Genomic DNA, 50,837 nt, shown 5'->3' on the forward strand with positions numbered 1-50,837 from the left:
CAGGATCAAACTCTCCATAAAGGTCAAACAACCCGGCCCGACCACCCGAAAGGGGTCTGGGCGGGTAAACCTAGAAGTAATCCTGACCGACCACTATTCGTGGTCAATCAAAGGAACCCAGCACACCGAACCACGAGGGGTTCGTGTGTGACGGGGCCAAAACAAACATGGCTTAAAGAAAATCAAACACGCGCTGTTGAGTTCTCAAGAAACAACCGCTCTTCCCGTACAAGCCCCGAACCTTTGACCCTTGCGGGGTGGTGTGTCCGGTCGCTCTTCCGTGGAAGGCGTCTGCGTTTCCGCTTTGTTGTGTCTTTACTTTATCAGGTGTTCCGTGTCCCGCCAAATCGGCGGCTTCCGGATCAACCGAACGGGGTAAAGCACCCGTTTCGCCTCATTCATCCGCACTGAACCAATAGGCCCATCCGGATTCCTGATGCGGCTCCCCGATCCTACCCGTACCGAGCACATGCTCGAACCGGTGCGAGGGGGAGGAGGTCTATGGATCGCGGCCCGGGTCCGAGTCGACTGACCGACGCTCGCCGTCCCGCGAAGACTTGCCGAGTCTAGACAATGGGCCCGGAAGCGTCAACTCCATCCGTTCGGTGAAGGGTAACCCTCATCTCTCGGACGTCCCACGTCGATCGTCATCCTGGCGATCGGGTCGTGGACTAGCGGCGCCTCCGGGCGAGTCGATCTCCTTCCGGAGACCGGCTGTCTGTGACCTGGACCATATCCAGGCAAGATCCATCCTGCCCCGCTCGCCCCCGGCTCAAACCCCCGGATCCCAGATTCCTCCGGAGAGCCTCGCATCCCCCTGACAGCGCGAACGCGGGGCGGCTCCGAGGCTCGCGCCCCGCCACCCCGCGTTCGCTCGTGCGCGGCGCTCCCGGACACACCGTCACCGGTGGCTCGCGGGAGCGGTGCGAGCTCAGATCATCTCCGCGAGCTCCCGGGCGATCCTGCGGAACGCGATGCCCCGATGGCTGATCGCGTTCTTCTCCCGCGCGGACATCTCGGCCGTGGTCCTCGTGTGCCCCTCGGGGACGAACACCGGGTCGTAGCCGAACCCGTTCTCCCCCCGGCGCTCCCGCAGCAGTCGACCGCGCAGGACCCCCTCGGCCACGATCTCCACACCGTCCGGCATGACCAACGCCGCCGCGCACACGAACTGCGCGCCCCGGCGTTCGGCCGGGGTGTCGGCGAGCTGGTCGAGCACCAGGTCGAGGTTGGCTCCGTCCCGGTCCTCGCGGCCGAACCGCCCCGACCACCGTGCCGACAGCACTCCGGGCATGCCCTTGAGTTCGTCGACGCTCAGGCCGGAGTCGTCCGCCACCGCGGGAAGCCCCGTGTGCGCGGCGATCGCCCGGGCCTTGAGCAACGCGTTGCCCATGAACGTCGGCTCGGTCTCGGGGACCTCCGGAGCGTCAGGGAAGGAGTCGAGCGCGAGGACCCGCGCCTCCACACCCGCCTCCGCCAGGATGTCCCGCATCTCCGGGACCTTCTTGGCGTTGCGGGTGGCCAGTACGAGCCGCACCTGCCCACCTCCTCCCGGGACTTCGCCGATCCGCCTGCCCACGCGCCCGCCCACCGGGCCCGTGGAGTCCGCCGTGTTCGCCGCGGTCACTCCGCCAGTGCCTTCTTCTGGATCGCGGTCAGCTCCTCGCAGCCGCTGACCGCGAGGTCGAGCAGGGAGTCGAGGAGTTCCCGGTCGAAGGGCGCGCCCTCCGCGGTGCCCTGCACCTCGATGAACTTGCCCTCGCCGGTCACCACGACGTTCATGTCGGTCTGGGCGACCGAGTCCTCCAGGTAGTTGAGGTCCAGCCGGGGCTGGCCCTGCACCACGCCGACGCTCACCGCGGCGAGCGACCCGGTGAGCGGGTTGTTCTTCAGCTTGCGACGCTTGCGCAGCCACTTCATCGCGTCGGCCAGGGCCACGTAGGCACCGGTGATCGCGGCGGTCCGGGTGCCGCCGTCGGCCTGGAGCACGTCGCAGTCCAGGGTGATGGTGTGCTCGCCCATCGCCTTGAAGTCCACGACGGCGCGCAGGGAACGGCCGATGAGGCGGGAGATCTCGTGGGTGCGGCCGCCGATCTTGCCCCGGACGGACTCGCGGGCGCCCCGGGTGTCGGTGGCGCGGGGGAGCATCGCGTACTCCGCGGTGACCCACCCCTCGCCGGTGCCCCGCCGCCACCGGGGCACACCGTCCTCGACGCTGGCCGCGCACAGGACTCTGGTGTCGCCGAACTCGATGAGTGCGGAGCCCTCCGCGTGGCGGAGCCAGTTGCGGGTGATGGTCACGGGTCGGAGTTGGGTCGGAACGCGTCCGTCAGGTCGAGCCATGGAAAGAGCGTATATCCGCGGAGTGTCCTTCGGTGCGGGAGTCGCGAAGTGTCAGGCCCCGACGATGTGGGTCTCACCGCTGCGCGCCAGCCCGATCGGTCCGTCGTAGGTGGACCGCGCCTCGGTGAGCGTCACCTCGTCGTCGTTCCACGGAACGAGGTGGGTCAGGAGCAGCTTGCGCGCACGGGCCCGGCTGGCGTGCTCGCCCGCCTCGCTCCCCGTCAGGTGCATGTCCTTGGGGTGCTCCCGGTGGTCCTGGAAGGCCGCCTCGCACAGGAAGAGGTCGGTGTCGGCGGCCAGGTCGATCAGCGAGTCGCACGCCCCGGTGTCCCCGGAGTAGGCCAGGGTCCGGCCCCCGTGCTCCAGCCGGATCCCGTAGGCCTCCACGGGGTGGTTGACCTTGTCGACCCGGGCGGCGAACGGCCCGATCCGGAAGTCGCCGACGGTGAGCTCGTGGAAGTCGAAGGCCTCGGTCATCCCGGGGTCGGGGTCCAGGCCGTACGCCTCGGCCATCCGCAGTGCCACGCCCTGGGGGCCGTAGACGGGGATGCGGGGTTTGAGGCCGCCGGGCGGGAACATGCGCGCGACCCAGTAGGAACACAGATCGAAACAGTGGTCGGCGTGCAGGTGGCTCAGGTAGACCGCGTCCACGGAGTAGATGTCGACATGCCGCTGGAGCGCGCCCAACGCCCCGTTGCCCATGTCGAGGAGCAGACGGTAGCCGTCCACCTCGACCAGATAGCAGGAGGCCGGGCTGTCCGGCCCGGGGAAGCTCCCGGAGGACCCGATAATCGTGAGTCGCACGTCGTCGTCGCCTTCTCGATGGGCCGCGCGGCGTTCCGTGGCGCCCCCGTCGTCCGTGGCGACGCTGGGCGCGGATGGCGGCTGGTTCTGCGGATGTCCCGTTGTTACGGGTGTACCCCAATGCCCGGCCAGGTGGTACAAAATGTGGCCTGCATCTCAGGCGACGTGCGTCACGTGTGAATTTTTCACACGACCTGACCACGGGTGTCCGGTTCGGTCACCGCGCGGGGGCCGTCGGCGCCCGGCGTGTCGGCCCCCGCCGGACGCGCCGAGGGCCGGCGCCCCGTGCGGGGCGCCGGCCCTCCCGGCCGGGGCGGACCGACCGCCGCCGGGGCGGTCGCGTCCCACGGGCCCTCAGGCCCAGAGCTGGCCCTCCAGCCGTTCCTCGGCCTCGTCGAGCGTCCCCTCGTAGGCCCCGGTGGACAGGTACTTCCATCCGGCGTCCGCGATGACGAACACGATGTCCGCGCGCTCCCCCGCCTGCTCGGCCTTGCGCGCCACCCCCAGGGCGGCGTGCAGGGCGCCGCCGGTGGAGATGCCCGCGAAGATGCCCTCCAGGTCGAGGAGCTCCCGGGTCCGCCTGAGCGCCGCGTCCGAGGGCACGGAGAAGCGCGTGGTCAGCACCCGCTCGTCGTACAGCTCGGGGACGAACCCCTCGTCCAGGTTGCGCAGGCCGTAGACCAGCTCGCCGTAGCGCGGTTCGGCCGCGACGATCCGCACGTCCGGCTTGTTCTCCCGCAGGTACCGGCCCACCCCCATGAGGGTGCCGGTGGTGCCCAGCCCCGCCACGAAGTGGGTGATCTCCGGCAGGTCCGCGAGGATCTCGGGCCCGGTGGTCTCGTAGTGGGCCCGGGCGTTGGCCGGGTTCCCGTACTGGTAGAGCATCACCCAGTCCGGGTGGGCCTTGGCCATCTCCTTGGCGACGCGCACGGCCTCGTTGGAGCCGCCCGCCGCCTCGGAGTAGTGGACCTCGGCGCCCCACATGCTCAGCAGCTGCTTGCGCTCCGCGGAGGTGTTCTCCGGCATCACACAGACCATGCGGTAGCCGCGCAGCTTCGCGACCATGGCCAGGGAGATGCCGGTGTTCCCCGACGTCGGCTCCAGGATGGTGCAGCCCGGCGAGAGCAGCCCGTCCTTCTCGGCCTGCTCGATCATGAAGAACGCGGCGCGGTCCTTGATCGAGCCGGTGGGGTTGCGGTCCTCCAGCTTCGCCCACAGCCGGACCTCCGGCGAGGGCGACAGGCGGGGCAGGCCGACGAGCGGCGTGCCGCCGAGGGAGTCGAGCAGGGAGTCGTAGCGCATGCCCGGCCTAGCGGCTGCCGCCGGCCACGGCCGGCAGGACGGTCACGTTGTCGCCGTCGGAGAGCTCGGCCTCCAGTCCGCCGACGAAACGGACGTCCTCGTCGTTGAGGTAGACGTTGATGAAGCGGCGCAGCTTGCCGCCGTCCACCAGGCGCTCTCCGATCCCGGGGAAACGGCTGTCCAGGTCCTCGAAGAGCGCGCCGAGGGTGTCACCGGAGCCCTCGACGACCTTGGCGTCGCCGGTCAGGTTGCGGAGGATGGTGGGGATACGGACCTCGATGGCCATGAAGGTGTCTCCGTTAGCGGTCGTTGTTGTGCGTTCATTCCCAACAGGGGCCCGGCCGCTCCCATTCCGGTCGGCGGCCCCGCTGGTACGGCCCTACTGGCCGCCCTGGTCGCCGCCGGTGATCTCCACCGGCTCCTCGGTGACCTCGCCGTCGATGATCCGGTAGGAACGGAACTCGACGGTGTCCGACTCGCGTGTGGACACGAGCACGTAGTGGGCGCCGGGCTCGGATGCGTAGGAGATGTCGGTGCGCGAGGGGTAGGCCTCGGTGGCGGTGTGGGAGTGGTAGATCACGACGGGTTCCTCGTCGTTGTCGTCCATCTCACGCCAGACCTTCAGCTGTTCGAGCGAGTCGAACCGGTAGAAGGTCGGAGACCGCTCGGCGTTGATCATCTCAATGAACCGCTCGGGGCGGTCGGAGCCCTCGGGACCGGCCACGACGCCGCACGCCTCGTCCGGGTGGTCACGGCGGGCGTGGGCGACGATCTGGTCGTAGATCGAGCGATCAATCCTCAGCATGCGATCCAGGGTACCCACAACTTGTTCCCTACCAACCAAATGGGTATTGATGAGATGGCCCACTCCGTCGGCTGACTCGCCGCTGGTGGGGCGGCCTCCTGAGCACGGCCGCGCAAGAACTAGGCTCATGCCCATGAGCGAGGACAGCAGCAGCGGACTGCTCACCGACCACTACGAACTGACCATGGTGCAGGGCGCCCTGCGCAGTGGGGCCGCCGGACGTCGGTCGGTGTTCGAGATGTTCGCACGCAGGCTCCCGGAGGGACGCCGGTACGGGGTCGTGGCCGGGACCGGGCGGTTCCTGGACCTGCTGGAGCGGTTCCGCTTCGGCACGGCCGAACTCGACTTCCTGTCCGACCGGGGCGTGGTGGACGACCGGACGCTGGAGTGGCTCGCGAACTACCGGTTCTCCGGGGACGTGTGGGGCTACGGCGAGGGTGAGGCCTACTTCCCCGGCTCCCCGATCCTGGTGGTGGAGGCGTCCTTCGCCGAGGCCGTCGTCCTGGAGACCCTGGCGCTCTCCGTGTTCAACCACGACAGCGCGATCGCCTCCGCCGCCTCGCGCATGGTGGTCGCGGCGGGCGGCCGACCGCTGATCGAGATGGGTTCGCGCCGCACGCACGAGCGGTCGGCGGTCGCGGCGGCCCGGGCGGCCTACATCGCCGGGTTCGCCACCTCGTCGAACCTGGAGGCGGGACGGACCTACGGGATCCCGACCGGCGGCACCGCGGCACACGCCTTCACCCTCCTGCACGACAGCGAGCGGCAGGCCTTCCAGACCCAGTTGGAGTCGATGGGGCCGGAGACCACGCTGCTGGTCGACACCTTCGACGTCGAACGGGCCGTGCGCACCGCCGTGGAACTGGCCGGGCCCAAGCTGGGCGCGGTGCGCATCGACTCGGGGGACCTGGCCGCGACCGCCGGGCGGGTCCGCGCGCAGCTGGACGCCCTGGGGGCCGACGAGACCCGGATCGTGGTCACCGGTGACCTGGACGAGCACTCCGTCCAGGCGCTGGCGGTGGCGCCGGTGAACGGCTACGGCGTCGGCACCGCCCTGGTGACCGGTTCGGGCGCGCCCACGGTGTCCCTCGTGTACAAGCTGGTGGCCCGGGCGCGCGACACGGCGCCGGACGCGCCCCTGGAACCGGTCGCCAAGCGTTCGGTGGGCAAGCCGAGCCGGGGCGGCCGCAAGTGGGCGGTGCGCCGGTTGGACGACCGCGGGAGCGCCGTGAGCGAGGACGTGTACACCCACGAGCCGTCGGGCGACAGGGGCACCCGCCCGCTGCTGCGCCCACTGGTGGTCGGGGGCGAGGTGGTCGGACACGAGAGCGCGCACGAGGCGCGCCAGCGGCACCGGGAGACGCTGTCCGAGCTCCCGGAGGAGGCGCTGCGGATGTCGCGCGGCGACGTGGCGCTGCCCACGGTCTTCCACCAGTGACGTCGGAACGAGGGAAAGCGAGGGAGCGGCGATGAAGGCACTCATCGTGGTGGACGTGCAGAACGACTTCTGCGAGGGCGGCAGCCTGGCCGTGGCCGGGGGCGCGGACACCGCGGCGGCCGTCACCGAGTACGTGCGTGAGCACGCCGACGACTACGACGCCGTGGTCGCCACCCGCGACTGGCACATCGATCCGGGCGCGCACTTCTCCGACGAGCCGGACTACGTGCGCACCTGGCCCAGGCACTGCGTCGCGGGGACGCCCGGGGCCGACTTCCATCCGGCGTTCGACACCGCCCGCGTGGACGCGGTCTTCAGCAAGGGGCAGTACGCGGACGGCTACAGCGGCTTCGAGGGCACGACGAGCGACGACGGCACGCCCCTGACCGACTGGCTGCGCGGGCGCGGGATCGACGAGGTCGACCTGGTGGGCATCGCCACGGACCACTGCGTCCGGGCGACCGCGTTGGACGCCGTCGCCGAGGGGTTCCGCACGCGGGTCCGGCTCGGGCTGACCGCCGGGGTGGCGCGGCCGACGGTGGACGCCGCCCTGGAGCGGCTGCGCGCGGCCGGTGTGGAGCTGGAGGGCGAGCCCGTGGTCGGGTGAGGCCCGCCCTCCGGCGGGTGTGTCCGCCTCGGCGCGCGTTCAGGCGACGCCGATGGCGGCGCGCACCTTGTCGATGGTGGCGCGGGCGCGCTTGCGGGCGCGCTCGGAGCCCTCGATCAGGACCGCGTCGATCCGCTCGGGGTCGGCCATGAGCTCCTCGTAGCGCTCCCGCTTGGGGCCGATCTCGGCGTTGACCGCCTCGAACAGCTCGTTCTTGAGCTCGCCCCAGCCCATGCCGCCCGCCTCGAGCCGCTTGCGCACGTCGTCGACGGTCTCGGCGTCGGCGAAGTGCTGGAGCAGCTGGAAGGGGACCGAGCCGTCCGGGTCCTTGGGGTCCTCGACCGGGGTGGAGTCGGTCGGGATCCGGCGGATCGTCTTCTTGAGCTTGTTCTCCGGCAGGAACAGCGGGATGTGGTTGTCGTAGGACTTGCTCATCTTGCGGCCGTCGACGCCGGGCAGGATGCTCGCCTCGCTGTCGTCGATGACGCCCTTGGGGATCGGGAAGCTGTACCCCTCGCCGAACCGGTGGTTGAAGTACCCGGCGATGTCGGCGGTGTACTCCAGGTGCTGGGTCTGGTCGCGGCCGACGGGCACGTGCGTGCTCTCCATGACGAGGATGTCGGCGGCCATGAGGATGGGGTAGTTGAACAGCCCCATGTTGATCCCGGCGTCCAGGTCGGTGACGCCCGCGGCGACGTTGCGGTCGCGGGCGGCCTTGTAGGCGTGGGCGCGGTTCATCAGGCCCTTGGGGGTGAGGGCGCTGAGGATGCTGGTGAGCTCGAACGTCTCGGGGACGCGGGACTGCTGGTAGACGATGGTGCGCTCGGGGTCGAGTCCGCACGCGAGCCAGGTGGCAGCGCCCGACCGGATGCTGTGCCGGAGTTCCTCGGCGTCCGTGACGGTGTTGAGCGCGTGGTAGTCCGCGATGAAGTAGTACGTGTCGTACTCGTGCGCCGCCGCGAGGGCGGGCTTGATCGCGCCGACGTAGTTGCCCAGGTGGAAGTCACCGGTGGGCTTGATACCGGTCAGGTAGGTGTTCGCTGCCATGCTCACAGCCTAGCGGCGCGCGTCGGCCGCCCAGGTGCACGGCCCCGCGGCCGGGGAGACGGGAACGGCCCGGTCCGGAGGGGTCTCCCCCACCGACCGGGCCGCACCGGTGCGCTAGCGCATCGAGGCGCTGACCTCGACCCGTCCGTCCGGGGCGACGGCGGCGCGGACGTCCATGGACGGTCCGCGTTCCGAGGCGGAGGACGGGGCGGCGGCCATGCGGGGGTCGGACTCGCCCCTGCCCTTCCCGGACCGGAACGCCATCCAGTGGTCGACCATGCGCTGGCCCTGGCCCCGGGTGAAGTGCGTCATGCACGCGTCCTCGGAGTAGTTCATGAAGTTCATGACCGGGTCCTCGCCCGGGCGCGTGCGGCAGGTGTCGCGGCCTCGGGGGCAGCCGGAGGCGGCCTCACGCTCGAAGGCGGTGTCGTCCACGTAGTCGCCGGGGTCGTCGCACCCGTTCTGGAAGGTGTGGAACAGGCCCAGCCAGTGGCCGATCTCGTGGGTCGCGGTGTGGCCCAGGTTGAAGCGGTTCCGGTCGCCGCCGGGCAGGGTGTCGTAGGCGACCACCACGCCGTCCTGCTTCGGCTTGTCCTTGTGGTTCTGCGGGAAGGTCGAGTACCCGAGCAGCCCGGTGTCCAGGCGGGTCGTGTAGAGGTTGAGTGTCTCGGCGCCGCCCCGGTGCAGGCTCGCGCGCGCCTCGTCGCGGTGGCGGCTGAAGTCGCGGAACCAGGTGTCGTTCACCGTGCGGGTGATGTCGCGCAGGTGGAAGCGGAAGCCCGTGTCGGCTCCCTCCCCGCCGAAGGCGTACCCGCCCCGGTAGGCCCGGTTGAGCACGTCGATCTGCCGCCGGATCTGCCCATCGCCGACGGCGCCGCGCCCGTCCGAGGCCGAGATGACGTGCACGACCACGGGAACCTCCCGCGTCGGCTCGGCCTGCTGACCGCGCAGGGGCAGCATCGCCTCGCGCAGGAGCCGCTCGTACTCGGCGGCCTGCTGTGGCGTGACGTCGCTGCTCTCGGGGAACTGGGCGGCCTGGCCCGGGTTGGCCAGCCGGGCGTCGACGGCCGACGAGACGCAGGAGTCGAGTCGACTCCCCGCCGCGACGGACGCCCCCGGGGCCTCCCCGGCGTCGGCGGGCCGGTACGCCGTACCCGCCACGATCCCCGCCAGGGCGATCCCGCACACGACCATTCCGGACCACAGTGCGGCTGCGCCACCGCTAGAGCTTCGTCGAATCACCACACGTACTGTAGCGAGACGAACACTCTCCGCCGATGAGCCGTGCGCGAACTTGCGAAGTGTTTGCCCGATCTCGGCTACTTCCGGCCGACCGCCCAGGTGCGGAGCTTGGCGATGCGCTCGCGGATCTGCGTCGGCGAGGCCTGGGCGACGGGCGGGCCGCCGCAGGCCCGGCGCAGCTCGTTGTGGATGACGCCGTGGGGCTTCCCGGTGCGGTGGTGCCACGCGCCGACCAGCCCGCTGAGCTCGCGCCGCAGCTCGGCGACGACCTCGTGCGTGGGACCCTCGTCGGGCTCCTCCTCGGTCTTGCGCCTGGCCTTGACCTCACTGGCCCTCAGGTCGGCGTTGCGCTTGCGCAGCAGCTGGGAGACCTGGTCGGGGTCCAGCAGACCCGGGAGTCCGAGGAAGTCCTCCTCCTCGGTGGACCCGGGCACGCTGCCGTACTCGTTGCCGTCGAAGAGCGCGCGGTCGAACTCGGCCGCGGACTCCATCGTCTCGAACGGCAGCTCCTCCCCCGCCTCGGGGGTGTCGCGCTTCCGGTTGGCCTCCTTCATGAGGTCCTGTTCCGGATACTCCTCGTCCGAGGGCTGCCGGTCCAGGACGTGGTCGCGTTCGCGCTCCATCTCGCCCGCGTACTCCAGCAGCGTGGGCACCGAGGGCAGGAACACGGAGGCGACCTCGCCCCGCTTGCGCACCCGCACGAAGCGGCCGATGGCCTGGGCGAAGAACAGGGCGGTGCTGGTGGAGGTGGCGTACACGCCCACCATGAGCCTGGGGACGTCCACGCCCTCCGACACCATGCGCACCGCGACCATCCAGCGGTCGTCCCCCGCGGAGAAGCGGGAGATCTTCTTCGACGCGGTGGGGTCGTCGGAGAGCACGACGGTCGCGCCCTTGCCCGTGATCTGCCGCAGGATGCGCGCGTAGGCGCGGGCGTTCTCGTGGTCGCTGGCGATGACCAGGCCGCCCGCGTCCGGGTGGGTCTTGCGGACCTCGGTCAGACGGCGGTCGGCGGCCTGCAGCACCTTCTTGATCCAGTCGCCCTTGGGGTCGAGGGCGGCGCGCCAGGCCTGGGAGAGCGCGTCCTGGGTGAGCGGCTCGCCCAGGCGCGCGGCGAGTTCGTCGCCCGCGCGGGTGCGCCAGCGCATCTCCCCGGAGTAGGCCATGAAGATGACCGGTCGCACGACCCCGTCCTCCAGGGCGGGGGCGTAGCCGTAGCTGTAGTCCCACGAGCACCGGCGCACCCCGTTCCCGTCCTGGACGTAGTCCACGAAGGGGATCGGGTTGATGTCGGAGCGAAAGGGGGTTCCGGTCAGGCTGAGCCGCCGCGCGGCGGGGTCGAAGGCCTCGCGGACCGCGTCGCCCCAGGACAGCGCGTCGCCGGCGTGGTGGACCTCGTCGAAGATGACGAGCGTCTTGCGCGCCTCGGTGCGGTTGCGGTGCAGCATCGGGTGCGCGGCGACCTGCGCGTAGGTGACCGCCGCGCCGATGTACTGGCGGCCCAGCGCGCCCTGGCCGTTGCGGAACTCGGGGTCGATGGGGATGCCGAAGCGGGCGGCCGACTCGGCCCACTGCTTCTTGAGGTGCTCGGTGGGGCACACGATCGTGATCGAGCGGACCGCGTGCCGTCTGAGGAGTTCGCTCGCCAGGGTGAGGGCGAAGGTCGTCTTTCCCGCGCCGGGCGTGGCCACGGCCAGGAAGTCGCGTGGTTCCCGGCGGAAGTACTCCTCGAACGCTTCCCGCTGCCAGGCGCGGAGCCCGCGCAGGCGGTCCTCCGTGGTGGTCTGCGTCACCGTCATGCGATTGGTCCCCCGTTGCTCACCTGGTAGAGGTTAGCGGCCCCCGGAGACCGGTCCGGGAGCCGCTCGCGTGGCGCCGCACACACCGTGCGCGGCGCCGTCACCCGGGCGAGCGAGAACTCAGGAACTCTCGGAGGCCGAGGGCTCGGGGGATTCCGACTCCGACGGGGACTCCGACGTCGAGGGGGACCCGTCGCCGGGCAGCGCGCCGGGGCCCTCCGGGACGGCGTTCGCGCCCTGGACGTCGACGGCGCCGTCGTTGAACGGCATGTGCGGGGAGATCGCCGGGAAGGCGAAGAACCACAGCAGCGCGCACGCGCCCGCCAGCAGGCCGACCGACAGGATCAGCTTGGACGGCCACGGGCCGGGGAGCACGCGCCAGATCAGTCCGTACATCCGTCTCTACTCCTCGTCCTCGTCGGCGTCCGGCGCCATGTGGGCGATCGATTCGGGCATGCCCTCGGACTTCGGGGTGGTCTCGGTGAGCTCGGCCCAGACGATCAGCCGGTGGGTGTTGTTCAGCTTGGGGGCGCACGTGGTGAGCGTGATCAGCGAACGCTCGGGGTGCTCGTCGCTGGCGTCGTCGAACGGGTCGGGTTCGATCACCCACACGTCGGAGGGGTCGACGGTCTCCTCGCGGAACACCTCGTAGGTGTAGAAGTTCTCCCCGTCCTCCAGGACCATGACGTCGCCGTCGTCCAGCTGGTCGATGTCCCAGAACAGGCCGGGGGTCCGGTGCGCGGCGACGCCGTAGTTCCCGAGCTCGCCGGGCCCGGTGTCGTACTCGGTGTAGTGGCCGGGGCTGTTGCGGATGTCCTCCTGCGTCGTCCCGTTGACCACGACCCACTGGAGGTCGAGGTCGGGCAGGTACAGGCGGCTGTCCGCGCTGCCGGGCAGCGGCTCGGACTCCGGGCCGGGTTCGGCGTCGTCCTCCTGCGCGGCCCAGGCCTCCTCCAGGCCCTGGGCCAGCTCCTGCTGTTCCCGGTCGGTCTCCCACTGACCGCCGTAGACCTCGTAGCCGGCGTAGAAGAGCATGAGCAGACCCGCGGTCAGCAGGATCTCGCCGATGGTGCGGACGACGGCGCGGACGACGTCGCCGGGGGTGTGCCGGGGCCGCCGGGCCCTGCGGCGCCGACCGCCTTCCGGGCCTCGACGGCCCCGCCCGCGGCGGGGGTGGGGGTCGTCGTACTTGTGCCGTTCAGTTGTGGAGACCAATAGGACCTACTCCTGTGGACGCTTTCGTGCGCTCCGACGCCTACCTGCGGGGAACGACGAGCGGGGCCCCGGTACGCGGATGCGGCAGGACATCGACCTGGTGCTGGTACACGTCGCTGAGGAGCGGCGCCGTGAACACGTCCGCGGGTGCGCCCCGTGCGGCGACGCGTCCCTCGGACAGCACCGCCACACGATGGGCGTAGGCGGCCGCAAGCCCCAAATCGTGCAGGACCACGATAACCGCCTGACCGGCGTCCGTGAGTGCGCGCGACACGGAAAGAACGAGTTCCCGGTGACGGATGTCGGGCGCGGCGCTCCGGTGCCGGCGGCGTGACCGCGTCCCGCGGGCGCGACGGCCCTCGTCATCGGCGTCGAGACGGGCGGGCCCCGGCACGCGCGACGTGCCGGGGCCCGCCCGTCGGAGCATGACGCGGGCGTCTGGGAGCACGCCTACTTCATGAGCTCCTCATAGGCCTTCTTGCACTCGGGGCACACGGGGAACTTCTTGGGATCCCGGTTGGGGACCCACACCTTGCCGCACAGGGCGATCACCGGATTGCCCGTGACGGCGCTCTCGGTGATCTTGTCCTTCTGCACGTAGTGCGCGAACCGCTCGCGGTCACCGTCGTCGTGCGAGGTGTCCGGCCTGGTCTCGCTCTCCGGGAGAACCTTGTTGAAGACATCCATCGACATCGTTCCTCACACCTTTCCACGTCTGCGTTCCACGGTATAGGGTGCCGCGCACCCCACGGCGGTCGCTCGACGCCGCTCAGTTCATCGTCGGGTCCTCGGGGTAGGTCGACAGCAGCGCGAGTTCGCCGCCCTGCCGTCGCAGCACGCGCGACCACAGCCGCTCGGGGGCGGTGGTGAACACGTCGTCGGCGATCGCGGGGACGACGTACCAGGCGCCCTCGTCGATCTCCCCGGCCAGCTGACCGGCGGCCCACCCGGCGTAGCCCGCGAAGACGCGGAACGCCCCCAGCGCGCCGCCCAGCACGGACGGCGGCCCGTCCAGGTCGACCACGCCCACACCGTCCAGGCCCAGGCCCGGGTCCAACCCCTCCAACGGGGACCAGCCCGGGGGCGGATCGCTCGTGCCCGGCACCCCCAGGGCGATGCCGGAGCCCGTCCCGACGGGTCCGCCGGAGAACATCACCGCGGGCTCGCTGGCGTAGGCGCCCCAGTCGGTCACGACCTGGTCGACGGTCGTGTCCAGGGGGCGGTTGAGGATCACCCCGAGGGTGCCGTCGGCGGTGTCGTCCACGACGAACACCACCGAGCGGCGGAAGGAGTCCTCCTGGAGGAGAGGGGCGGCCACCAGGAGTCGCCCGGTCAGTCTCGGCTGGTCCATGGTCCCCCCTTACCCAGGTTCGCGCCCCGGCGTCAGTTGCCGCGACCCCGCTGGGCGACCTCGCGCACGGCGGTGGCCACGTGCGTGGACAGGTCGGAGTGGAAGACGCTGGGGATGATGTAGTTCGGGCCCAGCTCGTCCTCGGTGACCACGTCGGCCAGCGCCTCGGCGGCGGCGACCATCATGTCGGAGGTGACCTCGTGGCTCTGGGCGTCGAGCAGTCCGCGGAAGAAGCCGGGGAACACCAGCACGTTGTTGATCTGGTTGGGGTGGTCGCTGCGGCCGGTGGCGACGACGTCGGCGTGCAGGTGGGCGACCTCGGGGTCGATCTCCGGGTCGGGGTTGGCCAGCGCGAAGATGATCGCGCCGTCGTTCATCTCGGCGACGTCGTCGCCGGTGAGCAGGTTGGGAGCGGAGACGCCGATGAAGACGTCGGCCCCGGCCACGGCGCCCTTGAGGTCGCCGGAGTAGCCCTCGGGGTTGGTGTGCTCGGAGATCCAGCGCAGGTTGTCGTCGAGCTCCTCGCGGTCGGCGTGCACCGCGCCGTGCACGTCGCAGACGATGATGTCCTTGGCGCCGGCGTGCATGAGCAGCTTGAGGATGGCGGTGCCGGCGGCGCCCGCGCCCGACATCGCGACGCGCACCTGGCTCAGCTCCTTGCCGACCACGCGCAGGGCGTTGCGCAGCGCGGCGAGGACGACGATCGCGGTGCCGTGCTGGTCGTCGTGGAAGACGGGGATGTCGAGCAGCTCGCGCAGACGGGCCTCGACCTCGAAACAGCGGGGGGCGGAGATGTCCTCCAGGTTGATGCCGCCGAACCCGGGGGCCAGGACCTGGACGGTGCGCACGATCTCGTCGACGTCCTGGGTGTCGAGGGCGATCGGCCAGGCGTCGATGTCGGCGAAGCGTTTGAACAGGGCGGCCTTGCCCTCCATGACGGGCATGGCGGCCTCGGGGCCGATGTTGCCCAGGCCGAGGACGGCCGAGCCGTCGGTGACCACGGCGACGCTGTTGCGCTTGATGGTCAGGCGGCGGGCGTCGTCCTTGTTGGCGGCGATCGCCTGGGAGACGCGGGCGACGCCGGGGGTGTAGGCCATGGACAGCTCGTCGCGGTTGCGCAGCGGCACCTTGGACGACATCTCGATCTTGCCGCCGAGGTGCATGAGGAAGGTGCGGTCACTGACCTTGTGGACGGTGACGCCCTCGACCGACCCCAGGGCGTCGACGATCGCCTGGGCGTGGTCGGTGTCGCGCGCGGCGCAGGTGACGTCGATCCGGATGCGCTCGTGACCGGCGGCCGCCACGTCCAGCGCGGTGATCATGCCGCCCACGTGCTCGACGGCGTTGGTGAGGCTGCCGACGGCACTGCCCCCCGCGTCCAGTTCGAGGCGGACGGTGAGGGAGTAGGAAACGCTGGGAAGGCTGGCCACGTGTTGCTCCTTGGCTCTTGCTTGGTGTCGTGCGTCGGTGGGGCGCGCGGGCGGCCCCGTTCCCGGGGACGTCGACGCTGGCGCCCGGCACCCCCTCCCGTCGCCCACCACGCCCAGCGGCCGCTTCGGGGCGGGGTGGGACGCCCGCCCGTCGCCCTCCGCCGACCCCGCGCCCGGTCCGGCCGACGCCGCGCGCCGACCCCGCGCCGAGCGCGGTCTCGACACGCGTGCCCGCTCGGGCGGAGCGTTGGGGTTGTCTGCGTGTCCGCTGCGCGCGGTATCTCTCCATGGTGCACCGCGCCGGGGACCGCGGTCACGGGAGGGGGCTGGTTCGGACTCGCGACCGGGTCGCCTCACCCTACCGGAGTCAAGGCCAGATCGTCAGCAGGAGGGGACATTTCGACCCTTGGTAAAAAACTCCATAACTTTCCATGACGGTCGCTGGGCGGCGAGGCGACGTCACAGAACCCGACCGGGTCAGCCGTCCCCGCCGTTCGTCGCGTTCCCGGCGTCACCGCCCGTGCCGTCCTCGTCCGCTCTTCGGCCCCGGGCGGCCTGGACCACGATGTCCACGCACGCCTCGATGGTGAACGCGGTGCCGTCCAGGAGGAGGTGGTACAGATCCGGGGACGCGGGGTCGACACGGTAGAAGCGGCGGACGTAGGCGGTGCGGGCGCGGTCGTTGTCGTCGAGCAGCCGGAGGGTGGGCGCGGTGTCGCACCAGTCGTAGCCGCCGACCTCGTCGCGGTTCCCGGACTCGAACAGCTCGCGGGCGCGGCGCAGCCGGGCGTGCCGGTCTCCGTCGACGCGTACGTGCAGGGCGGTGGGGTGGTCGGCCAGGACCACGGCGGCCCCACGGCCGAGCACCACTCCCCCGGAGTGGCCGACCTCACCGATGACGCGTTCGGTCTCCTCGACGAACTCGTGGTCGTACAGCAGGCGCCCCTGCTCGTCGGTGGACCCGGCCAGCGCCGTGTCCACACCGCCGAGGGTGACGGTGGGGAGTCGCGCCGCGCTGGCGAGGAGGCGTTCGAGACCGCCGGGGCTGCGGCCGTCGTGGCGCAGCGCCTCCTCCAGGGAGCAGCCGATGTGGGCGGCCACCGCACTGGGGACGGCACGGTCGAGGAAGGGCACGCCGAGCCGCGCGGCGACCGCGGGGCCGATCACGGCGCCTCCGGTGCCGAAGGTCGCCGAGATCGTGACCACGGGGCCACCGCGGGGAGTGTCGTCGTTCATGGGCACCTGCCGGATCGCCATCGGGCCGTGCGACCCGCCGTCACCGGGTTCGTACCCCCTGCTCGGTGGGCTATCCCGCCGCCCGTGGGAGCAGAAGAACGCGACGATTTACCCGTTTGTCCATGTTTGTGACGCCCTGGGCATCCCCGGGTGCCGACGTCGGAATTCCCGTCCGCCGTCGGCACCCCGTCGTGCCCCGGGGACACACGTCAGAACAGCGCGGAGGTGAGCTTGCGGCGGGCGGCGGCCACGCGCGGGTCGCCGGGCGGCAGGAGCTCGAAGAGCGAGAGCAGGTGGGTGCGCGCCTTGTCGCGGTCGTCGTCCCCGGTGCGCTTCACCGTGGCGATCAGCCGGTCGAACGCGTCCTCGAACTTGCCGCCGTACATGTCGATGTCGGCGACGACGCACTGGGCGGCGACGTCCTCGGGGCGGTCGGCCGCGGCCGTGCGCGCGGCGTTCGCGTCCACCTCCTGGAGGCGGCCGACCAGGCGGACCTGGGCGAGCTTGAGCTTGGACTCGACGTCGTCCGGGGAGGCCTCCACGGCCTTGGCGTAGACGGCCTCGGCGGCGGCGAGGTCACCGCGCTCCAGGGCCGCCTGGGCCTCGGCGTCGACCGGGTCGACCCCGGGCTGCTCAGGCTGTTCGGCCTGCTGCCCCGCCTCGGCCGAGGGCTCCCCCTCGACGGTGCCGGGGTGGCCCGGGGGCAGCATGCCCTGCTCGGCGAGGGCGGCGAACACCTGACCGAGCCAGTCGCGCAGTTGGTCCTCGGTGGCCGGACCGGCGGGGCCGGGCATGACCTGGCCCTGGACGGCGACGATGATCATCGGGGTGGTCGGCACGCGCAGGGCCTGCACGAGCTGCGGGCTGGCCTCGCTGTCGAGCTTGGCGAGGAACCAGTTGCCGCCCGAGGCCGAGGACAGGCGGTCCAGGGCGCTCTCGACCTGCTTGGACTGCTCCGACCATCCGGCGAGCACGGCGAGGACGACCGGGGCGGACATCGACCGTTCCAGGACCTCGGCCTGGAAGTTGGCCTCGTCGACGTTGACGGCGTACGGGTTGGCTCGACCGGCCGACTCCTCGGCGCGCTGCTTGGCCTCGCGTTCCAAGGCCGCCTTGCGCGCAGCGAGGTCAACCGCACTGTTCGGTGAAAAGTCCGAAGGCTGCATACTTCCATCCTGCCGCATGCGCGGGAGGGCGGGTGACGCTCGGCCCACGTGCGTGACCGGACCGGCCCCGAGCCCTCCTCGGCTCCGGCCGTCGCGCACCGGACCGCCGGTCCTTCTCCCCGTAGCTGGCGACGGACGGACAGGCTCCCCGAACGGCCGCGCGCAGGTCATACGAGTGACACCGTAGTGGGGTGCGGCGGCGTCGAACGAGGGAGCCGTGGCGATCGCGAACCCGCCGCCCATGCAGAAGCCGACGTCCCCGATCCCGGAGGAACCCGACCCGTCCGAGCGCCCGCCGCTCAGAAGCGCGGATCCTCCGTGTAGGTCCCGAACTCCTCCCCCATCGTGGCGCAGATCTCCCCGAGCGTGGCCTCGGCGCGGGCGGCGTCCATGATGAGCGGAACCAGGTTGCCGTCGTCGGCGCGGACCCCCTCCAGCAACCGTGCGAGGGCGCGGTCGACGGCGGCTCCGTCGCGTCGCACCCGTCTTTCGGCCAGCGTCCTCTTCTGCTCCCGTTCCACCTCGTGGCTGATCCGGAGGATGTCCAGCTCCCCGGACACGGTGTTCGTGTGGCAGTTGACCCCCACGATCCGCTTGTCGCCCTTCTCCAGCGCCTGCTGGTACTGGAAGGCCGCCTCGGCGATCTCGGAGGTGAAGTACCCGTTCTCGATCCCGGCGAGGATGCCCGAGGTCATCGGTCCGATCTCGTGTTCGGCGTCGCGACCGCCGCCCATGCGCAGGATCCGCGCGAAGATCCGCTCCGCCTCCGCCTCCAGCTCGTCGGTGAGCGACTCCAGGTACCAGGAGCCGCCGAGCGGATCGGCGACGTTGGCCACCCCGGTCTCCTCCATGAGCACCTGCTGGGTGCGCAGCGCGATCTCGGCGGACTGCTCGGTGGGCAGGGCCAGGGTCTCGTCGAGCGCGTTGGTGTGCAGGGAGTTGGTTCCCCCGAGCACCGCGGCGAGCGCCTCGACGGCGGTGCGCACGACGTTGTTGTAGGGCTGCTGCGCGGTGAGCGACACCCCCGCCGTCTGGGTGTGGAACCGCAGCCAGCACGCCTTCTCGGTGGTCGCCCCGTAGGTCTGGCGCATCCAGCGGGCCCAGATGCGGCGGGCGGCACGGAACTTGGCGATCTCCTCGAAGAAGTCGATGTGGGCGTCGAAGAAGAACGACAGCCCCGGCGCGAAGGAGTCGACGTCCAGGCCGCGCGACAGCCCGAGCTCCACGTAGCCGAACCCGTCGGCCAGGGTGTAGGCGAGCTCCTGCGCCGCCGTGGCCCCCGCCTCGCGGATGTGGTAGCCGGACACCGACAGCGGCTTGTAGGCCGGGATGCGCTCCGCGCAGAACTCCATCAGGTCGCCGATGAGGCGCAGGTGCGGCCCCGGGGGGTACAGCCACTCCTTCTGCGCGATGTACTCCTTGAAGATGTCCGTCTGGAGCGTGCCGTTGAGCGTGCCGACGTCCACGCCCTGGCGCTCGGCGGCCACGAGGTACATGCAGAACACGGGGACGGCCGGGCCGCTGACGGTCATGGAGGTGGTCGTCCCGTCGAGCGGGATGCCGTGGAAGAGCAGGTCCATGTCGGCGACCGAGTCGATCGCCACTCCGCAGTGCCCGACCTCGCCCAGGGCGTGCGGTGAGTCGGAGTCGTGGCCCATGAGGGTGGGCATGTCGAAGGCCACGGAGAGACCGCCGCCGCCGGAGTCGAGGATCATCCGGTAGCGCTCGTTGGTCTGGCGCGCGTTGCCGAACCCGGCGAACTGGCGGATGGTCCAGGTCCGGCCGCGGTAACCGGTGGAGTACAGGCCGCGCGTGTAGGGGTACTCGCCCGGCCACCCGATCCGCTCGAATCCGGGGACCTCCGATCCGGGCGGCGGCCCGTAGACCGGCCGCAGTGCGCGCCCGGAGAGCGTGGAGAAGTCCGCCTCGCGCACGCGCGCGGCGTCGTAGCGGCGCTGCCAGCGTTCGCGCCCCGTCTCGATCTCCTCGGCCCCGCCTCCGCCGGTGGGACCCGGTGTGGTGTCCGCCATACGCAAATAGTAGGACGTCCAACTAAGCCTGTACAGGAGACGCGCCCGTGGCGCCCGGCGGCGGGCCGACGGACGTCAGCGGCCCTCTGCCGCGACGGGCGCGGGGAAGTCCCCGAAGTCCGCCCTGAGCTTGGTGAACATCTCGTGCATCCGCCAGAGTTCCTCGTCCGAGTAGCAGCCCAGGGCGAAGTCCATGCCCATGAGGGAGCGGGTGGCCTCCTCGGCGACCTCGCGCCCGGCGTCGGTGATCTCGGCGAGGACGCCGCGGCCGTCGCTCGGGTTGGGGCGGCGGCGCACGAGGCCCTGCCCCTCCAGTCGGTCGATGGTGTTGGTGACGCTGGTCGGATGCACCATGAGCCGCTCACCGATCTTGCCGAGCGGCAGCGCGCCCGTGGAGCTGAAGGTGAGCAGCACCAGGGCCTCGTAACGGGCGAAGGTCAGGCCGAACGGTTTGAGGGCACCGTCCAGCTCCCCGATCAGGATCTGCTGCGCGCGCATGACGGAGGTGACCGCGGCCATGGCGGGCGAGGCGCCCCACCTGCGTGTCCAGTTGTCGTGCGCGCGCTCGATCGGGTCGAACGGAAGATTCAACGGGTTTCCCACGTCGCCACTCTAGCCATGACGCGCGCTTTAGCAGGCAAGTGCTCCCAGCACAAGGGAACCGGGTGGCCACAAGGGGCCAGTTGGGGAACCCGATACCGGTCCAGCTCCCCAGCTCGGAAAAGTCGGTTCCGTGGCGCGGACCACACACCCGGGCGGGGTGAGGGGGAGAAAAAGCCCGACCGCTCTCATTGACTCGCGCGTAAACTATTAGTTAAGTTTCCTAAAAATTAGTTATCCCACGTCAGAGGCGCCATGGCCCGCTCACCACCGCCCCCGACCCGTCCTCGGCTCGAACTCACACCACTCCGCAAGGACCCCCGGACCCCCGCTGCCCGGAGCGCCCGCTCCCCTGCGGTCAGCCCCGTTCATCCCCCCACCCTGGAGATCCCCACCGTGAGAGCACGCCATCTGAGAAACCGGCTCGCCGCGCTGGCCGCGGCGCTGCTCGTCGCCCCACTGGCCCTGGCCCCGACCCCGGCCGCGGCCGCGCCCGGCGAGGTGACCGTCACCTACGTCGAGACGTCCCGGTGGGAGACCGGCTACGGCGGCCAGATCACCGTCCAGAACGAGACCACCAGCGCCCTCACCGACTGGACCGTCACCTTCGACACCCCCGCCGGGGTGGCCATCACCAGCCTGTGGAACGCGACCCACACCGTCTCGGGCAACACCCACACGCTCACCCCGCCGTCCTGGGGCGCGACCGTCCCGGCGGGCGGCTCGTACCAGGTCGGTTTCAACGGCACCCACAACGGCGGCGACACCACACCGGTCGACTGCACGGTCAACGGCGCGCCCTGCTCCGGCGGCCCCACCGAGCCCGACACCGAGGCGCCCTCCACCCCCGGCGGGCTGACCGTCGGCACGGTCACCTCCAACACCGTCGCCCTGTCCTGGGACGCCGCCACCGACAACGTCGCCGTCGCGGGCTACGAGATCGTCTCCGGCGGCCAGGTGGTGCGCTCCGTCGACGGCGACACCCTGACCGCCACCGTCGGCGGACTGCAGCCGCTGACCGAGTACACCTTCACGGTCCGCGCCTACGACACCTCCAACAACCGGGGAGCGGACAGCGCGTCGGTCACCGCCACCACCCTGGAGGGCGGGGGCACCACGCCGACCGACGAGCGCCGCGTCGCCTACTTCACGCAGTGGGGCATCTACTCCCGGGGCTACCTGGTCCGGAACCTGGAGACCTCCGGCACCGCGGAGAACCTCACCCACATCAACTACGCCTTCGGCAACATCAACGCCAACGGCGAGTGCTTCATGGCCAACCAGCTGGGCGAGGGCGACGCCTGGGCCGACTACGGCCGCTCGTTCCGCGCCGACGAGAGCGTCGACGGCGTCGCCGACACCTGGAACCAGGACCTGCGCGGCAACTTCAACCAGCTGCGCAAGCTGAAGGAGATGTACCCGGACCTCAGGGTCAACATCTCGCTCGGCGGCTGGACCTGGTCGGAGCACTTCTCCGACGCGGCCCTGACCCCCGAGTCCCGCGAGCGCATGGTCAGCTCCTGCATCGACCAGTTCCTGCGCGGCAACCTGCCCATGTTCGACGGCGCGGGCGGCCCGGGCGCCGCCGCCGGGGTCTTCGACGGCGTCGACCTCGACTGGGAGTGGCCCGGCAGCGCCGGTCACGAGCACAACACCGTCCGCCCCGAGGACCGGGAGAACTTCACCGCCCTCGTCCAGGAGTTCCGCGACCAGCTGGACGCCCTGGAGGTCGAGACCGGCCGGGCCTACGAGCTGACCGCCTTCCTGCCCGCCGACCCGGACAAGGTCGAGGCCGGATTCCAGATGGGCCAGCTCATGCCCAACTTCGACTTCGTCACCGTGCAGGGCTACGACTACCACGGCGCCTGGGAGGACACCACGGCCCACCAGTCCAACCTGCTGCTGCACCCGGACGACCCCGGGCCGCGCCTGTTCTCCGGCGAGATCGCCGTCCAGGAGTACATCAGCAGGGGTGTCAACCCCGCCGACATGGTGCTCGGCCTGCCGTTCTACAGCCGCGGCTGGACGGGCGTCGACCCCGGGCCGAACGGCGACGGGCTCTTCCAGAGCGCGACGGGTCCCGCGTCGGGCACCTACGAGCAGGGCATCGACGACTGGAAGGTGGTCAAGGACCTGCCGGGCTTCACCCTGCACCGTGACGACGCCCTCGGCACGGCCTGGCTCTACGACGGGAACACCTTCTGGACCTACGACGACGAGATCGCGTTGACCCAGAAGACCGACTGGGCCCAGGCCCAGGGGCTGGGCGGCGTGATGATCTGGTCCATCGACGGCGACGACGCGGGCGGGACCCTCATGGCGGCCGTCGACGCGGCACTGGCCGACGGCTGACCGCCCCAGGCTCCCGGACGGGTGTGCCCGGTCCGGGACGGGCGTCGGTGCTCTGATCCGGGGAGCACCGACGCCCCGGCCGACGCGGACCGATGTGCGACGGTCCGCGTCGGCCCCTTCGCTTCACGAGCGGTCAGGCGCCCAGGTCCTCGAGCACGACGTCGGCGGCGGAGTAGGGGTCGCGCAGCCCCTCGGCCACCTCCCGCGCCAGAGCGTCCAGGCCGCCGTCGACGTCCTCCGCGCCCAGCCGCGAGCGCAGCCGGTCGAGCACGATCCCCTGGATCTCCTCCCGGGCGCGGGCACGGCGCCGCCGCTCCAGCTCACCCGTGGTCTCCAGGTGGGCGCGGTGCTGGTCGACCCGTTCCCACAGCTCCTCGGTGCCCCCGCCCTCGGCCGCCACGGTCATGACGATCGGCGGCTTCCACTCCTCGTCGGTCCGGTCCACCATCGCGACCATCTGCCGCAGCTCGCGCAGGGCGGTCCTGGCGCCGTCCCGGTCGGCCTTGTTCACCGTGAGGACGTCGGCGACCTCCAGCACCCCGGCCTTGGCCGCCTGCACCGAGTCGCCCATCCCCGGGGCGCACAGCACGACGGTGGTGTCCGCCTGCCCGGCGATCTCGACCTCCGCCTGGCCCACGCCGACGGTCTCCACGAGGATCACGTCGAACCCGGCCGCGTCCAGGACCCGCAGCGCGTGCGGCGCGGCCCAGGACAGGCCGCCCAGGTGCCCCCGGGTGGCCATGGAGCGGATGTAGACACCGGGGTCGGTGGCGTGTTCCTGCATCCGCACGCGGTCGCCGAGCAGGGCGCCCCCGGTGAACGGGGACGAGGGGTCCACCGCCAGCACGGCGACCGTCAGCCCCCGGGCGCGGAGCAGGCGCACGACCGCGTTCGTGGTCGTGGACTTGCCCACGCCCGGGGACCCGGTGAAGCCGACGACGCGCGCCCGCCCGGTGGACGGCGCCAGGCCCGCCATGATCTCGCGCAGCTCCGGCGCCCCGTTCTCGACCAGGGTGATCGCGCGGGCCAGCGCCCGGCGGTCACCCTCGCGAACCCGTTCCACCAGTCGGGCGGCGTGCATGGGACTCCTCGTCGGTCCGGCCCCGCTCGGGGCCTCGGACACCTACTCCGCGGGCACCGTGAACAGCAGGGCATCGCCCTGGCCCCCGCCGCCGCACAGGGCGGCGGCGCCCAGCCCGCCGCCGCGGCGGCGCAGCTCGTGGACCAGGTGCAGGGCGATGCGCGCGCCGGAGGCGCCGATCGGGTGGCCGATCGCGATGGCGCCGCCGTTGACGTTGACGATGTCCTCGGAGATGCCCAGGTCCTTGACCGACTGGATGCCGACGGCGGCGAACGCCTCGTTGATCTCGACCAGGTCCAGGTCCGCGACGCTCTTCCCCGCCTTGGCCAGCGCGTGCTTGATGGCGTTGGAGGGCTGCGAGTGCAGGGAGTTGTCCGGGCCCGCGACGTTGCCGTGCGCCCCGATCTCCGCCAGGACCGGCGCTCCGAGCTCATTGGCCTTGGCTCGGCTCATCACGACCACGGCGGCGGCGCCGTCGGAGATCTGCGAGGAGGACCCGGCGGTGATCGTCCCGTCGCTGTCGAAGGCCGGGCGCAGTCTGGCCAGGCTCTCGGCGGTGGTGCCGGGGCGGATGCCCTCGTCGGTCTCGAAGACCACGGGGTCGCCCTTGCGCTGCGGGATCTCCACGGGGACGATCTCCCGGGTGAACCGGCCCTCGGCGGTCGCGGCGGCGGCACGCTGGTGGGAGCGGGCGGCGAACGCGTCCTGCTCCTCACGGCCGATGCCGAGCTTGGCGTTGTGCCGCTCGGTCGAGGCGCCCATGGACTCGCCCTCGAAGGCGTCGGTGAGACCGTCGTGCGCGGTGGCGTCGAGGACCTCCACCGAGCCGTACTTGTAGCCCTGGCGGGCCTTGGGCAGCAGGTGGGGGGCGTTGGTCATGGACTCCATGCCGCCCGCGACCACGATGTCGAACTCGCCCGCGGCGATGAGCTGGTCGGCGAGCGCGATCGCGTCCAGACCCGACAGGCACACCTTGTTGATGGTGACGGAGGGGACGCTCATGGGGATCCCGGCCCTGACGGCGGCCTGGCGGGACGGGATCTGCCCGGCACCGGCCTGGAGCACCTGTCCCATGACCACGTATCCGACCTGTTCGCCGCTGACGCCGGCGCGCTCCAGGGCCGCCTTGATCGCGAAGCCCCCCAGTTCGGCGGCGGAGAACCCGGCGAGGGAGCCGAGGAGTCTGCCGGTGGGGGTCCGCGCCCCACCGACGATGACGGAACCGGGCATCGTAACTGGCCTCCATGTGATCGGGGACGCACCTGGTCTGCAACGATACCCACACAGCGTTCAGCGACGTCCGGGAGGTTCCACCCATGAGCGACGCACCCGCCCCGACCATCCCGTTCTCCGGGCTGACCAGGCTCGACCACGTGGGGATCGCGTGCCGCGACCTCGACGCCTCGATCGAGTTCTACCGCCGGACCTACGGGTTCGAGGTCGAGCACGAGGAGGTCAACGAGGAACAGGGGGTACGCGAGGCGATGCTCCGAATCAACGGCACCGACGACGGCGGAGCCACGTATCTGCAACTGCTCGAACCCACCCGCCCGGACTCCCCCGTGGCGAAGTTCCTCGACCGCAACGGCGAGGGCGTGCACCACATCGCCTTCGGGACCTCCGACGTCGCCGACAGCGCCGCGACGGTCGGCGCGCGGGACGTGCGCGTCCTGGACCGGGAGCCGCGCCACGGGACGCTGGGGTCGCGCATCGTGTTCCTGCACCCCAAGGACTGCGGAGGCGTGCTCACCGAACTCGTGCAGAGCGCGGGGTGAACGCCCGGTGTGAGATCCCTCCCCGACTCCGATGTCACGGGCGCGTTCCAGCCACGTCACGGCTTGGATTCCTCGGGACGAGTTGACCTCGGGCCATCGGAAGTTACCCGAAACCCTCTTCCCAGGCGTTCCACGCTTGATAAAGTCGCCTAGCCGCCGGAGTGTTCTTCCGGCGTCGGTCCATGTCTTCCGGTCCGGCCGCCGCACGCCCGGACACCGCACGCCCACCGGGGACGACGCGGCCGCCTTCCGCCGCCCCCCGGCCGCTCGCAAGTAAGCCGTCTCGCACCCGTTCAGGATTCCGCCACATGTCGTCAAACAACATTGACTCCCAACTCGACAACATCTTCAACGAGGACAACACCCCACCCGAATTCGACGTGGTGCTGCGTGGCTACGACCGCACCCAGGTGGACGACTACGCGGCCAGCCTCCGTAGCGAGCTGGACCAGTCCAACAAGAAGATCGAGAAGTTCAAGGCCGAGCTGAGCGCCAAGAACCGCCAGCTCCAGGAACGCGAGCGCCCCTCCTACGCCGGCCTGGGCTCGCGGATCGAGGAGCTGCTGCGCCTGGCCGAGGAGCAGGCCAACGAGCTGGTCCAGAGCGCCCAGATCGACGCCAACGACATCCGCTCCGCCGCCAAGATCGAGGCCGCCGAGATGCGCGCCGCCGCCGAGTCGGAGGCGACCGAGGTGCGCACCCTCGCCCAGCGCGAGGCGGACGAGATGCGCCAGACCGCCGAGTCCGAGGCCGAGGAGATCAGCACCACGGCCCGCCGCGAGGCCGACGAGCTGGCCTCCACCACCGAGCGCGAGGTCCAGAAGAAGCGCTCCGCCGTCGACCACGAGATCGCGGAGAAGCGCGCCACCTTCGAGGGCGAGATCGCCAAGCTGCGCACCACCACCGAGCGCGAGTGCGCCCAGGCGCGCGCCGCCGCCAAGCGCGAGCGCGACGAGACCATCCAGGCCGCCAAGAGCCAGGCCGAGGAGCTGCGCAAGAACGCCGAGCGGGCCTACGCCGAGTCCGAGGCGCGCCGCACCGAGGCCGAGGACCAGTTCGAGCTCCAGCTCGCCGACCGCCGCGCCGAGGCCGAGCGCCAGGACGCCGAGCGGCTCGCCGCGGCCCAGGCCGCCACCCAGAAGATGGTCAGCGAGGCCGAGGAGCGCGCCAACAGCGCCGAGCAGCGGGCCACCAAGGCCAGCCAGCAGGCCGAGCAGACCCGCCGCGACGCCGAGAACCACGCCAAGCAGCTGGTCGGCAACGCCAAGAAGAACGCCGCGCAGATCGAGTCCGAGGCCAAGTCGAAGGCCGAGCACCAGCTCGGCGACGCCAAGGCCGAGGCCAACCGGATCATGACGGCCGCCAAGAAGGAGGTCGACGACCTCAACGCGCAGCGCGACAGCATCCAGTCGCACCTGCAGCAGCTGCGTCAGCTGCTCGGCGGCGGCGCCCCGGCTCCGGCCGCACCGCCCGCCCCGGCCGCCCCCGCGGCGATCGCCCCGAAGGAGGCGCCCGCCGAGGAGGCCAAGCAGCCCGCCCACTCCGGCAAGGGCGCCGACGACGAGGACTGGTGGCAGGAGTAGCGGTCGCGCCGTAGGACGGCCGCTCCGCACACGGCGAGGGGCCCGCACCGGATGTTCATCCAGTGCGGGCCCCTCGTGCGTCGGCGGTCGGGCGTGGCGCGCCGTCGGCGGGCGCGCGGTCCCGGGTCAGGCCAGGGGCGCGACGTCCTTCTCGTGGGGGCCGTCCCACTCGGTGGGCAGCGGGTACGCGGCCGGGTTGACGACCCGGACGATCTCGTCGAGCACCCGGCGCACGTACGGCTCCCCCACCCACAGGTGGCGGGCGCCGTCGACCCCGATGATCTCGGCCTGGGTGAGCGGCGCGAACCGCCGGCGGGCCTCGTCCGGGCGCAGGTAGTCGTCGTGTTCGGGGACCAGCGCGACCACGGGCTTGCCGGAGTCCGCCCACACCCTCATGTCCGCCTCGCCCGCGCGGTGCAGCGGCGGCGACAGCAGGATCGCGCCGTTGACCTGGGGGTCGCAGCCCCACTTGAGCGCCAGCTCGGTCCCGAAGGACCAGCCGAGCAGCCAGGGGTCGGGCAGCCCCTCGAACTCGGTGAACTCGATGGCGGCCAGCACGTCGTGCCGCTCGGTCTCGCCCTCGCCGAAGCTGCCCTGACTGGTGCCGTGGCGCGAGGTGGTGCCGCGGGTGTTGAAGCGCAGCACGGCGAGGTCGGCCAGGGCCGGCAGGCGGAAGGACGCCTTGCGCAGCACGTGGCTGTCCATCATGCCCTCGGCCGTGGGCAGCGGGTGCAGGCACACCAGGGTGGCCACCGGGTCGCGGCCCTCGGGCGTGGCCAGCTCGCCGACCAGTTCCAGGCCGTCGGCGGTGTGCAGGGTGATGGGTCGGCGCACGGCGGGCAGCACCGTGGTGGCTCGGATCTCCATGGCTCCTCAAGTCGTCCGGGTGGGCCGGGGTCAGTGTCGGGGCGAGCGCCGGTAACGCCGGTCCCAGCAGGAGGAGTGCCAGTGCCGCCGGTCGCCGCCGTCCCCGTAGGGCCGCCAGGCCACGACGTGGGCCATGCCGACGGGGATCTCCTGGACGCAGCCGGGGCAGCGGTAGACCTTGGTGGCGGACGCCCCGGGGATCCGGCGCGTGACCCACTCCCCGTCGGGCCCGTTCTCCCGACGCTGCCCACCGGTGATGCGCAGCATCAGGGCGTCCTCGTCGGGCGGCCCCGGGGGACCGCCGCGACCCCGGGAGGACTGACGGCGGGGGGAGTTTCGGCGCGGGCTCACGCGTACCAGGGTAGAAGAGGCCCGCCAGTGGCCGCCGCCACACCGGTGGCGGCGGCTGTGCTCACGGCGCGCTCGCGTCGCGGCTCAGTGGTCGTGGCCGTCGTGCCCGACGTCGGGCAGCTGGTCCACCAGCAGCGGCGCCGGGACCGCGATGGTGGTCAGGCTGTACTCCCCCATGGCGACCAGGGTGGTGACGACGTGCTCGGCGCCGCGCTCCTCCAGGAGCTCGGTCGGTCCCTTGGGGTAGCCGCAGCCGAACCGCATGGCGGTGTCGACGTCGTGGGCGGAGGCGTACCCGTCGCCGATCATGCGCAGGGCGTCGTCGATCTGGGGGGCGATGAGCATCTCGCCCAGCTCCAGGGTCTCCTCCTCGCGGACCATCTCCGCGAAGCGGCCGGTCGGCTGGGGCTCGGCGGGGTCGTCCTTGCCGGCGTAGAAGCCCCGGCCGGTCTTGCGGCCCAGGCGACCGGCCGCGACCATACGGCGCAGCAGCGGGGCGGCGACGTAGCGCGGGTCGCGGTACTCGTCCCACAGCACGTCCATGACGGCCAGGCACACGTCCAGCCCGACGAGGTCGGCGAGGGTCAGCGGGCCCATGGGGAGCCCGGCGGCCTTCTGGGCGGAGGCGTCGATCTCCTCGCGGGTGGCCACGCGGCGCTCGTAGAGGCGGATGGCGTCGTTGATGTAGGGGACCAGGAGCGCGTTGGCGACGAACCCGGCGCGGTCGCCGACCGTCACGGGGGTCTTGCCGATGCGCTTGGCGACCTCGGTGACGATGTCGACGGTCTCGGCGCTGGTGGAGACGGTGGTGACCACCTCGGCGAGCTTCATCACCGGGGCGGGGTTGAAGAAGTGCAGTCCGACGACGCGTTCGGGGCGGCCGGTGAGCGCGGCGATCTCGGTGACCGACAGGGAGGAGGTGTTGGTGGCCAGGATCGTCCCCGGCGGACAGATCCGGTCCAGGTCGGAGAAGACGTCGCGCTTGATCGTCATCCTCTCCGGCACGGCCTCGACGACGAAGTCGGCGTCCGCGAGGTCCTCGCGGGAGGTGGTGAACGTCAGGCGCGCGTCGATCGCGGCGCGCTCCTCCTCGGTGATCTTGCCCCGGCCGACGGCCCGGGAGAGGGATGTCTCGACGTGGCCACGGCCGCGGTCGAGGGCGGCCTGGTCGATCTCGACCCCGGTGACGTCGAACCCCGCCCGGGCGAACACCTCGGCGATGCCCGCGCCCATCGTGCCGAGTCCGACGACACCGACCTTCTCAAATTCCTGCACCATGCGCCCCACCTTAGACGGACGCGTGGTCCGGCGTCCGCGCCGGATCACGCACGTGTTGGTCCGCGGTCCCTCGCCCGGACGCCGGTCCGGCGACGCGCGCGGTCGGCGGAGCGGGGTCGGGGACCGCCCAGGCAAGGTTACTCTCCAGTAACCCGGGGGTCCGCACCGGCGTGGACGGTGTCACCCGGTTTCCGGCACCCGGGCCTCCCGGGAGGCGGTAACGTGGCCGCCGTGCGTCTCGTCATCGCCCGGTGCAGCGTCGACTACGTCGGCCGACTCACCGCACACCTGCCCATGGCTCCCCGCCTGATTCTCATCAAGGCGGACGGAAGCGTGTCCGTCCACGCCGACGACCGCGCGTTCAAGCCGCTCAACTGGATGAATCCGCCGTGCAAGCTGCGCGAGGAGACCGTCGCCGACGGCCCCGACGTGTGGACGGTCACCCACGGCAAGTCCGGTGAGAAGCTCGTGCTGACCGTCGAGGAGGTCATGCACGACACCTCGCACGAGCTCGGCAAGGACCCCGGCCTCCAGAAGGACGGCGTCGAGGCGCACCTGCAGGAGCTGCTCGCGGAGCACATCACCACGCTCGGCGACGGCTACACGCTGATCCGGCGCGAGTACCCCACCGCGATCGGCCCCGTCGACATCCTGTGCCGCGACGGCGAGAACGCCACCGTGGCCGTCGAGCTCAAGCGGCGCGGCGACATCGACGGCGTCGAACAGCTGACCCGCTACCTGGAGCTGCTCAACCGGGACCCCACGCTGGCCCCCGTACGCGGTGTGTTCGCCGCCCAGGAGATCAAGCCCCAGGCGCGTGTGCTCGCCGAGGACCGCGGCATCGCGTGCGTGGTGCTCGACTACGACGAGCTGCGCGGGATCGAGCCGGACACCCTCCGCCTGTTCTGACCGCCGACCGCCCCGGTGTCCTCCGGACGGAGGACAACCCCCGGACCGGACGGCGGATACCGGGTGAGGGCCCCGCGCGCCACGATCGACGTATGGCAACCACCCCACCCGTCGTCGAGGCACGCGGGCTACGCAAGGTGTACGACGGCCGTGCGGCCGTCGACGGCATCGACCTGACCATCCAGCGCGGCGAGGTCTTCGCCCTGCTCGGCCCGAACGGCGCGGGCAAGTCCACCACCGCCGGGATCCTCACCGGCTTCCGGGGCCGCGACGCAGGCGAGGTGACGGTCCTGGGCGCCGACCCGGCACGCGCCGGGCGCCGGTGGCGGTCGCGGATCGGCGTCGTGTGGCAGCAGGAGACCGAGGTCCCCCGCCTGGCCGTGCGCACGGTCGTCCGCCACTTCGCCGGGTACTACCCGCACCCGCGCGACGTGGACGAGGTGCTCGACCTGGCCGGTCTGACCGAGCGGGCCGACGCTCTCGCGCACTCCCTGTCCGGCGGCCAGCGGCGCCGCCTGGACGTCGCCCTGGGCATCGTCGGCCGCCCCGAACTGCTCTTCCTCGACGAACCCACCACCGGGTTCGACCCGCAGGCGCGCCGCGACTTCTGGCGGACGGTCCGCGGCCTGGCCGCCGACGGCACCACCATCGTCCTGACCACGCACTACCTGGACGAGGTCGAGGCGCTGGCCGACCGGGTGTGCGTGATCGCGGACGGCCGGGTGCGCGCCGAGGGCGCCACCGACTCGCTCGGCGGACGGACGGCCGGACTGGCCACCGTGTCCTGGCTGGTCGACGGGGAACCGCGGAGTGTGGACACCGACGAACCGACCCGGGTGGTGCGGCGACTGTCGGACGACTTCTCCGGGGAGGTGCCCGGGCTGACCGTGCACCGGCCCACCCTGGAGGACGTCTACCTGGAGCTGATCGGAGCGCCCTCGGTGGCGGCGGAGACGACGGAGGTCGCGGCGTGAACGACGTGACGACACGGCGGCTGCCCGGACCGGTGCGGGTGGGGCTGTCCCGGGCCTGGCTGGAGACGCGCGAGTTCGCCCGGCACTGGGAGAGCGTGGCGTTCACGTTCGCGCTGCCCGCCCTCATCCTCCTGCTCTTCGGGGTGATCTTCGACGGCTCCACCGGGGACGACATCTCCGCGGCAGAGGTCTACCTCCCCGGGTTGATCGCGATGGGCCTGATGTCGGTCAGCTTCCAGAATCTGGCCATCAGTATCGCCCTGGAGCGCGAGAACGGAACCCTGCGGCGGATGCGGGGCACCCCGATGCCCCCGTCGGCCTACTTCGTCGGCAAGACCGCGCTGGTGTTCGTGCTGGCACTGGGCCAGGTGGCGGTGCTGCTGGCGATCGCGGTCGGGGTGTACGGGGCCGACCTGCCCGCCGACCCCGGCGCGTGGGCGACCATGGCCTGGGTGTTCGTGCTGGGCACGGTCTCCTGCGCACTGCTCGGGATCGCGTTCAGCTCGCTGGCGCGCAGCCCCAACACCGCCTCGGCCATCGTGGTCGTCCCCTTCCTGGCGTTGCAGTTCACCTCCGGCGTCTTCGTCCCCCTGACGGTCCTTCCCGACTGGCTGGTGAACGCGTCCTCGTTGTTCCCCCTCAAGTGGATGGCGCAGGGCATGCGCGCCGCCTTCTACCCGGACGAGGCGGCCGTGCTGGAGCCGTCCGGATCGTGGGACCTACCCATGGTCGCCACCGCTCTGGGAGTGTGGTGCGTGGTCGGGCTCGTCCTGACGCTGGCCACGTTCCGCTGGAAGACGAGGAAGGACGGATAGACGGCGATGACGCGGGAACGGGAGGGCGACCACGCCTGGCGGGTGGGCCGCACCTGGGACGCCTACTTCACGGGGGCGATCACGGTGGTCGCGGTCGTCGCGGTGCTCACCGGCGACGGCTGGCGGGGATGGGCCTCGGCCGCGCTGCTCGGCGGGGCGATCGCCTGGTACCTCCTCGCCGGGCGCCGCCTGTTCCACCCGTGGGCGCCGGAGGACGTCTACGGCAGCCTCCGCACGGTCCCCTTCCTGCTGGGCTTGGTGGTGCTGCTCGCCCCCGCCTACCTGCTCAACCCCACGGCCACGTTCTCGATGTTCGCCGTGGCGCCGGCCGTGTTCATGACCGGGGGCGCGTGGCTGGGCACGGCCGCGATCTCCGCCCTGCTGACCGCCCCGGTCCTGGCCGGAGTGGGCCTGGGGACCCTCACCTGGGACGAGGCGGCCGTCGACCTGCTGGTCCTGTCGGTGATCGTGGCCTTCTCCCTGTGGTTCACGCGCTGGTTCGAACGGGTGGTGGAGCAGAGCCACGAACGCGCCGAACTGATCGAGGCGCTGCGGACCAGCCGGGAGGAGAGCACGCGGCTGTCGGAGGAGGCCGGAGCGCTCGCTGAACGGGAGCGGCTGGCCCGGGAGCTGCACGACACCCTCGCCCAGGGCCTGACGAGCATCATCGCGCTGAGCCAGGCGGTCGAGTCGGAGTTGGACACCGACCCCGCCCTGGCCCGGCGGCATCTGGCGCTCATGCGGGAGACCGCCTCGGAGAACCTCGCCGAGGCTCGCGCCATCGTGACCGCCCGCCAGCCGGTGCAGCTGGAGAACGAGACCCTGGAGGCGGCGCTGTCCCGCATCACCGAGCGGTTCGGCCGCGAGACCGCCGTCTCGGCACGCCTGGGCGTCGACGGCGCCCCCGCCGCGCTTCCCGGCGCCCACCAGGTGTGCCTCCTACGCACCACCCAGGAGGCGCTGGCCAACGTCCGCAGGCACGCCCGCGCGGAGCGGATCGAGGTGCGGCTCTCCTTCGCCCCGGAGTCGGTGGAGCTGACCGTGGCCGACGACGGGCGCGGGTTCACCCCGGGCGGCTCGGGCGGGCACGGCCTGGCCGGGATGCGCGTCCGGGCGGACGCGCTCGGCGGCCTGGTCGAGGTCGAGAGCGCCCCGGGTGCGGGGACGACCGTCCGCCTGGTGCTGCCCCTGGACCCCGAGCCGCCCACCGACGCCGCTCCCACCACCGACGACACCGCCCGCGAGAGAGGGGCCGCACCGTGACGATCCGCGTCCTGCTGGTCGACGACCACCCCGTGGTCCGGGAGGGCATCCGCGGGATGCTCGGCGCCGAGGCCGACCTGGAGATCGTGGGGGACGCCGCCAGCGGCCCCGAGGCGGTCGCCCAGACCGCCGCCCTCGATCCCGACGTGGTCCTCATGGACCTGCGCATGCCCGGCGGCGACGGCGTGGCGGCCACCGAGCGCATCCGCGCCGAACGGCCCGACTGCCACGTGCTGGTGCTCACCACCTACGACACCGACACCGACATCCTGCGCGCGGTGGAGGCCGGGGCGACCGGCTACCTGCTCAAGGACACCCCCCGGGCGCAACTGGCCGAGGCCGTGCGCGCGGCCGCCCGGGGGGAGACGGTGCTCGCCGCGTCCGTCACCGGCCGCCTGGTGGCGGGGATGCGGCGGCGCCCGGAGACACCCGCGCTCTCGCCCCGGGAGGTCGAGGTGCTGCGGTTGGCGGCCGACGGACGCACCAACGCGGAGATCGGCCGGGCGCTGCACATCAGCGCGACCACGGTCAAGACGCACCTCATGCGCGCCTACGACAAACTGGGGGTGGCCGACCGCACGGCGGCCGTGAGCCAGGCGCTCCGCCGGGGGCTGCTCCCCGGCGCGTGAGCGGGCAGGATCAGGGCAGGGTCAGGGATCGCCCCGGATGCGACGAGGCCCCTGACCGACACATCATCGGTCTATGGTGGAGAGAATGAACGAGATCACCCCCTCGGACGAGGGTCGGATGCGCGCCTCCGACGCGGACCGCGACCGGGTCGCGCACCGGCTCCGTGAGGCCCTCGCCGAGGGCCGTCTGGACCCCGACGAGCACAGCGAGCGCCTGGAGGCGCTCTACCAGGCCAAGACACTCGGTGAGCTGGTCCCCATCACCGCGGACCTTCCCGAGCTCAGCGGGGACGCGGCGCCGGCGATGCCCGCCGACCCCGGCAGCCCGCGGTCGCTGCACGGCGGAGCGAGGGTCACTGCCGCCGAGCCCACCAGCCGCCTCGCGGTCGCGGTCATGGGCGGTGCGGACCGGTCGGGGAGCTGGGTGGTCCCGAACCACTTCGTCGCCGCGACCTGTATGGGCGGGGTCGACATCGACCTGCGCGAGGCCCGGTTCACCCAGCGCGAGACCACCATCTGGACCGGCTGCGTCATGGGCGGGATCGACATCGTCGCCCCCGACGACATCGACGTGCGGGTGCACGGACTGCCGATCATGGGCGGGTTCGGGGGCGGCCGGGGACGGCGCGGCCCGGCGGCGCCGAACGCGCCGATCGTGCACGTCCGGGGCTTCGCGGTCATGGGCGGTGTGGACGTCACGTACAAGCGGCGCAAGCACGAGCGGAAGTCCGACGACTGAGCGCGGCCCGACCGCGCACGCGGTGCAGACGTTCTGCTCGAAACGAGCCCTCTATCCAACCACAGTGACCAGCCGGACGTAAGACCCTTGGCTGATTGTGGCAATTTCCCCCTTCGGATCTTGCCGCGTTCCTCCCTCCGGTGACAGGCTGCAGCGGTCGCTTCACCCATGACGGGTGCCCGTCCCCCGCGACCGCGGCGTGACGGCCCCGTACGACGGAGGAGGCTCGTTGCGACCGATCCATGACCGCGTTCGACGACACCGTCAGGGAACATCCCCTTCCCCCACGGCCCGGCGCACGGCGACCGCGGGGCTCATGGCCGCCCTGATGGCCGCCGGAACCCTCGCGGCCGGGGCGCCCGCCCACGCCGCGGGGCCGATCGACCCCGCCCGCCTGCCCGACACGCTGCCGGAGCTGGTGACCACCGGCGCGATCGAACAGCACCTGGAGAACCTCGCCACCATCGCCCACTACAACGGCGGCAACCGCGCCTCGGGGACGCCGGGCTACGACGTGGCCGCGCTGTACATCGAGGACCAGTTGGAGCGGGCGGGGTACGAGCCCTACCGCGACTACTACGAGTACACCGCGTGGGAGGAGAACTCCGACGCCGTCCTGAGACAGACCGCGCCCGACCAGGTCGACCTGGTCAACGGGACCGACTACCGCACCATGAGCTATTCGGCGGCCGGCGACGTGACCGCGCCCGGCGTCCAGGTGGACGTCGACGGCGGCGACAGCGGCTGCACCGCCGACGACTTCGCGGGCTTCCCCGCGGGCGCGGTCGCGGTCACCATGCGCGGGGCCTGTTCCTTCGCCCAGAAGACCCAGAACGCGGCCGACGCGGGAGCCGCGGCGATCCTGGTGATCAACAGCTCCGACGAGCTCTTCTCCGGAACGGTCAGCGAGCCGTCCGACATCCCGGTCATCGGTGTGTCCGGCGCCGCGGGCGCCGACCTGCTGGCCGCCGGGGACGCCCTGGAGCTGCGGGTCATGGTCGACAGCGTCGTGGAGACCCGCGAGTCGTTCAACATCCTGGCCGAGACCGACCGCGGTCGCGACGACAACGTCGTGGTGGTCGGCGGTCACCTCGACAGCGTCGAGGAGGGCCCGGGCATCAACGACAACGGCAGCGGTACCGCCTTCGTCCTGGAGACCGCCATCCAGCTCGCCGAGCAGGCCCCGCCCAACAACCAGGTGCGGTTCGCCTTCTGGGGCACCGAGGAGAGCGGACTGATCGGCTCCACCCGCTACGTCGAGGGGCTGAGCGAGAGCGAGCTGGACGACATCGCGCTCTACCTCAACTTCGACATGATCGGGTCCAGCAACTACGCCCGGTTCATCCTCGACGGCGGCGGCGAGCTGCCCGGCTCCGAGTCCGCGCCGTCCGGCTCGGGGGCGATCGCGGCGGTCCTGGAGGAGTACTTCGACTCGCAGGACCAGGTCAGCGAGCCCGGCGTGCTCAGCGGTCGCACCGACTACCGGCCGTTCAGCGTCGCGGGCGTCCCGGTCGGCGGTCTGTTCAGCGGCGCCGACGGCGTCAAGACCGAGGAGCAGGTCGAGTGGTACGGCGGTACGGCCGGTGAGACGTACGACCCGTACTACCACACCGCCGAGGACACCATGGAGAACGTCAACAGCGACTCCCTGAGCGACCTGTCGGCCGCGGGCGCCTACGCGGTGGAGTTCTTCGCCGAGAGCACCCTTCCGGTGAACGGTGTGTTCCGGACCGCCGCCGCGCCGGACTTCCCGCGCCTGGGCGACGACTGGGTGCGCTAGACCGCGCCGCCTCGGGCCTCCGCTCCACCGGGGCCCGACCACCAGGTCGGGGCGGACGGCGTGAACCCCCCGGTTCCACGCCGCCCGCCCCGAACGGTGCCTCCCCCTCCACGGCGTGCCCGGGTGGCCCCCCTCATCACATCCACTCGGGTTCGCCGCTATGGACACCGTGCGGAAACTACGTTGAGTAGCTCCCTGTGTGCACCAAGGTAGCAGTGACATGGGTCACCTTCACCCCATGATGCGGAACAGTTATCCTCCGTCACACGACCTTCACCAGATCACCGCGGCGTAGGCTGGGCCCATGACCAAACGGGACACGGACACACCGGTCGTACTGTCGAAGATCTACACGCGCACCGGCGACCAGGGCACCACCGCACTCGGTGACATGAGTCGGACGGGTAAGAACGACACGCGGCTGGTCGGGTACGCCGACACCGAGGAGGCCAACGCCGCCATCGGCGTCGCCCTGTCCCTGGGCGAGGTCCCCGACGACGTACGCGCCCTGCTCACACGGGTGCAGAACGAACTGTTCGACCTCGGAGCCGACCTGTCCACCCCGATCACGCCCGACCCGGAGTTCCCGCCCCTGCGCGTCCTCCCCGAGTACGTCACCCGGCTGGAGGAGGCCTGCGACCGCTACAACGCCGACCTGCCCACGCTGCGCAGCTTCATCCTGCCCGGCGGCTCCCCCACGGTCGCACTGCTGCACACCGCGCGCATCGTGGTCCGCAGGGCCGAGCGCAGCGTGTGGGCGGCGATCGACGAACACGGCGAGACGGTCAACCCGCTCACCGCGCGCTACCTCAACCGCCTGTCGGACCTGCTGTTCATCCTCGGCCGGTACGTGGCCGGTGACGGCGACGAGGTGCTGTGGAAGCCCGGCGGGGAGCGTTAGCGCGCCAGCTCGCGCTCGACGGCCTCCACCTTGCTGTGCAGGCCGTCGACCACCCCCTCGCGGATGTCCGCCTTGAGGGTGAGGCTGATCCGGTGCGCGCCCTGCCCGGCGGCGTCGACCGCGCGCCTGACCACGTCCATCACCTCGTCCCACTCACCCTCGACGCTGGTGAACATGGACGTGGTCTCGTTGGGCAGCCCGCTGTCGCGGACCACCTTCACCGCGCGGGCGACAGCGGGCGCGATGTGCTCGTCCGTACCGAGCGGGGTCACAGAGAAAGCGACGATCATGGGGCCACCCTAGGCCTCGCGCGTCCCCCTGTGAAGGACGACACTCAGGCCTCCCACTGCGTCCCCGGAGGCATCGACTCCATCCAGGACAGAAAGCCCGTCAGGGCGGCGTCGCCCATCGCGATCTCGTACTCCGGGGCCCCGGGATCCCCGCCGTCCGCGCCCAGCCAGGCGACCTGGACGACGCTCACGTCCCCCGGCAGGTGCGCCCGGTCGTCCTCGTCCGGCGAACGCCGCCCCACAACGACGAGACCGCGGCGCGACAGCATCGCTGTCGGCCGCGGTCTGAGCGAGAAGATCGGGAACCAGCCCAGGCTCTCCGAGCCGTACCGGCCGAAACCGATACGCCAGGAGCCCCGGCGTCCCGGCACGCCGGGGGCGCGCAGATAACACTCCACGGCCCCGCCGCGCCGTACCAGGACCCACCGGCGCAGGGTGACGGCGACGAACACCGCCAGGAGGACCAGGAGCAGGGCGAGGGCGACCCACTGCGTCGACCCCGTCACCATCCCCGCCTGTGCGGAATGCTGCTCCATGTCCCCCCTCGGTCCCGGGTATCGCTAGGCGACGTCCTCGCCGGCGGCACGCAGACGGCTGCGCGCGCGCCCGAGGGCGTCGTTGTCGCCCTCCTCGGCGGCGCCGGACAGCGCGGTCCGCGCGCGGTCCACGTCGACGTCCTCCGCCAGTTCGGCGGTCTCGGCGAGGATGGAGACCCGGCCCTCGCCGGTGACCGACACGAAACCGCCGTGCGCGGCCGCCCGCACCTCGCCGGTCTCGCGCGCGCCCAGCACGCGCACGACCGCGTCCTGCGCCAGGAGCGCGAGCACGGGCACGTGCCCCGGCTGCACACCGATCTCGCCGTCGACGGTCTTGGCGATGACCATGTCGCCCTCGCCCGCCCAAACCTCACGTTCGGGAGAGACGATCTCGACGAAAAGCTTCTTCGACACTGCCACAAACTCCTCGGCTAGCGGGCGAGTTCGGGCGGGTCGGCGCACGGCCGACCCGCCCGCAAGAACAACTAGCCCTGCAGCTTCTTGGCCTTCTCGACGGCCATCTCGATGTTGCCGACGTCGAGGAACGCCTGCTCGGGCAGGTGGTCGTACTCACCGTCGCAGAGCGCCTTGAAGGAGGCGATGGTCTCCTCCAGCGGCACGAACACGCCCGGGTTGCCGGTGAACTTCTCGGCGACGAACATGTTCTGCGAGAGGAAGCGCTCCAGGCGCCGCGCCCGGTTGACGATGATCTTGTCCTCTTCGGACAGCTCGTCCATACCGAGAATGGCGATCTGGTCCTGCAGGTCGTTGTTGCGCTGCAGGATCTCCTTCACGCGCTGGGCCACCTGGTAGTGCTCCTCTCCCACGTACTGCGGGTCGAGGATGCGCGAGGTGGAGGCCAGCGGGTCCACCGCCGGGTAGATGCCCTTCTGCGAGATCGGGCGGGAGAGCTCGGTCGTCGCGTCCAGGTGGGCGAAGGTGGTCGCCGGAGCCGGGTCGGTGTAGTCGTCCGCGGGGACGTAGATCGCCTGCATCGAGGTGATCGAGTGACCACGCGTCGAGGTGATCCGCTCCTGGAGCTGACCCATCTCGTCCGCCAGGTTGGGCTGATAACCCACGGCCGAGGGCATGCGGCCCAGCAGCGTGGAGACCTCCGAACCCGCCTGGGTGAAACGGAAGATGTTGTCGATGAACAGGAGCACGTCCTGCTTCTGGACGTCGCGGAAGTACTCCGCCATCGTCAGAGCGGACAGCGCCACGCGCAGACGGGTGCCCGGGGGCTCGTCCATCTGGCCGAAGACGAGAGCGGTGTCCTGGAGGACCTCCATCTCGTCCATCTCCAGGAAGAGGTCCGTACCCTCACGGGTGCGCTCACCGACACCGGCGAACACGGACACACCGCCGAAGTTGCGGGCGATACGGGTGATCATCTCCTGGATCAGCACGGTCTTGCCGACACCGGCGCCACCGAACAGACCGATCTTTCCACCGCGCACGTACGGGGTGAGGAGGTCGATCACCTTGATGCCCGTGACCATCATCTCGGTCTTGGACTCGAGCTGGTCGAAGGCCGGGGCGTCGCGGTGGATCGGCCAGCGCTCGGTGACGTTCAGCTCCGAGGTCGGCACGTCCAGGGACTCGCCCAGGGTGTTGAACACGTGGCCCTTGACGACGTCGCCCACGGGGACGCTGATCGGGGCACCGGTGTCGCGCACCTCGGCGCCGCGGACCATGCCGTCCTGCGGGGCGAGGGAGACGGCCCGCACCAGGTTGTCACCCAGGTGCTGGGCGACCTCCAGGGTGATGGTCTTCTCCTTGCCGCCGACGGTGACGTCGGTGTGCAGGGCGTTGTAGAGGGCAGGGAGGGAGCCGACGGGGAACTCCACGTCGACGACCGGGCCGGTGACCCGGGCGATACGGCCGGTGGCGGTGCCAGCCCCAGCCGTCCCTTCAACAGTCGCAGTCACTTTTGTTACTCACTTCCCGCGCTGGCAGCAGCGAGCGCGTCGGCACCGCCGACAATCTCACTGATCTCGTTGGTGATCTCGGCCTGACGCGCCTGGTTGGCCAGTCGGGTCAGGTTCTTGGCGAGCTCCTCGGCGTTGTCGGTCGCGGCCTTCATGGCCGCGCGACGGGACGCCTGCTGGGACGCGGCGGACTCCAGGAGCGCGAAGTAGATCCTGTTGTTGACGTACTGCGGCAGCAGTCGGTCCAGGGCCTCCTCCGCGGACGGCTCGAACTCGTACAGGGACAGCGGCCCCTGCTCGGCCTCCAGCTCCTCCCGCGACACCGGCTCGACCTCCATGGGAAGGGTCCGGACGGTGTGCGCGCGCTGGGTCAGCATGGAGACGAACTCCGTCGAGATCACGTGGATCTCGTCGACGCCGCCGTCGGCCGCGTCGGCGGTGAACTTCTCCAGCAGCGCGGAGCCGATCTCCTGGGCGTGCGCGTAGGTCGGCCGCTCGGTGATGCCCTCCCACTTGGCCTCGACCGGACGGTCGCGGAAGCCGTAGAACATCACACCCTTGCGGCCCACCATGTAGGTCAGGACCTCCTTGCCCTGCTCCCTGAGGAGCTGGGTGAGGGAGTCCGCCTCCTTGAGCACGTTCGCCGAGAAGGCGCCGGCCAGGCCCTTGTCACTGGTGATGACGAGGACGGCCGCGCGGGTGGGCTGGTCCGACTCCGTCAGCAGCGGGTGGTCGCTGACCCGGGCCGCCAGGGCCGACACGGCCCGCGTGATCTCCCGCGCGTAGGGTCCGGCAGCCTCCGCCGCACGCTGCGCCTTGGTGATGCGCGTCGTGGCGATGAGCTCCATCGCGCGGGTGATCTTCGCGGTCGACTTGGTCGTGCGGATCCTCCGGCGATAGACGCGAAGCTGTGCACCCATGGGTTACTTCCCGCCCTTGGCGACCTTGATGGTCTCCTGGCCGACCTTCTCCTCGTCCAGCGCCTCAGCGCCCAGCATCGTGCCGGCGGACGTCTGGAAGCCCTGCTTGAACTTCTCGACCGCGCCTTCGAGGGTCTTCTTGTCGGTGTCCTCGAACTTGCCGGTGTCGCGGATGCTCGCGAGGACACCCGCGTGCTCGCGGTCGAGGTAGGCCAGGAAGTCCTCCTCGAAGCGGCGCACGTCCTCGACCGGGACGTCGTCCAGCTTGCCGGTGGTGCCGGCCCAGATGGACACGACCGTCTTCTCCATGGAGAACGGGGAGTACTGGCCCTGCTTGAGCAGCTCCATCATCCGGGCGCCGCGCTCCAGCTGCTGCTTGGAGACCGCGTCCAGGTCGGAACCGAAGGCGGAGAACGCCTCCAGCTCGCGGTACTGGGCCAGGCTCAGTCGGAGCGTACCGGAGACGCCCTTGGTCGCCTTGGTCTGCGCCGCGCCACCGACGCGGGAGACCGAGACACCGACGTTGATGGCCGGGCGCTGACCCTGGTTGAACAGGTCGCTCTCCAGGAAGACCTGGCCGTCGGTGATGGAGATGACGTTGGTGGGGATGTACGCCGAGACGTCGCCCGCCTTGGTCTCGATGATCGGCAGGGCGGTCATCGAACCCCTGCCCATCTCGTCGGAAAGCTTCGCGCAGCGCTCCAGGAGACGGGAGTGCAGGTAGAAGACGTCACCCGGGTAGGCCTCACGGCCCGGCGGGCGGCGCAGCAGCAGGGACACGGCGCGGTAGGCCTCGGCCTGCTTGGTCAGGTCGTCGAAGACGATGAGGACGTGCTTACCCTCGTACATCCAGTGCTGGCCCAGGGCCGAACCGGTGTAGGGGGCCAGGTACTTGAAGCCCGCGGGGTCGGACGCCGGAGCGGCGACGATGGTGGTGTACTCCATCGCGCCGGCCTCTTCCAGGGCGCCGCGCACACCGGCGATCGTCGAGCCCTTCTGGCCGATCGCGACGTAGATGCAGCGCACCTGCTTGTCGGGGTCGCCGGTCTCCCAGTTGGCCTTCTGGTTGATGATCGCGTCGATGCAGACCGCGGTCTTACCGGTCTGGCGGTCGCCGATGACCAGCTGGCGCTGACCGCGGCCGACCGGGGTCATCGTGTCGATCGCCTTGATGCCGGTCTGGAGCGGCTCGTGGACCGGCTTGCGCTCCATCACCGTCGCGGCCTGGAGCTCCAGCTCACGCCGCTCGGTCGTCTCGATCTCGCCCTTGCCGTCGATGGGGGCGCCCAGGGGGTCCACCACGCGGCCCAGGAAGTTGTCGCCCACCGGCACCGAGAGGACCTGGCCGGTGCGGCGCACCTTCTGGCCCTCCTCGATGCTGGTGAAGTCGCCCAGCACGACAGCACCGATCTCACCGATCTCCAGGTTCTGGGCCAGGCCCAGGGTGCCGTCCTCGAACTTCAGCAGCTCGTTCGCCATCGCCGAGGGAAGGCCACCGACGCGGGCGATGCCGTCACCGGAGTAGGTGACGGTTCCGACCTCTTCCGCGCGGGTGGCGTCAGGCTCGTACGACTGGACGAAGCGCTGCAGCGCGTCCCGGATCTCATCCGGCCGGATCGTCAGCTCCGCCATCTCTGCGTTGTCCTTGCTCTCAAATGGCGCCGGGCCGGCGCCGTGCGTGCTTGCCTTGCGTGTTCGCGTGTGTCAGCCAGCCAGACGGCGCTGGACCTCAGCGATGCGCCCGGCGATGGTGTCGTCGATGACCTCGTCGCCCACCTGGATGGAGAGTCCACCCAGGACCTCGGGGACGATCTCGATGTTCAGGTGGATGTCGCGGCCGTACTTCCGGGTGAGCACGGCCCGCAGGCGCTCCTGCTGAGCCTCGCTCAGCGCGTGCGCGGCGCGGACCACGGCGATGTACCGCTGGGCCCGCTCGGCGACCAGCTGCCCGAAGTGTTCGAGCGCCTGCTCCAGAGTACGTCCCCTGGGGCGGGCGACCGCCTCGCTGACCAGGGCCAGCGTCGCGGCGTTGACCTTGTCCGCGAGCAGGCTCTCCACCAGCGAACGCAGGTGCTCGGCGGCGACACCGTCACGGGTGAGCGCCGCGCGCAGCTCCGGCTGGGCGACGACGATCCGCTGGAAGCGGAACAGCTCGTCCTCCAGCTCGTCCAGGCGCGTGCCCTCGACGGAGGCGACGGTGGCGTACACGCCCATGCGCTCGACGGCCTCGACCATGTCGGCCGCGGAGGACCAGTCCTGCTGGACGACGTCGCCCACCACGATGAGCGTGGACGGCGACACCTTGGTCTCCAGCAGCTGCCCGGCCAGGGCGGTCTTGGCCTCGGCCGGGTTGGACTGGTCCGCCAGCCAGCGGCGGAGCGAGTGCTCCCCGCCCAGCAGGGCGACGACCTCGAAGAGCTCGCCGCCCAGGGAGACCGCGAACTGACCGGCGTCGGCCGACGCCAGGACGTTCTCGTCCAGGCGCCGGGTCACCTCGGCCAGGGAGGTACGGCTGATACCACGCATCAGCGCACCTCGGCCTGCGTCGAGGCCTCGCTCTGCTCCAGCTCCTCCAGGAACCGGTCCACCACGCGCGAGCGCGCGGCGTCGTCGCTGAGGGTCTCACCGACGATGCGGGTCGCGAGCTCGGTCGACAGGGCGCCGATCTCACCGCGGAGCTGGAGGAAGGCCTGCTGGCGGTCGGCCTCGATCTGGATCTGGGCGGCCTCGACGATGCGACGCGCCTCGGCCTGGGCCTCCTCGCGAGCCTCGGCGATGATCGCCGCGCGCTGTTCCTTGGCCTTCTCCAGCTCCTGGGCGTACTCGCGGTGCGCCTCCTCGAGCTTCTCCTTGTACTGCTGGCGGATCTCGTCCGCCTCGGCCTCGGCCTTCTGAGCGCGAGCGATGCCACCCTCGATCTGGTCGGCACGCTCGTCAAGCGCCTTCGTCAGCTTCGGCCACATCTTGTAGACGACGCCGAGGATGACGAGGAAGGCGATGAGACCGAAGGTGAACTCGTCCCAGTGAATCCGCAGGACGTTCTCATGTTCAGCTGCCAAAATCACGGTTGGCATCCCCTTCGCGTTCTGTGAACCGCTGTCTAGGCCTGGGCGAACGCGAGAACGAAGCCGAGGATGGCGAGGGCCTCGATGACCGCGAAGCCGAAGATCATCTGACCCTGGAGGACGCCGCGCGCCTCGGGCTGGCGGGCGATGGCCTGCACGCCGAGACCGAAGACGAGGCCGACGCCGATGCCGGGGCCGATGGCGGCGAGACCGTAACCGATGGTGTTGAGGCTACCGGTGATGTCCATGCTGATTTTCCCTTTACTTCTCGCCGACGACCATGGTGTCGCCGGTGTGAGGTGACGTATCGGACGGGGTCTTGGGGTGCGCGGAGTCGCGGGCCGTGCGGCCGGACTCCTAGTGCGCGCCCTCCAGTGCCTCACCGATGTAGATGGAGGACAGGAGGACGAAGACGTAGGCCTGGACCGCCATGATGAACAGCTCGAAGGCCGTGAAGAGCAGGAAGCCGACCAGGGCGAGACCGGAGTAGCCCACCGAGATGGCGCCGAAGAGCGGACCCATCGGGGAGGTGGGGTTGAACATGTAGAACCCGGCGGCCGCGAACAGCGCGAGCAGGAGGTGCCCGGCGAACATGGTCGCGAAAAGACGGATCATGTGCGTGCCGGGGCGGATGACGAAGTTCGACAGCGCCTCGATCGGCACGACGATCGGCAGGATCCAGGCGGGGACGCCGCCGGGGACCAGTCGGGCCTTGAAGTGGCCGCCGAACCCGTGGCGCCGGATGCCGACGTAGTTCCACAGCAGGAAGATGATGATGGCCAGGACCGCGGGGAAGGCCAGGTTGGAGGTCACCGGCAGTTGGAGGCCGGGGATGAGACCCATGACGTTCATGCTGAAGATGAAGATGAACAGGGTCACCATCAGGGGGAGGTACCTGTCCCCCTCCTTGCCGATGGCGGTCCGGGTGACCTGGTCGCGGATGAAGCCGACCAGCAGTTCGGCCATGCTCTGGCCGCGGCCGGGGACGACCTTCGCCTTGCGCGTGGTGAAGTACCAGAAGGCGGCGGCCACCAGAACGGCGACCACGGCGACCAGGTAGTACTTGTTCAGGCCGGAGGTTCCGGGAAGCCCGAAGTCGACCCACGGCGTGGGGAAGAAGAGGCTGACTCCGGGAGCCTCGAACCCACAGCCGAAGTCGTTGAAAATGTGGCAGCCTTCTTCGGACGCCGCGACGACGCTCACGTCAGCACCCACGGCGATCCCTTTCGTCGTGACGCAACTCAATCCTCAGGGTTGTGATCGGTACGGTGCCGCGCTCCGCGCGGACGGGCGCACCTCGATGTTCGGTCAGGACCGGACATGCTGGGCGTAGATGAGGTAGATCCCGCCGACCAGGCCGACGACCAGCCCGATGGGCAGGAACAGGGCGGAGAAGCCCAGTGCCCAGTCGACGACCCAGCCCACGCCGCCCCAGAAGGCGAGGCCCCCCAGCAGATACGAGACGAGAGTCGTTCCGTTCGGGGTGGACGGTCCCTCGTCGTCCCCGTTTCGGTTCTCGTTCATCTCGCTCCGGAAGATAGCAGTAGGTCAGCGGGCTGCGCACACCACCCCGCCCGCGCGGGTTCACTGGTGTGCTCCGCTGTCCTCAGCGGTGGCCTCGTCCTGTTCCCCGTCGGGGACGATCGTCGGCTGCTTGCTCCGCTTCACGGCCACGGCCTGGGCCGCGAGCCACACGATGACGCACGCCAACGCCGTCCATCCGAAGACGGTGGTGTCCAGGGCCGTGGTGCCCCTGAACAGGAGGAGGATGGCCAGCAGGATACCGAGCTTGGTCGTGTAGACCAGGAACGCCACGGGGAGCAGCAGTTCCGGTCGGCGACCGCCGGTCCAGGAGATGACGAAGGCCGACACGCCGAAGGCGCCGATGACGAGCACCACGCCGAAGAGCGCACCGAACAGGCCCTGGGGCCCGGCCAGAGCGAAGCCGACGATCAGCGCGACCACGCCGACGACGGCAGTCGGAAGCGCGGCGCCTCGGAGAATCCGGGCGTCGTGTTCCTGCATGACAAAGCTCCGTGGGGTTCAGTGGGATCCTGCTCGTGAAAGCTATCACAAGGTTTTTGGTGCCGAATCCCGGGGTTCCTTAACGCACCCTTAACGCCGCGCGAAGGCCGCTGTGTGCACGCTTTTCGGGATCGATGTCACCTTCACCACATCGCACGCGGAGCCCGACATCGCAGGTCAGACACGGCGGCTTCGCGGAACCCCGGCCCCGCGCGTGACCGTTCCTTCATCCATCGGATGTCGGATAGTGATTTTTGGCAGCCGCCCCGCGCCGACCGCTCCACGGGAGCAGACCGCGGCGCCGTAGTCGCGGCAGCGCGATGAGTCCGGCCGCGCACAGGGCGACCAGCGCGGTGACCGTCAACACGATCGCCGGGGAGTCGAAGATGGACAGCGACACCGCGGCGAAGGCCACGATCCCGGCCCACAGGTACATCAGGAGCACCGCGCGCACGTGGCTGTGCCCCATGTCCAGCAGACGGTGGTGGAGGTGGCCGCGGTCGGGGGCGAACGGCGACTTGCCCGCCAGGGTGCGCCGCAGGACCGCGAGCACGAGGTCGGCGAGGGGAAGGGCGATCACCAGCAACGGGAGCAGGATGGGCAGGAAGACCACCAGGCCCGAGGAGTTGAACTCCTGCTGCGCGGTGTTGGCGTCGAACTGGCCCGTCACCGTGATGGTGATCGAGGTGAGCAGGAGTCCCAGCAGCATCGACCCGGTGTCGCCCATGAACACGCGCGCCGGGTGGAAGTTGTGGAAGAGGAAGCCCACGCACGTGCCCGCCAGGATGATCGCGATCATCGCCGGGTAGGACTGGCGCACGAAGCCCTGCTCCACGGCGACCACGTAGTAGTACGCGAAGAACGCCAGGGACGAGATGCCGACGATGCCCGCCGCCAGGCCGTCCAACCCGTCGGCGAAGTTCACCGCGTTGATGGTCACCACGATGAGCAGGACCGAGATCATCGCGCCCAGCCACGGCCCCAGGGAGAGCTGTGTCCCGGGCAGCGGCAGCCAGAGCAGCTGCACGCCCTGGGACACGAGGATGCCCGCCGCGGCCACCTGCCCGGCCAGCTTGCTGAGCGCGTCCATGCCCCAGCGGTCGTCGATGATCCCGATGACGGTGATCAGCCCGCCCGCCAGCAGCAGCCCGCGCCAGGTGTGCGCGACGAACACGTTCTGCAGGTGCGGCAGCTGCGCGGAGATCAGCAGCGCCGCCACGAACCCGCCGTAGATGGCGATCCCGCCCAGGCGCGGGATGGGTTCGGTGTGCACGTCGCGGTCGCGGACCGGGGGCGTGGCCCCGAACGCGATGGCGGCGCGGCGCACGAGCGGGACCAGGAGATAGGTGACCGCGGCGGCGATGACGAAGGTGAGTGCGTACTCCCGCACGTCCGGGCCCCTCTAGTTCTCGGTACGGTCCGGGGTCTCGTCGGTCGTGGCCGTGCCCGGGGCGCCCTCCGGGGACGTGGTGTTCCCCGTGCCGTCGGCTGCCGTGGCGTCGGCGGCACCCTCGGGGGCCGTGGCGCCGGCGGTGTTCTCGGAGTCCTCCGCCTCCCCGTCCGCCTTCGGCTTGGTCCTCCCCTTGCGCAGCTCGCCGATGACCGTGCCGCACACGCCGCGCAGCTGCTCGATGCTGATGGCGCCGGTGCGCAGCACGCGCGGGACCGCGTAGGTGAGGTCGACGATCGTCGACGCGACCGGGGACTCGCACACACCGCCGTCGAGGTAGACCGCGACGTCCTCCTCCCCGAGCTGCTCGATTGCCTCCTCCACACGGGAGGCTGCGGGCTGACCGGACTTGTTGGCGCTGCTCACCGCCATCGGCCCGACCTCCTTGAGCAGCTCCAGGGCGACCGGGTCCATGGGCATGCGCACGGCCACGGTGCCCTTGGTGTCACCGAGGTCCCAGTTCAGACTCGGGGTCGCGGTGCACACCAGGGTCAGCGGGCCCGGCCAGAACTCCTCCATGAGGTCCCGCCCGTGGTTGCCCAGGTCGTCGACGAGCGCCATGGCCGCGCGCATCGACCCGACCAGCACGGGCGGCGGCATGTCACGGCCGCGTCCCTTCGTGGCGAGCAGATTCGCCACGGCGGTCGGGCTGAAGGCGTCGGTGCCGATGCCGTACACGGTGTCGGTCGGCAGCACGACAAGGTCGCCTCGGCGTACCGCGGACGCGGCGTCGGCGACGCCGTCCTTGCGGGCGGTCTCGTCCGCGCAGTCGTAGATGCGGCTCACCAGCGTTCACCTCAATCTCGAACGGGTCGGGTGGGGGTGGAGAGTGGGACCGGCGGGGACTCCTCTATCCGTCCTCGTCGGAGCGGCGCATGACCACGAAGCGGTCGCGCCTGGCCAGGTCCTTGCGGTTGAGGACGTCGCGCCAGCCCTTGTCCTCGGGGAACAGCCACGGGATGTCGATCCCCTGGCCGTCGTGGTGCTCGATCGCCATCGCTCCGCCGGGGCGCAGCAGGCGGCGGCCGACCGCCTCCAGGTCGCGGATCATGTCGAGCCCGTCCTCGCCGGACCACAGGGCCGGGGCCGGGTCGTAGTCGCGCACCTCGGGCGGGATGGCGCCCGACTCCCGGGTGGGCACGTACGGCGGGTTGCTGATGAGCAGGTCGACACGACCGTTGAGCTCGGGCAGCGCGGTGCGCATGTCGCCGCGGTGGGAGGCCACCCGGTCGGCGTGGCCGGTGGCGTCGATGTTGCGCCGGGCCCACTCCAGAGCGACGGGGTCGATCTCGACGGTGTGCACGCGCGAGCGCGGGACCTCCTGGGCGATGGAGATCGCGATCGCACCGGAGCCGGTGCCCAGGTCGACGACGAGCGGGTCGGCGACGTCCATCGCGCGCAGGGTCTCGATCGCCCAGTCGACCATGATCTCGGTCTCCGGGCGGGGGACGAACACCCCGGGGCCGACCTGGAGCTCCAGGTAGCGGAAGTAGGCGCGACCGGTGATGTGCTGGAGCGGCTCACGGGCCTCGCGGCGGGCGACGCACTCCCAGTAGCGGGCGTCGAAGTCGGCGTCGCGCACCGCGTGCAGTTCCCCTCGACGGACACCATGCACGAACGCCGCGAGCTCCTCGGCGTCCGTGCGAGGCGATGCCACACCCGCCTCCGCGAGCCTCAGTGTCGCGCGGGCGACCTCGTCGAGCAGGAAGTTCATGACTGCGCGGCTTCGAGCCTCTCCTTGGTGTCGGCGTCCACGAGGGCCTTGACGACCCCGTCCAGCTCCCCGTCGAGGACCTGGTCGAGGTTGTAGGCCTTGTAGCCGACGCGGTGGTCGGAGATGCGGTTCTCCGGGAAGTTGTAGGTGCGCACGCGCTCGGAGCGGTCGACGGTGCGGACCTGGCTCTTGCGCTCCGCGGCGGCCTCGGCGTCCGCGCTGGCCTGGGCCTCGGCGTAGATGCGGGCGCGCAGGATGCGCATGGCCTGCTCCTTGTTCTGGAGCTGGCTCTTCTCGTTCTGGCAGGAGGCGACGATGCCGGTCGGCAGGTGGGTGATGCGGACCGCGGAGTCGGTGGTGTTGACGCTCTGGCCGCCGGGCCCGGACGAGCGGTAGACGTCGATCCGCAGGTCCTTGTCCTGGATGTCGACCTCGATCTCCTCGGCCTCGGGGACGACCAGCACACCCGCGGCGGAGGTGTGGATGCGGCCCTGCGACTCGGTGACCGGCACGCGCTGGACGCGGTGGACGCCGCCCTCGAACTTGAGCTGCGGCCACACGCCGGCGCCGGGCTCGGGGGTCCCCTTGTTCTTGAAGGCGATCGTGACGTCCTTGTACCCGCCCAGGTCGGAGAGGGTGGAGTCGATGATCTCCGTCTTCCACCCCTGGCGCTCGGCGTAGCGCAGGTACATGCGGACGAGGTCGCTGGCGAACAGGGCGGACTCCTCGCCGCCCTCACCGGCCTTGACCTCCATGATGAGGTTCTTGTCGTCGGCGGCGTCGCGCGGGATGAGCAGGAAGCGCAGGCGCTCGGTGAGGGCCTCGGCCTCCAGGGTCAGCCGGTCCGCCTCCTCGGCGAAGGAGGGGTCCTCGGCGGCGAGCTCGCGCGCGGCCCCGATGTCGCTCTCGACCCCCTTGAGCGCCCGGTAGGCCTCGATGATGGGGGTGAGCTGCGAGTACCGCTTGCCCAGTGTGCGCGCCTTGTTCTGGTCAGCGTGCACCTCGGGGTCCGCGAGCTGCTGTTCCAGCTCGTAGTACTCCCCCAGAAGGTCGTCCAGCTTCACTTCCGCCACGTCCCCGTCGTACTCGTTCGCCTCGCCTCACCGTGCCCCCGGTCGGGGGATGGACCCGTCCCGTGGCGCCGACCCGCGCGGGGGCGGGCCCCCGGGCGGCGGGGGGCCGGACCGGGGGCGGGCC

53 protein-coding genes are annotated in these 50,837 nt (G+C 71.0%); 13 read left to right on the forward strand and 40 right to left on the reverse strand.

Going from position 1 to position 50,837, the window contains the following annotated elements:
• Positions 1–931: 931 nt before the first annotated feature.
• From rdgB to AB0I72_RS11030, 6 genes are all read right to left on the reverse strand, one after another.
• On the reverse strand, positions 932–1,537 hold the full coding sequence (rdgB, locus tag AB0I72_RS11005; RefSeq protein ID WP_358565675.1) for an RdgB/HAM1 family non-canonical purine NTP pyrophosphatase: 606 nt from the start codon (positions 1,535–1,537) through the stop codon (positions 932–934).
• 86 nt (positions 1,538–1,623) lie between these two features.
• Entirely contained in the window at positions 1,624–2,343 is a 720-nt protein-coding gene (rph, locus tag AB0I72_RS11010) for a ribonuclease PH (protein ID WP_358565678.1), read from the reverse strand.
• A gap of 51 nt (positions 2,344–2,394) precedes the next feature.
• On the reverse strand, positions 2,395–3,147 hold the full coding sequence (locus AB0I72_RS11015) for an MBL fold metallo-hydrolase (protein ID WP_358565681.1): 753 nt from the start codon (positions 3,145–3,147) through the stop codon (positions 2,395–2,397).
• A gap of 354 nt (positions 3,148–3,501) precedes the next feature.
• Positions 3,502–4,449, reverse strand: coding sequence for a cysteine synthase (locus tag AB0I72_RS11020; RefSeq protein WP_358565684.1), 948 nt, complete (start codon positions 4,447–4,449; stop codon positions 3,502–3,504).
• 7 nt (positions 4,450–4,456) lie between these two features.
• Complete coding sequence (locus tag AB0I72_RS11025) at positions 4,457–4,735, reverse strand: MoaD family protein (RefSeq protein WP_358565687.1); 279 nt, start codon at positions 4,733–4,735, stop codon at positions 4,457–4,459.
• A 93-nt stretch (positions 4,736–4,828) separates the two neighbouring features.
• On the reverse strand, positions 4,829–5,254 hold the full coding sequence (locus tag AB0I72_RS11030; RefSeq protein WP_358565690.1) for a M67 family metallopeptidase: 426 nt from the start codon (positions 5,252–5,254) through the stop codon (positions 4,829–4,831).
• A 133-nt stretch (positions 5,255–5,387) separates the two neighbouring features.
• On the opposite strand from AB0I72_RS11030, the gene AB0I72_RS11035 reads away from it, so the two are divergent.
• On the forward strand, positions 5,388–6,692 hold the full coding sequence (locus AB0I72_RS11035) for a nicotinate phosphoribosyltransferase (RefSeq protein ID WP_358565693.1): 1,305 nt from the start codon (positions 5,388–5,390) through the stop codon (positions 6,690–6,692).
• A gap of 31 nt (positions 6,693–6,723) precedes the next feature.
• A complete protein-coding gene (locus tag AB0I72_RS11040; RefSeq protein WP_358565696.1) occupies positions 6,724–7,299 on the forward strand; it encodes a nicotinamidase in 576 nt (191 codons plus the stop codon).
• A gap of 39 nt (positions 7,300–7,338) precedes the next feature.
• Here AB0I72_RS11040 and AB0I72_RS11045 read toward each other — a convergent pair whose 3' ends face one another.
• The 13 genes from AB0I72_RS11045 to AB0I72_RS11105 all read right to left on the reverse strand — a co-directional run bounded on the left by AB0I72_RS11045 (position 7,339) and on the right by AB0I72_RS11105 (position 20,406).
• Positions 7,339–8,346, reverse strand: coding sequence for a tryptophan--tRNA ligase (locus AB0I72_RS11045; RefSeq protein WP_358565698.1), 1,008 nt, complete (start codon positions 8,344–8,346; stop codon positions 7,339–7,341).
• A 114-nt stretch (positions 8,347–8,460) separates the two neighbouring features.
• Positions 8,461–9,534: a zinc metalloprotease gene (locus tag AB0I72_RS11050; RefSeq protein ID WP_358566637.1), complete on the reverse strand. Its 1,074-nt coding sequence runs from the start codon at positions 9,532–9,534 to the stop codon at positions 8,461–8,463.
• Positions 9,535–9,665: 131 nt separating this feature from the next.
• Entirely contained in the window at positions 9,666–11,387 is a 1,722-nt protein-coding gene (locus AB0I72_RS11055; RefSeq protein ID WP_358565701.1) for a DEAD/DEAH box helicase, read from the reverse strand.
• A gap of 120 nt (positions 11,388–11,507) precedes the next feature.
• Positions 11,508–11,783: a hypothetical protein gene (locus tag AB0I72_RS11060; RefSeq protein ID WP_358565704.1), complete on the reverse strand. Its 276-nt coding sequence runs from the start codon at positions 11,781–11,783 to the stop codon at positions 11,508–11,510.
• A gap of 6 nt (positions 11,784–11,789) precedes the next feature.
• Positions 11,790–12,602 carry a class E sortase gene (locus AB0I72_RS11065; RefSeq protein ID WP_358565707.1) on the reverse strand — a complete coding sequence of 271 codons (813 nt, stop codon included), beginning with the start codon at positions 12,600–12,602 and terminating at the stop codon, positions 11,790–11,792.
• Positions 12,603–12,642: 40 nt separating this feature from the next.
• Entirely contained in the window at positions 12,643–12,837 is a 195-nt protein-coding gene (locus tag AB0I72_RS11070; RefSeq protein WP_358565710.1) for a hypothetical protein, read from the reverse strand.
• A 215-nt stretch (positions 12,838–13,052) separates the two neighbouring features.
• Positions 13,053–13,295 carry a DUF3039 domain-containing protein gene (locus tag AB0I72_RS11075; protein WP_075927591.1) on the reverse strand — a complete coding sequence of 81 codons (243 nt, stop codon included), beginning with the start codon at positions 13,293–13,295 and terminating at the stop codon, positions 13,053–13,055.
• Between the two features lie 76 nt (positions 13,296–13,371).
• Positions 13,372–13,953, reverse strand: coding sequence for a YqgE/AlgH family protein (locus tag AB0I72_RS11080; protein WP_358565714.1), 582 nt, complete (start codon positions 13,951–13,953; stop codon positions 13,372–13,374).
• Between the two features lie 32 nt (positions 13,954–13,985).
• A complete protein-coding gene (locus tag AB0I72_RS11085; protein ID WP_358565717.1) occupies positions 13,986–15,383 on the reverse strand; it encodes an NAD-dependent malic enzyme in 1,398 nt (465 codons plus the stop codon).
• Between the two features lie 477 nt (positions 15,384–15,860).
• The gene (locus AB0I72_RS11090) at positions 15,861–16,619 is read right to left on the reverse strand and encodes a cytidylate kinase-like family protein (protein WP_358565720.1); all 759 of its coding nucleotides are present in this window, start codon (positions 16,617–16,619) and stop codon (positions 15,861–15,863) included.
• Positions 16,620–16,828: 209 nt separating this feature from the next.
• Positions 16,829–17,785 (reverse strand): tetratricopeptide repeat protein, encoded by a 957-nt coding sequence (locus AB0I72_RS11095; protein WP_358565722.1) that lies wholly within the window; start codon positions 17,783–17,785, stop codon positions 16,829–16,831.
• A gap of 299 nt (positions 17,786–18,084) precedes the next feature.
• On the reverse strand, positions 18,085–19,815 hold the full coding sequence (locus tag AB0I72_RS11100) for a methylmalonyl-CoA mutase family protein (protein ID WP_358565725.1): 1,731 nt from the start codon (positions 19,813–19,815) through the stop codon (positions 18,085–18,087).
• 75 nt (positions 19,816–19,890) lie between these two features.
• Complete coding sequence (locus AB0I72_RS11105) at positions 19,891–20,406, reverse strand: MarR family transcriptional regulator (RefSeq protein ID WP_358566640.1); 516 nt, start codon at positions 20,404–20,406, stop codon at positions 19,891–19,893.
• Positions 20,407–20,811: 405 nt separating this feature from the next.
• Between AB0I72_RS11105 and AB0I72_RS11110 the strand changes: the two genes are divergently transcribed.
• Positions 20,812–22,767 (forward strand): glycoside hydrolase family 18 chitinase, encoded by a 1,956-nt coding sequence (locus tag AB0I72_RS11110; RefSeq protein WP_358565727.1) that lies wholly within the window; start codon positions 20,812–20,814, stop codon positions 22,765–22,767.
• A 133-nt stretch (positions 22,768–22,900) separates the two neighbouring features.
• On the opposite strand, the gene meaB is transcribed toward AB0I72_RS11110, so the two are convergent.
• Positions 22,901–23,848: a methylmalonyl Co-A mutase-associated GTPase MeaB gene (meaB, locus tag AB0I72_RS11115; protein ID WP_358565730.1), complete on the reverse strand. Its 948-nt coding sequence runs from the start codon at positions 23,846–23,848 to the stop codon at positions 22,901–22,903.
• 42 nt (positions 23,849–23,890) lie between these two features.
• Positions 23,891–25,078, reverse strand: a complete 1,188-nt coding sequence (locus AB0I72_RS11120) for an acetyl-CoA C-acetyltransferase (protein WP_358565733.1) — start codon at positions 25,076–25,078, stop codon at positions 23,891–23,893.
• An 86-nt stretch (positions 25,079–25,164) separates the two neighbouring features.
• On the opposite strand from AB0I72_RS11120, the gene mce reads away from it, so the two are divergent.
• Positions 25,165–25,623 (forward strand): methylmalonyl-CoA epimerase, encoded by a 459-nt coding sequence (gene mce, locus AB0I72_RS11125; RefSeq protein WP_358565736.1) that lies wholly within the window; start codon positions 25,165–25,167, stop codon positions 25,621–25,623.
• Between the two features lie 308 nt (positions 25,624–25,931).
• Complete coding sequence (locus tag AB0I72_RS11130; protein ID WP_358565739.1) at positions 25,932–27,206, forward strand: DivIVA domain-containing protein; 1,275 nt, start codon at positions 25,932–25,934, stop codon at positions 27,204–27,206.
• 126 nt (positions 27,207–27,332) lie between these two features.
• Here AB0I72_RS11130 and AB0I72_RS11135 read toward each other — a convergent pair whose 3' ends face one another.
• The 3 genes from AB0I72_RS11135 to AB0I72_RS11145 form a co-directional block, all read right to left on the reverse strand.
• Positions 27,333–28,073: an alpha/beta hydrolase gene (locus tag AB0I72_RS11135; RefSeq protein WP_358565742.1), complete on the reverse strand. Its 741-nt coding sequence runs from the start codon at positions 28,071–28,073 to the stop codon at positions 27,333–27,335.
• 30 nt (positions 28,074–28,103) lie between these two features.
• On the reverse strand, positions 28,104–28,424 hold the full coding sequence (locus tag AB0I72_RS11140) for an ATP/GTP-binding protein (RefSeq protein ID WP_358565745.1): 321 nt from the start codon (positions 28,422–28,424) through the stop codon (positions 28,104–28,106).
• Between the two features lie 84 nt (positions 28,425–28,508).
• The gene (locus tag AB0I72_RS11145; RefSeq protein WP_358565748.1) at positions 28,509–29,702 is read right to left on the reverse strand and encodes a 3-hydroxybutyryl-CoA dehydrogenase; all 1,194 of its coding nucleotides are present in this window, start codon (positions 29,700–29,702) and stop codon (positions 28,509–28,511) included.
• Between the two features lie 231 nt (positions 29,703–29,933).
• On the opposite strand from AB0I72_RS11145, the gene nucS reads away from it, so the two are divergent.
• The 8 genes from nucS to AB0I72_RS11185 all read left to right on the forward strand — a co-directional run bounded on the left by nucS (position 29,934) and on the right by AB0I72_RS11185 (position 37,712).
• Positions 29,934–30,611 (forward strand): endonuclease NucS, encoded by a 678-nt coding sequence (nucS, locus tag AB0I72_RS11150; protein ID WP_358565751.1) that lies wholly within the window; start codon positions 29,934–29,936, stop codon positions 30,609–30,611.
• A 92-nt stretch (positions 30,612–30,703) separates the two neighbouring features.
• Positions 30,704–31,585: an ABC transporter ATP-binding protein gene (locus AB0I72_RS11155; RefSeq protein ID WP_358565754.1), complete on the forward strand. Its 882-nt coding sequence runs from the start codon at positions 30,704–30,706 to the stop codon at positions 31,583–31,585.
• Positions 31,582–32,400, forward strand: a complete 819-nt coding sequence (locus AB0I72_RS11160; protein WP_358565757.1) for an ABC transporter permease — start codon at positions 31,582–31,584, stop codon at positions 32,398–32,400. The genes AB0I72_RS11155 and AB0I72_RS11160 overlap by 4 nt, the downstream gene beginning before the upstream one ends.
• A 6-nt stretch (positions 32,401–32,406) precedes the next feature.
• Positions 32,407–33,663 (forward strand): sensor histidine kinase, encoded by a 1,257-nt coding sequence (locus AB0I72_RS11165; protein WP_358565760.1) that lies wholly within the window; start codon positions 32,407–32,409, stop codon positions 33,661–33,663.
• The gene (locus AB0I72_RS11170) at positions 33,660–34,292 is read left to right on the forward strand and encodes a response regulator transcription factor (protein ID WP_358565763.1); all 633 of its coding nucleotides are present in this window, start codon (positions 33,660–33,662) and stop codon (positions 34,290–34,292) included. The genes AB0I72_RS11165 and AB0I72_RS11170 overlap by 4 nt, the downstream gene beginning before the upstream one ends.
• Before the next feature lie 73 nt (positions 34,293–34,365).
• Complete coding sequence (locus AB0I72_RS11175) at positions 34,366–35,031, forward strand: DUF1707 domain-containing protein (RefSeq protein ID WP_358565766.1); 666 nt, start codon at positions 34,366–34,368, stop codon at positions 35,029–35,031.
• Positions 35,032–35,347: 316 nt separating this feature from the next.
• Complete coding sequence (locus AB0I72_RS11180) at positions 35,348–36,811, forward strand: M20/M25/M40 family metallo-hydrolase (protein WP_358565769.1); 1,464 nt, start codon at positions 35,348–35,350, stop codon at positions 36,809–36,811.
• A 304-nt stretch (positions 36,812–37,115) separates the two neighbouring features.
• Positions 37,116–37,712, forward strand: coding sequence for a cob(I)yrinic acid a,c-diamide adenosyltransferase (locus tag AB0I72_RS11185; protein ID WP_358565772.1), 597 nt, complete (start codon positions 37,116–37,118; stop codon positions 37,710–37,712).
• Here the strand turns inward: AB0I72_RS11185 and AB0I72_RS11190 are convergent.
• From AB0I72_RS11190 to prfA, 16 genes are all read right to left on the reverse strand, one after another.
• Positions 37,709–38,002 (reverse strand): thiamine-binding protein, encoded by a 294-nt coding sequence (locus AB0I72_RS11190; protein WP_017600345.1) that lies wholly within the window; start codon positions 38,000–38,002, stop codon positions 37,709–37,711. The genes AB0I72_RS11185 and AB0I72_RS11190 overlap by 4 nt on opposite strands.
• Positions 38,003–38,046: 44 nt before the next feature.
• Positions 38,047–38,538 carry a DUF2550 domain-containing protein gene (locus AB0I72_RS11195; protein WP_358565775.1) on the reverse strand — a complete coding sequence of 164 codons (492 nt, stop codon included), beginning with the start codon at positions 38,536–38,538 and terminating at the stop codon, positions 38,047–38,049.
• 24 nt (positions 38,539–38,562) lie between these two features.
• Positions 38,563–38,952: a F0F1 ATP synthase subunit epsilon gene (locus tag AB0I72_RS11200; protein WP_358565778.1), complete on the reverse strand. Its 390-nt coding sequence runs from the start codon at positions 38,950–38,952 to the stop codon at positions 38,563–38,565.
• Between the two features lie 71 nt (positions 38,953–39,023).
• On the reverse strand, positions 39,024–40,466 hold the full coding sequence (gene atpD / locus AB0I72_RS11205) for a F0F1 ATP synthase subunit beta (protein ID WP_358565781.1): 1,443 nt from the start codon (positions 40,464–40,466) through the stop codon (positions 39,024–39,026).
• A 5-nt stretch (positions 40,467–40,471) separates the two neighbouring features.
• Entirely contained in the window at positions 40,472–41,386 is a 915-nt protein-coding gene (locus AB0I72_RS11210) for a F0F1 ATP synthase subunit gamma (RefSeq protein ID WP_358565784.1), read from the reverse strand.
• 3 nt (positions 41,387–41,389) lie between these two features.
• Positions 41,390–43,018, reverse strand: a complete 1,629-nt coding sequence (atpA, locus tag AB0I72_RS11215; RefSeq protein WP_358565787.1) for a F0F1 ATP synthase subunit alpha — start codon at positions 43,016–43,018, stop codon at positions 41,390–41,392.
• 72 nt (positions 43,019–43,090) lie between these two features.
• Positions 43,091–43,912, reverse strand: coding sequence for a F0F1 ATP synthase subunit delta (locus AB0I72_RS11220; protein ID WP_358565790.1), 822 nt, complete (start codon positions 43,910–43,912; stop codon positions 43,091–43,093).
• Positions 43,912–44,460 carry a F0F1 ATP synthase subunit B gene (gene atpF, locus AB0I72_RS11225; protein ID WP_358565793.1) on the reverse strand — a complete coding sequence of 183 codons (549 nt, stop codon included), beginning with the start codon at positions 44,458–44,460 and terminating at the stop codon, positions 43,912–43,914. Before atpF ends, AB0I72_RS11220 begins: the two co-directional genes overlap by 1 nt.
• Positions 44,461–44,486: 26 nt before the next feature.
• Positions 44,487–44,699 carry an ATP synthase F0 subunit C gene (atpE, locus tag AB0I72_RS11230; RefSeq protein ID WP_358565796.1) on the reverse strand — a complete coding sequence of 71 codons (213 nt, stop codon included), beginning with the start codon at positions 44,697–44,699 and terminating at the stop codon, positions 44,487–44,489.
• A gap of 109 nt (positions 44,700–44,808) precedes the next feature.
• A complete protein-coding gene (atpB, locus tag AB0I72_RS11235; protein ID WP_358565799.1) occupies positions 44,809–45,666 on the reverse strand; it encodes a F0F1 ATP synthase subunit A in 858 nt (285 codons plus the stop codon).
• A gap of 93 nt (positions 45,667–45,759) precedes the next feature.
• Positions 45,760–45,975, reverse strand: coding sequence for a hypothetical protein (locus AB0I72_RS11240; RefSeq protein WP_358565802.1), 216 nt, complete (start codon positions 45,973–45,975; stop codon positions 45,760–45,762).
• A gap of 60 nt (positions 45,976–46,035) precedes the next feature.
• Positions 46,036–46,476 (reverse strand): hypothetical protein, encoded by a 441-nt coding sequence (locus AB0I72_RS11245; RefSeq protein WP_358565804.1) that lies wholly within the window; start codon positions 46,474–46,476, stop codon positions 46,036–46,038.
• Between the two features lie 226 nt (positions 46,477–46,702).
• Entirely contained in the window at positions 46,703–47,866 is a 1,164-nt protein-coding gene (locus AB0I72_RS11250; RefSeq protein ID WP_358565807.1) for an MraY family glycosyltransferase, read from the reverse strand.
• A 12-nt stretch (positions 47,867–47,878) separates the two neighbouring features.
• Positions 47,879–48,712 (reverse strand): L-threonylcarbamoyladenylate synthase, encoded by an 834-nt coding sequence (locus tag AB0I72_RS11255; RefSeq protein WP_358565810.1) that lies wholly within the window; start codon positions 48,710–48,712, stop codon positions 47,879–47,881.
• 64 nt (positions 48,713–48,776) lie between these two features.
• A complete protein-coding gene (gene prmC, locus AB0I72_RS11260) occupies positions 48,777–49,640 on the reverse strand; it encodes a peptide chain release factor N(5)-glutamine methyltransferase (RefSeq protein ID WP_358565813.1) in 864 nt (287 codons plus the stop codon).
• Positions 49,637–50,704 carry a peptide chain release factor 1 gene (gene prfA, locus AB0I72_RS11265; protein ID WP_358566643.1) on the reverse strand — a complete coding sequence of 356 codons (1,068 nt, stop codon included), beginning with the start codon at positions 50,702–50,704 and terminating at the stop codon, positions 49,637–49,639. Before prfA ends, prmC begins: the two co-directional genes overlap by 4 nt.
• Between the last annotated feature and the right edge of the window lie 133 nt (positions 50,705–50,837).

Origin of the sequence: Nocardiopsis sp. NPDC049922 (assembly GCF_040660275.1) — a bacterium.
GTDB lineage: Bacteria > Actinomycetota > Actinomycetes > Streptosporangiales > Streptosporangiaceae > Nocardiopsis.

Excerpts from the sequence above, each read along its gene's own strand:
- rph (WP_358565678.1), bottom strand. The coding sequence starts at position 2,343 with ATGGCTCGACCTGACGGACGCGTTCCGACCCAACTCCGACCCGTGACC.
- AB0I72_RS11020 (WP_358565684.1), bottom strand. The coding sequence starts at position 4,449 with ATGCGCTACGACTCCCTGCTCGACTCCCTCGGCGGCACGCCGCTCGTC.
- AB0I72_RS11025 (WP_358565687.1), bottom strand. The coding sequence starts at position 4,735 with ATGGCCATCGAGGTCCGTATCCCCACCATCCTCCGCAACCTGACCGGC.
- AB0I72_RS11030 (WP_358565690.1), bottom strand. The coding sequence starts at position 5,254 with ATGCTGAGGATTGATCGCTCGATCTACGACCAGATCGTCGCCCACGCC.
- AB0I72_RS11035 (WP_358565693.1), top strand. The coding sequence starts at position 5,388 with ATGAGCGAGGACAGCAGCAGCGGACTGCTCACCGACCACTACGAACTG.
- AB0I72_RS11040 (WP_358565696.1), top strand. The coding sequence starts at position 6,724 with ATGAAGGCACTCATCGTGGTGGACGTGCAGAACGACTTCTGCGAGGGC.
- AB0I72_RS11045 (WP_358565698.1), bottom strand. The coding sequence starts at position 8,346 with ATGGCAGCGAACACCTACCTGACCGGTATCAAGCCCACCGGTGACTTC.
- AB0I72_RS11055 (WP_358565701.1), bottom strand. The coding sequence starts at position 11,387 with ATGACGGTGACGCAGACCACCACGGAGGACCGCCTGCGCGGGCTCCGC.
- AB0I72_RS11060 (WP_358565704.1), bottom strand. The coding sequence starts at position 11,783 with ATGTACGGACTGATCTGGCGCGTGCTCCCCGGCCCGTGGCCGTCCAAG.
- AB0I72_RS11075 (WP_075927591.1), bottom strand. The coding sequence starts at position 13,295 with ATGTCGATGGATGTCTTCAACAAGGTTCTCCCGGAGAGCGAGACCAGG.
- AB0I72_RS11080 (WP_358565714.1), bottom strand. The coding sequence starts at position 13,953 with ATGGACCAGCCGAGACTGACCGGGCGACTCCTGGTGGCCGCCCCTCTC.
- AB0I72_RS11090 (WP_358565720.1), bottom strand. The coding sequence starts at position 16,619 with ATGAACGACGACACTCCCCGCGGTGGCCCCGTGGTCACGATCTCGGCG.
- AB0I72_RS11095 (WP_358565722.1), bottom strand. The coding sequence starts at position 17,785 with ATGCAGCCTTCGGACTTTTCACCGAACAGTGCGGTTGACCTCGCTGCG.
- AB0I72_RS11100 (WP_358565725.1), bottom strand. The coding sequence starts at position 19,815 with ATGGCGGACACCACACCGGGTCCCACCGGCGGAGGCGGGGCCGAGGAG.
- meaB (WP_358565730.1), bottom strand. The coding sequence starts at position 23,848 with ATGCACGCCGCCCGACTGGTGGAACGGGTTCGCGAGGGTGACCGCCGG.
- AB0I72_RS11120 (WP_358565733.1), bottom strand. The coding sequence starts at position 25,078 with ATGCCCGGTTCCGTCATCGTCGGTGGGGCGCGGACCCCCACCGGCAGA.
- mce (WP_358565736.1), top strand. The coding sequence starts at position 25,165 with ATGAGCGACGCACCCGCCCCGACCATCCCGTTCTCCGGGCTGACCAGG.
- AB0I72_RS11130 (WP_358565739.1), top strand. The coding sequence starts at position 25,932 with ATGTCGTCAAACAACATTGACTCCCAACTCGACAACATCTTCAACGAG.
- AB0I72_RS11135 (WP_358565742.1), bottom strand. The coding sequence starts at position 28,073 with ATGGAGATCCGAGCCACCACGGTGCTGCCCGCCGTGCGCCGACCCATC.
- AB0I72_RS11145 (WP_358565748.1), bottom strand. The coding sequence starts at position 29,702 with ATGGTGCAGGAATTTGAGAAGGTCGGTGTCGTCGGACTCGGCACGATG.
- AB0I72_RS11155 (WP_358565754.1), top strand. The coding sequence starts at position 30,704 with ATGGCAACCACCCCACCCGTCGTCGAGGCACGCGGGCTACGCAAGGTG.
- AB0I72_RS11165 (WP_358565760.1), top strand. The coding sequence starts at position 32,407 with ATGACGCGGGAACGGGAGGGCGACCACGCCTGGCGGGTGGGCCGCACC.
- AB0I72_RS11175 (WP_358565766.1), top strand. The coding sequence starts at position 34,366 with ATGGTGGAGAGAATGAACGAGATCACCCCCTCGGACGAGGGTCGGATG.
- AB0I72_RS11180 (WP_358565769.1), top strand. The coding sequence starts at position 35,348 with ATGGCCGCCCTGATGGCCGCCGGAACCCTCGCGGCCGGGGCGCCCGCC.
- AB0I72_RS11185 (WP_358565772.1), top strand. The coding sequence starts at position 37,116 with ATGACCAAACGGGACACGGACACACCGGTCGTACTGTCGAAGATCTAC.
- AB0I72_RS11190 (WP_017600345.1), bottom strand. The coding sequence starts at position 38,002 with ATGATCGTCGCTTTCTCTGTGACCCCGCTCGGTACGGACGAGCACATC.
- AB0I72_RS11195 (WP_358565775.1), bottom strand. The coding sequence starts at position 38,538 with ATGGAGCAGCATTCCGCACAGGCGGGGATGGTGACGGGGTCGACGCAG.
- AB0I72_RS11210 (WP_358565784.1), bottom strand. The coding sequence starts at position 41,386 with ATGGGTGCACAGCTTCGCGTCTATCGCCGGAGGATCCGCACGACCAAG.
- atpA (WP_358565787.1), bottom strand. The coding sequence starts at position 43,018 with ATGGCGGAGCTGACGATCCGGCCGGATGAGATCCGGGACGCGCTGCAG.
- AB0I72_RS11220 (WP_358565790.1), bottom strand. The coding sequence starts at position 43,912 with ATGCGTGGTATCAGCCGTACCTCCCTGGCCGAGGTGACCCGGCGCCTG.
- atpF (WP_358565793.1), bottom strand. The coding sequence starts at position 44,460 with ATGCCAACCGTGATTTTGGCAGCTGAACATGAGAACGTCCTGCGGATT.
- atpE (WP_358565796.1), bottom strand. The coding sequence starts at position 44,699 with ATGGACATCACCGGTAGCCTCAACACCATCGGTTACGGTCTCGCCGCC.
- AB0I72_RS11240 (WP_358565802.1), bottom strand. The coding sequence starts at position 45,975 with ATGAACGAGAACCGAAACGGGGACGACGAGGGACCGTCCACCCCGAAC.
- AB0I72_RS11245 (WP_358565804.1), bottom strand. The coding sequence starts at position 46,476 with ATGCAGGAACACGACGCCCGGATTCTCCGAGGCGCCGCGCTTCCGACT.
- prmC (WP_358565813.1), bottom strand. The coding sequence starts at position 49,640 with ATGAACTTCCTGCTCGACGAGGTCGCCCGCGCGACACTGAGGCTCGCG.